Genomic DNA, 57,671 nt, shown 5'->3' on the forward strand with positions numbered 1-57,671 from the left:
AACCATACGTACATCCGGCTGCGGTGTATCCTTACCGGGAGTGGAGTCTTGATGAGGAGACTTATGATGAGGAGAACAATCAAAGAAGCGAAAGTGTATTTGCTCTGGGTAATGGATACATTGGCATGCGCGGTAATTTCGAGGAAGGTTACCATGGCCACTCGGGCTCATCTATAATAGGGAACTACTTGAATGGATTTTTTGATTCCGAGCCTATTGTGTATCCAGAGGGAGCTTATGGGTATCCTTCCCGCAACCAAGCCATGCTGAACGTGACGGACGCCAAGATTATTGAACTCAGCATTGAAGGTCATACCTTTCAGTTGAACAGTGGGCAAGTGCACCGTTATGAACGTAAGCTGGATATGCGAAATGGGATCTTGCATCGGCAGGTAGAATGGGAATCTCCTGCCGGACACAGGGTACAGCTGAACATTCGTCGGATGGTGGCCATGCAGCATAAACATTTAGCGGCCATAGATTACGAGGTCAAGGCATTGAATTTTGAGGGAACCCTAACGTTTACTTCATCGATCGATGGTGAGATCCAAAGGCCGGAGGTCACGGATGACCCCCGGCTGGGATCAGGGAGTAAGGAACCCAATTTGCTGCTAGTCGAAACCGGGCATGAGCTCGAGCAGTCCTTTTTGTGGATGAAGCAGAGGACGCGGCATACCGGGTTTTCTCTTTTAACAGGGATAAGCCACAGTCTGAATTGTAGCGCTGGTTATGAAAGGCTCGTGCAGCTAGAAGCTCAGCGATTATCCATGCAATGGGTTGTACCAGTGGTGATGGGGGAAAGGATCTCCCTGACCAAGTACATTTCGTATCACACTTCTAAGGATTATGCAGAGGACGAGCTGTTAAGCAGGTGCTTAGAAGTGCAACACTTGGCGGAGAACTGTGGGTTTGAAGCGCTAGTTCATGAACAACGGGCTTTTCTGGATCATTTCTGGGCACATACCGATGTGGAGATTCAGGGCGATCTTGCGCTTCAACAGGGTATCCGTTTTAATGCTTTTCAATTGCTGCAATCCGTAGGACGTGACGGGCTTACGAACATCGGGGCCAAGGGCCTGACGGGTGAAGGATACGAAGGTCACTATTTCTGGGATACCGAGATGTATATGATACCCTTCTTTACATTTACACAGCCGGAGATTAGCCGGAAGCTACTCGAGTTTCGTTATGCTACGTTAGATAAGGCACGGGAACGGGCAGCAGTGATGTCTCAGAAGGGAGCACTGTATCCTTGGCGCACCATAGACGGGGCTGAGAACTCTTCCTATTTTCCGGCAGGAACGGCACAAATGCATATTAACGCGGATATTGCCTATGCCATTAAACAGTATGTGCGGGCAACTGGCGATTATGAGTTTCTGGTCCTGGAGGGGGCGGAAATGATATTCGAGACCTCCCGCTTTTGGGTGGATCTGGGTCATTTTAATCCGGCCAGAGAGGGTGCGTTCTGTATTGACGCAGTAACGGGTCCCGATGAGTACACAGCTATCGTTAACAATAATGCATACACTAATCTTATGGTACGGGATCAACTCTATTATGCATATGAGATAGCCAGACTGTTAGGAAAGCAGTATCCGGAGCATTTTGAACGTCTGAAGGGCAAGATTGGTCTGACTGAGGAAGAGCCTGGTGATTGGCTGGTCGCCGCAGAAAAAATGTATGTCCCTTTTGATGATGAGCTTGGCATCTATGCTCAGGATGATACGTTTCTGACTAAGAAGAAGTGGGACTTTGAACATACGCCACCGGATAAATATCCACTTCTGCTTCATTACCATCCGTTGGTGATTTACCGCCATCAGGTGCTCAAACAGGCAGATCTGGTGATGGCCATGTTTCTGTTAGGTGATCAGTTCAGCTTGGCGGACAAGATCCGCAATTACAATTACTATGAGCCGCTAACGACACATGATTCTTCTTTGTCACCGTGCATTCACAGTATTATTTCTGCTGAGATTGGTGATTTAACGGGGGCGTACGCCTATTTTGACCGCACGGTACGGATGGATTTAGATGATATTAACCGCAATGTGAAGGACGGGCTGCATACTGCTGCTATGGCAGGATCTTGGCTGTCGATTGTGAATGGGTTTGGTGGGATGCGCTTATGTGGCGGTATGCTGTCCTTTAATCCTGCCTTGCCAGCACAATGGGACAGCTATCGGTTTAAAATAACAAGTGGTGGGCACTTATTGGATATTTATGTTGATAGTAAGGTAGTGATTTATACACTACTGACAGGTGAAGAGATTGAAATTCTACATAAAGGGAGCCTTGTGCAGTTAACTGTAAAGAAGCCGGTGACCCTTTCAAATGTGAAGCAGCTTGAAGCTGTTATTTTCGAGCTGGACGGGATTATTACCGATTCTAGTGAGTATCATTATCTGGCCTGGAAAGCCTTAGCCGATGAGCTGGCGATTTCTTTTGATAGAGAGAAGCATGTACGTCTGAAGGGCCATAGTCGAATGGAATGTTTAGAGATTCTACTGGAGGAAAGCGGTCTGAATTTACCCCAACCGGTAAAAGGAATGCTCTGCAACAAAAAGAACGAAAAGTATAAACAGCTGATTCAACAAATGACACCGGATGATTTGCACCCGGGTATCCATAGTCTTCTGACCGATTTGAAGAAAAAGCGGATCCCTGTCGGACTGGCTTCCGTTAATGAGAATGCAATGCTGATTCTTGAACGATTGAAGATCGGGCGCTTGTTTCAGGCGATTGCTGACCCTAAAAACATCCGTATGGGCAAGCCAGATCCGGAAATTTATTTACAGGTTACCGAGATGCTGGGCATATCACCTGACTGCTGCGTAGCTATCGAAGATACAGTGGAGGGGATAGCTGCCAGCAAAGCCGCTGGTATGAGGTCCGTTGGAGCCGGAAGTCCATCCTTGAAAGAGAGTGCTGAGCTATGGTTTCCTTCTACCGCGGAGTTGCATGTAGAGGAATTGGTGCAGCTGTTCAAATAATGAAAAGTGGTTCCTCTGAAAAGTATCAAGCCTCCCAGTCATGGGAGGCTTGCTGCTTTGTCTATTTTAATACTTTTCGTACCAGCTTGATCTTATTCCCATAGGGTGGGTACACAATCCCGAGGTCGATTCGTGTGCCTCTCTTAACGATGCTTTTGCGGTGGGAAAAGACTTCAAAGCTGTGCTTCCCGTGATAACCGCCGATTCCAGAGTTGCCTACCCCACCAAACGGCAAGCTAGCGTTCGCCACATGCGAGATCGTATCATTGATGCAGCCTCCTCCGAAAGAGACTCGGGAAAGCACCTCTTGTTCAACATTTTTATCCTCTGTGAATAGATAAAGTGCAAGTGGTTTTGGGTGCTCGTTAATACTCCGGATAGCTTCATCCAATTGATGATATTCCAATATGGGTAGGATCGGACCGAAGATCTCATCTTCCATAGAAGCGTCAGTCCAAGCGGCAGGATAGATTAGTGTAGGTTCAATATAACGTTCTTCTGAAATGACGGTTCCGCCCATAACCACCTTTTCCCGATCCCGTTCAATGAGACTGGCGAGTCTTTGCAGCTGGCGCTCATTTACGATCCGGCCATAATCTGTATTCGGCTGCGCATTTTGACCGTAGAATTCAGTAATCTGATGTTTGATTTTGGTGATCAATTCATTAGCAATGTCCTTATGAACGAGCAAATAATCGGGGGCGATACAGGTTTGACCGGCATTTAATAATTTTCCCCATACGATTCGCTTCGCTGCAACATCAAGATTGGCTGATGTGTCGACAATGACCGGACTTTTCCCGCCAAGCTCCAAGGTTACAGGCACTAGATTCTTCGCAGCGGCTTCCATCACGATTTTACCGACCGGAACACTGCCCGTGAAGAAAATATAATCAAACTTGGCATGGATCAGCAGATTGGTGGTCTCTTTCTCCCCCTGAACTACGCGAATATACTGGGGTTCGAAGGTCTCCTGAATGAGCTGCTCTATAACAGCCGTAATGGCTGGTGTGCTCTCCGATGGCTTGAGGACAGCGCAGTTTCCAGCGGCAATGGCGCCTATAAGCGGTTCGATCAGCAACTGAAATGGATAATTAAAAGGACCTATAATGAGCACGGTACCGTAAGGTTCACTTAAGATATAACTCTTCGCAGGAAATAAATGCAGTGGTGATCTAACCTTTACGGGCTTCGCCCAACGTCTGAGATGCTTCATCATGTAACCGAGGCTGTCCAAGGTGAAGCCAATCTCTGTGGCATAAGCCTCGAACTCACTTTTTCCTAAATCCTGTTGTAAGGCAGTGATAATGCGAACCTCGTATCGTTTAATGCTGTCTTTGAGTTTCTGAAGCTGACTAAGCCGAAAGGCAACCTCTTTAGTTGCGCCACGATTGAAAAAGTCCTTATGCTCTTCAAGCATCACTTGAATACTAGCCGTTGTATGTGTTGTCATAATACTCCCCTCCTTCATTATAGTAGTTCAGACTATGGGAGCCGATAAAAAGCGAAAGGCTCGCCAAAGCGGAAGGAATCACTTGCCTCATCCAGCTTGCTCACTGTTTCTTCGTTAAGCTGAATGGAGGTGCTATGCAAATTCTGTTCCAGCTGCTCCACGCGTGTAGCCCCCACAATAACTGTCGAGACGGCAGGACGATTCATGAGCCAAGCTAAGGAAAGTGCAGTAGAAGAGGTTCCCAGTTCTTCAGCGATCTGTCCCACTTTGTTCCCCAGTTCGATCCGTTCATGATTCAGGAATCTTTTGAAATTAGGATCGGTATCTGCTCTGGACCCTGAAGGTGCGGAACCGTTTGAATTATATTTGCCTGTGAGAATTCCGCCCGCCAGTGGAAAATAAGGAATAATCCCTACACCTTGATCAAGACAAAGGGAGAGAAGCTCATTCTCCGGGGTCCGATCTGCTAAGGAATAGCTACACTGAATTGAAATATATTTGGCGAAGCTCCGTGCCTCACTAATTCCAATCGCCTTCATTAATTGCCATGCTGTATAGTTGGAAGCCCCGATATAGCGTACTTTGCCCGAAGATACCATATCGTCCAGGGTCCGTAACGTCTCTTCGAGTGGCGTATTGGGATCGAAGGTGTGAATCTGGTATAGATCGACATAGTCCGTTTTTAGGCGGCGAAGACTATCTTCTAATTCCTGCATCAAATGGCGCCTCGAGGAGCCGCTTCCGTTAGGTCCGTCATGCTTAACTAAGCCTGCTTTAGTGGCGAGAACAGCCTCATGTCTTCTACTTTCCAAGGCCAGACCGATGATTCGTTCAGATTCGGAGCCGGCGTAAATATTAGCGGTATCGATAAAGTTAATGCCATGATCCAGCGCAGTATGTACGATCTGAATGGAGGTCTCTTGATCCGCCCTTTTACCAAAAGCATTTGTCCCCAGTCCCAATGCGGATACTTGTAGTCCGCTATTTCCAAGTCTTTTAAAGTTCATCTTCAGCACTCCTCATCATCCATTTTTTTAGGCTTAGTAAAAAGATCCAGAGCTGTATCCATGAACATCTTTACAGCTATGGAAGTATCGGTAAGCGAGCTGACTGCGATATGTATATCTCTATAGGCGTCGGGCTGCAGTTCACGGGTTACTACATTTGGAGGTAAAGATAACAAGGATAGCTCAGACATCACACCTACAGCCAGCCCCTCTTGAACCATATTAAGAGCTGTTGCATAGTTATTAACCACATATTTCACATTCAGATAGCTGCTGCTTCTGCGGAATAAATCTACCACCGGTGGTTCATAACCTGCTTTACAGATCAGCATAGGCTCACCGGCTAATTCTCTAACACCTATGACAGAACGCTCGTGCAAAGGATGGTCATCTCTGATTACAGCGTACAGTTTTTCTCTATATAGTGGGATGGTTTCGAACGCCTCGCAAGGAGCGAGCAATAAGCCAACATCAATTTCTTTGGATTCCAGCCATTCTCTGACTTCGGCGATAGAGCCCTCCTGCAGGCTAATCGTAATATTCGGATATCTTTCAGTGATAGAGCTAATAATCTTCGGTAAAAAATAGGCGGAAGCCACTGGAAAAGCCCCAATTCGAATGCTTCCCTTCTCAAGCCCCCTCTCGGCGGAAATCTCCTGATTGACCTTATCAAAGCCCATTAGAATTTCACGAAAAATAACAAGGATACGCTTGCCGATGTCAGTAAGCATTAGACCGTTCCGTCGATCTCGAAGTAATAGCTTTACATCCAGTTCGGCTTCTAAAGAGGAAATTGCTCGACTGACAGCAGGTTGGGTCATATTCAGTTCTACACCAGCTTTGGTAAAACTACCGCTTTCCGCGATTTTGACGAACAAACGAATTTGATTATTGTTCATAACAAATATGATATGCCCCTTATGAGTATTATTCATTTCATTTATATTCTTAATTATTGTATCATTTGTGATGAATCTACACCAAGGAGTGAATACATGAATCAGCAGAAGAAAAGCATCATCCTTCTTATATTTTTGGTGATTGTATGGGGCATAAATTGGCCTATATCCAAAATCGCCTTAGACTACGCTCCGCCCTTATTATTTGCAGGTATCCGAACCGTCATCGGCGGATTCATTCTGATTCTAATTGCACTTCCTAAGATGAAGGAGCTTCGCTTCAAGCAGCTATGGCCGATCTATCTGACCTCGGCTATATTAAGTATCGTGTTTTATTATGGATTTCAGACAATTGGCTTGCAGTATGTACCCGCAGGATTATTCTCGTCCATTGTATTTCTGCAGCCGGTATTGCTGGGCATTTTTTCATGGCTGTGGTTAGGAGAGAGCATGTACGGGCTCAAAATGGCAGGTCTGTTACTAGGGTTCATCGGAGTAGGCTCCCTCAGTATTGGAGGACTTAACGGAAGCATTTCTATATGGGGAATTGTGCTTGCTTTAGCCAGTGCTTTGAGCTGGGCATTAGGAACGGTATATATGAAACGAAATGCTGTGCGCGTGGATATGCTATGGATGACCGCTATGCAAATAACGATCGGTGGTATCATTTTACTACTTTCAGGATCTGCTACAGAGAAGTGGTCGGATATCACCTGGAGTGGAACGTTTATAGCCGATACGCTGTTTATTGCAGTCTTTGTGATCGCTTTAGGCTGGCTGATCTATTTCAAGCTGATTAACGAGGGAGAGGCAGGGAAGGTCGGATCATTCACTTTTTTGATTCCACTGATCTCGATAGGTACTAGCGTAGTCTTTTTAAATGAGCAGATTACTTTGAATCTTGTGATTGGTCTACTGCTTATTGTTAGCAGCATCGTTCTGGTGAACGTGAGGATCGGGCGTGCCGCAAAGCAGTCGGTTTAGTTAATTTATGTGGTGATTGTAGTAATCAGGGGCGTATGAGGGCATATTGATGAATAGGCAAGCATTATATTTGAACAAAAGGGACACTCCCGAAGCTTATAGCTTCTGGGAGAGTCCCTTTTTAATAAAACGTAAAGCGCGTGCGACTTCAGCCGTTGAGGGCCGAGTGGCTACAACATAAGTAGCAGATTTAGCCCGCTCTACTTCCTCCAACACCCGGTTTAAGTGACTGAAGACCGCACCAAGATCACGAATGCTTGATAGCGAACAATTCCCTTGTAGTTCAGAGAAACTTGCCAGTTGCAGGTCTCGAGCGCGTTGTATGCAATCGGCAAGAGAACGTTGGCATTCGGCGTCTGATAAGGTTCTGGTTCCATAAAGAGCAATGCAATCTGCGGTTGATTCCAGCACATCCTTCATCCAGTCCGAAGAGGCGTGATGCGCTGGCAGAAGACGAATATCGTCGGCGATTTCTTTGACGTAGGAATGAATGCTTTTTAGATGTGAGGTAGCTTGTATGAGTCCCTTCAGTTCACCACGGCACTGATAATGTGTGAGGGTATAGAACATTTCTTTTTGTTCCCGGCTGCTATTCGACAGGAGTTTACCTGCTTCCTCCAGCAAATTATCTTTCGGAGAATCACGTCTTACGCCTACGAGATCTTTTAATGCATCCGCAAGTAGAAGACTTCCTTCGAATGCCAATGCTTTTACCTTGACGAACCTGTTCGGCGGCACGATAATCATATTGATGGCCAGGGCGATCAGTACACCAATGAACGTTTCCCCTATTCTCCAAAGCACGTAGTCATTCTGGTAAAAGGTAAGAGCTAGAACGGAAGTAACACCCACCTGTGAGACAGCTTGAATGTTCATCTTACAGGCCGTAGCGATGCCAATCCCGATGAGTAGAATGAGCAGGATAGAAAGCCCACCTACATCAAAAAACTGGCCAACAATTAGGCTAACGATCCCGCCAAGAATAATGCCGATCAGGCGGTAGATTCCTTTTTCTAGCGATGCTTTAACACTGGCTTGGGTGATGAGGATAGCCGCAAGGGGTGCAAAGTATAAATATTGGCTACCATATATGCTGTGTACGGCGACCCATGAAAGTGAAGCGGCCAGCGTAATTCGTATCATGTAAAGTGAGAAACCATATTTTTCAAGGCGGTCTTGTAACCCCTCGTTCATTATCATTCATCTTCTTTCGGAAAAAAATGAAAAAACTGTCTGGTCTTTCAGTTCGTTTTCATTATAACACCTTAAAAAAGGCTTGGAGGACTGGATATTTTACAAAGTTGTTAAGTTTACGCATTCCTTATCCATGTAAGCTATCGCATATAATGGTACAATCTAATATGCTATATCTATTGGAGTGTCGAATGAGAGGAGGAATTGTCGCTTATTAGCGCTGAGCATGCCCATTCGATTGTTCTCCGCGAGATGCGGGTAAAATAGTATTGTGATACTTTAGGCAGGGAGGTTGTTAGCTATAGCTATTCAGGAAGGCACCATTATTTCATTTGAAGAGGTTACCAAGCAATATGACGACGAAGATCCGGTGTTAAAAGGAGTCAGCTTTGAGATAGAGCGCGGCAAGTTCTATACACTACTTGGTCCATCAGGCTGTGGTAAAACGACTATTCTACGATTGATCGCTGGGTTCGCAGAGCCAACAAGCGGTTCTATCTATTTAAACGGTAAAGTGATTAACCACATTCCAGCCAATGAGCGGCAGGTCAATACGGTATTTCAGGATTACGCATTGTTTCCACACCTGAACGTATTCGAGAATGTGGCTTTCGGACTGCGGATTAAGAAGCTTAAGAAAGACGTCATCACGAAGAAGGTGCAGGAAGCGCTAAGTTTCGTTAACCTTGTGGGTTACGAGCAGCGTGCCATTAACGAAATGTCCGGTGGTCAACGTCAGCGCGTGGCCATTGCTCGTGCGATTGTGAATGAGCCGCAGGTTCTTTTGCTGGACGAGCCGCTATCTGCGCTCGATCTGAAGCTGCGAACAGAGATGCAGTACATACTGCGTGAAATGCAGCAACGACTTGGCATTACCTTTATTTTTGTTACACATGACCAGGAAGAGGCACTCGCGATGTCCGACTGGATTTTTGTCATGAACAAAGGAAAAATCGAACAAAGCGGAACACCTAATGATATTTATGATGAGCCAATTAACCGTTTCGTGGCTGATTTTATTGGCGAGTCCAACATTGTTCCGGGTGTTATGATTGAAGACTATCTGGTGGAGTTTAATGGGCGCCGCTTTGAATGTTTTGATGCTGGTCTTAAACCAAACGAATCTGTGGAGATTGTTATACGCCCCGAGGATTTGGAAATTTCAACGCTAGAACAGGGTAAGCTACGTGTGCGAGTGGATTCCCAGTTGTTCCGGGGTGTCCACTATGAAATCAGTTGTTATGATGAATCCGGACATGAATGGCTTGTGCATTCTACACGTAAGGCGACGGTAGGTAGTGAAATTGGCCTTTATTTTGATCCGGAAGCGATTCATGTTATGCGTTTTGGTGAAACGGAGGAAGAGTTCGACAAACGTCTGGAAGCTTACGGCGAGGTGGAGAGTCATGAAGAATAAGGGCAGATCGTATTATCTCATCCCTTATTACCTGTGGATCGCCTTGTTTGTAATCGCACCAGTGCTGCTTGTCATCTATTATTCTCTATTTGATCTGGATGGGCATCTTACGCTAGATAACTACGTGAACTTCTTTACACCTGTGTACTTAAAAATGACGCTAACCTCATTCTGGTATGCGTTTTTGATTACAGCATTCTCTTTGCTGGTCGCCTATCCGGCGGCATATCTGTTGACGAGAACGAAGCATAAGCAGCTATGGTTATTGCTGATTATTTTACCAACATGGATTAATTTGCTGCTAAAAACTTACGCTTTTATCGGCATATTTGGTACGTTCGGACCAATCAACAATTTCTTTGATCTGCTTGGAATCGGAGAACAGCAAATTTTGTTTACGGGCTTCAGCTTTGTATTTGTATCTGTGTATATCTTTATCCCATTCATGATCTTGCCGATCTACAGCGCTTTGGAGGATCTTAATTTATCCTTGCTGGATGCGGCACGTGATCTGGGTGCTTCAGGCTGGACGACGTTCCGGCGCGTTATTTTTCCATTGACCATTTCGGGTGTGCGTTCCGGATGTATGGCGGTATTCATACCAGCGCTGTCCCTGTTTATGATTACTCGTCTGATTGCAGGCAACAGGGTCATTACACTCGGCACTGCGATTGAGCAGCATTTTCTGGTCACACAGGACTGGGGCATGGGCTCCACGGTTGCAGTGTTTCTGATTGCTATTATGGCGCTGTTTATGATTATTACCGGCGGATCGCGGAAAGGGGTGCGGAATGAGAAATAAAAACGGTTTCTCCAATCTGTACCTAGTGCTAGTGTTCGCTGTTCTGTATGCGCCAATCTTCTATCTGATGTACTATTCGTTCAACAGCGGGGGGACGATGCACAAGTTCGAGGGCTTTACGCTGGATTACTACCGTGAGGTCCTTCAGGATACACGTCTGATTATCATCATGATTAACACGCTTGTAATCGCGCTTCTGTCCTCGGCTATCGCCACGCTTATCGCTATTATTGGTGCATTGGCCATTAAGAGTGTACAGAACCGCCGTGCTAAAAACACCTTGTTATCTTTGAACAACGTGTTGATCGTTAGTCCGGATGTCATTATCGGTGCATCGTTCCTGATCCTGTTCACCATTGCAGGCATCAAGCTTGGCTTCGTGTCCGTCCTGCTTTCGCATGTCGCGTTCAGTGTGCCGATTGCCGTGTTGATGATTCTGCCGCATTTACAGGATATGAGTCCTTCACTGACGGATGCCGCACGTGACCTCGGCGCAAGCCGCAAGGATGTTCTGACTAAAGTTATTCTGCCGATTATCAAACCGGGGATCTTTAGTGGATTCTTCATGGCACTTACGTATTCACTGGATGACTTTGCAGTTACGTTCTTCGTAACGGGTAATGGTTATTCGACGCTATCGGTTGAGATTTATTCCAGAGCTCGGCAAGGGGTGTCGTTATCCATTAATGCGCTATCGACACTGATCTTCCTATTCACGATACTGCTCGTTGTCGGTTATTACTTCCTGACTCTTAAGAAGAACCGGCAGAATACCTCGGAAGCTGTGGCGGAGCCAGTGGCGGAAGCGGGGGTGCCTAGATGAAACAGCTGGTAAATGCTTTTTTGGCGATCATGATCACGGCATTCGCTCTAATGTACTTGGGCTCTTGGATGAACTCGAGAGAGGGCTATTCCGGTGGGAATACACTGACTATCTATAACTGGGGCGACTATGTCGATCCTGATCTGTTGAAGGAATTTGAAAAAGAGACCGGATTAACGGTCATTTACCAAACTTTTGACTCTAATGAAGCTATGCTAACTAAAGTGGAGCAGGGTGGAACTACTTTTGATGTCGTAATTCCTTCGGATTACGCCATTGCTAAGATGAAAGAAGAAAATTTGCTCATACCGCTGGATCATAGCAAGGTTCCGAATCTAAAGAATATTGATCCGCGGTTTATGGACCTTTCCTTCGATCCTGGCAACAAGTATTCCGTGCCTTACTTCTGGGGAACCGTCGGGATTATCTTCAACCCGGATATGACGAAAGGGATGGATTTCACTAGCTGGGATTCCCTCTGGGACAGCAGGCTGAAGAACAACATTTTCTTGGTGGATGGAGCACGCGAAGTGATGGGTATGGCTTTGAACAGCCTGCACTATTCCGTTAATGACCGGGATGAGGCTCACCTGCAAGAAGCGCTGACCAAGCTGAATAGGCTGTCTCCTAACGTTAAGGCGATTGTCGGAGATGAGATTAAGATGCTGCTTGCCAATGAAGAGGCTGCGGTCGGCATTGTGTGGTCCGGTGATGCTTCTGAGATCATGGATGAGAATGATAAACTGGATTATGTAGTGCCTGAGGAAGGCTCGAACAAGTGGTTTGATAACATGGTCATTCCACGAACTGCGGATAATGTGGATGGAGCACATAAGTTCATTAACTTCATGCTTCGCCCAGATGTAGCGGCTAAGAATGCAGAATACGTAGGTTATTCCACACCTAACATTCCTGCGCTGGAGCTACTTCCGAAAGAAACTTCCGAGGATACCCGTTTCTACCCGCCTGCTGAGATTACGGATCGGCTTGAGGTGTATGATAATCTTGGCAAACGGATGCTTGCTCATTACAATGAGCTCTTCCTGAAGTTTAAGATGAATAAAAAGTAAGTCGTTTGGAGGTAAAGTCAAACGACTTCAAGAGCGTCTACATGCGGATTACCGTGTTAGACGCTCTTTTTTGAAAGATAAGAAAGTATAAGTTTTGCGCTTTTGTGAAACGATCATCACCCTTTAAATGATGCCGAAGGCGTTCCTTCTTGGCTGGAAGTATATTGTAGTATAATGGCTAGGATGGATAACAGGAAAAGAGGGTACGAATGCCTACTATACTAGTTGCTGACGACGACGCGAACATTCGCGAACTCGTCTGTTTATTTCTACGTAACGACGGATTTGATACAGCCGAAGCTGCAGACGGCAAAGAAGCGTTAGCCGTTTACGCCTCAAAGCAGGTTGATCTTGTTGTACTCGATATCATGATGCCGATTATGGATGGGTGGACGTTATGTAAAGAGCTCCGAAAAGCCAATCCGGATCTTCCCTTACTTATGCTAACTGCGAGAGGTGAAACCTGGGAGAAGGTGAAGGGCTTCGAACTGGGGACAGACGATTATTTGACGAAGCCATTCGATCCGCTGGAGTTGACGGTTCGTGTTAGATCCTTATTGAAGCGATACAAGATTGGTTCCACTCAGACGATCCAGTTCGGCAACGTCGTCCTTGATCGGCAAACCTATAAGGTGATGAGAGGAACAGAGTCATTCACGTTGCCACTCAAGGAGTTCGAATTGCTGTATAAGCTCGCTGGAACACCCGGACAAGTCTATACGCGCGAGCAGTTAATCGATCAGATTTGGGGGATTGATTACGCTGGAGACGATCGAACGATAGATGTGCATATCAAACGTCTGCGCGAACGGTTCGCGTCTACACCTGATTTTCGCATTGAGACGGTCCGTGGACTTGGCTACCGGCTTGAGGTATATGAATGATCAAATCGTTATATACACGTGTTGTTCTGACCTTTCTAGTCTCCGTGATCGGAGGCACACTGATTTCTCTATTTGTGACAACCTGGGTATTTCAAGATAAATTAAACGAAAACCTGCGAATTCCCTTACTTCGCTTTGGTCAGGACATCGCCAGGATATACGAAACCTTACCATCACGTGAAGCGGATGTTCTTATAAGTGGAATGAAGCAGCTTGATTCCTACCATATTCGAATTTACGATGAGAATGGTCAGTTTGAGTCTTACGGAGTGCTTAATGGAGAGAGCCCTGTTACCGTGACTAGGGAGCAACTGAAGAAAGTATTGGCTGGTGAAGCTGTTCAAGTTAAACCGAGTATAGGTTCTTCCAACCTCTTAGGACTACCTTTGAAAACTGAAATGGGGACGAAGGCGATGTTTGTGGAGCCGATTGTGCCTCCTACTTTGTCTTCTACGAGGAATCTGCTATTTAATTTTTTGGCGTATTCGTTAATAACGGGAAGCGTATTGATACTGGTCGCTTCTATGTTCTTAGTGAGACCGATCAAAAGGCTTACAAAGGCAACTAGGCGTATAGCAACTGGGGATTTTAATGTCGAATTGAATATTAAGCAGATGGGTGAGCTAGGTACCTTGGCTAATAGCTTCGAGGAAATGATGCACGATCTGCAGCACCTTGAGCAAATGCGCAGGGAGTTCGTAACGAATGTGTCGCACGAGGTTCAGTCTCCGCTTACCTCGATATCTGGTTATGCTATTGCGCTCAAGAAAGTAGCCCTCACAGAGGATGAACGGAATCGTTATCTCGACATTATTATTGCTGAAGCGGAGCGGATGTCCAAGATGAGCGATAGTTTGTTAAAGCTGAGCTTGCTTGAATCGCAATCCCAACAACTGCGGCTTATCACGTTCAGTCTTGACGAACAGATCAGACGTGTAATCGTGGCGATACAGCCCCAATGGTCGGCACGCAACATTAGTTTTGAACTTGATTTGAAATCAGTAATCGTATGGGCAGACCATGATCTGTTAAGTCAGGTGTGGACGAATCTCCTTGGAAATAGCATCAAGTTCTCCAAGGATGACAGTGTGATTAACGTCAGCATCAAACAAGATTTGGACAATGTAATCGTCCGAATATCCGACACTGGCATTGGTATTTCTCCCGAGGACCAAGAACGTATATTTGAACGCTTCTTTAAAGCTGATCGTTCTCACAGTCGCAAGTATGGCGGTAGCGGGATGGGACTAGCCATTGTTAAACAGATCGTATCGCTTCATAAAGGGGATATCCGAGTGGAAAGCGAACCTAGCCAAGGAACGACCTTCATCGTCACCTTACCAATTATAGTGCCGACAGAATAATTATCGTTCAAGGATATTTTGCGAGGGGTTGAACGCGCGCCTCATTGTTCATACTACGGTAGCACAAGTAAGATTTCTTGCTTGCGCTGCCGTAGTATTTTTTTTGCCTATTCATATTTAGTTCATATTGTGGTCATGAGGAGTACATCATCGTTGGTTAAGATCTCATTAGCGAAACGTTAAGGCGACATAATAAATAGATTAGGACAGGAGAAGATGAGGGTGACACAAACAGAGGTAATAAAAACGGGGAATGAAAAGAAAAAGCATAAAGTACGTAACTTGTTGCTTAAAATATTAGGAGCAATAGTGATTTTGATCGTGCTTTTTCTAGCTGTTGTTTATACAGTTAATGTGATTAGCAACAAATCTGATCAGAAAAAAATACATCAATATGGTCAGTTAGTTCCTGTTGACGGAAAAAGTATGAATGTTTTGATCCAAGGACAAGGGAAGCAGACTATTGTACTTATCCCGGGCTTTGGAACTGGAGCGCCAGCACTTGATTTTAAGCCGTTGATTGATGAGTTATCACCATTTTACAAAGTGGTCGCGGTTGAGCCGTTTGGGTATGGATTAAGTGATGAGACCGATAAGGAACGAACTACAGCGAATATCATAAGTGAGGTTCATGAAGCCGTACAGAATCTAAACATTGACCAATATATTCTAATGGGTCACTCCATTGGAGGTATTTACGGATTGGAATATGCGAAGAAATATCCAAACGAAGTGAGTGCATTTGTAGGGGTTGATAGTAGTGTTCCTGAGCAAGGCGGTATGGATGTTAAATTCCCGATAAAAAAATTAAAGCTGCTCAAAGACTCAGGTATCATTAGATTGGGATTGCAATTAAGCGGTGACCCTTATGATGGACTGCCATTTGATGATGAGACCAAAAAACAAATGAAATTGATATCGCTCAAAAATATGAATAATTCCACTACCTTAAATGAAATGGAACATATATATCCTAACTTTGTCGCAGCCAGAGGGTTGAAATTCGACAAGAATCTTCCCATTATATTCTTTATACAAGCGAATAATACAACCGTGAAAGATTGGATTCCTCTGCATGAAGGGCAAGTTAAAGAATCTGTGCATGGAAAAGTGATGACATTCGAGGGCGGACATTATTTACACCATTCCAGATCTAAGGAAATCGTTGAGAACCTAAATTTGTTCATGGAAGAAGTCAAATAAAATAAGAAAACGCTCCGACTTTCCTCCTATAAGGAAAATCGGGGCGTTCTTTGCGCTTAAGGGCGGAAATTATTTTACGCCAATTCTCATTCGGTAGCTGATCAGTACCTCTAAGGTGCGTCCTTGAAAATGGTCTTCAACTGCAGCGCTGAAATCTGCAATGTCCTGATTGAGTAGGGTAGCATCTTGCTTCAGAACGGTTCTTATACCCCCTTGGCTTAGAGCGAGTCCAACATAGCGCTGTGCATCGCAGGACTCAAGATTATGAAATACGATCTCTCTTGCAAAAGAGAAAGCCCCACTAGCCTGAACACGTGACAAATGCCCTTCTTTGTCCCATTTATGTGCTCTCTCAGCATCAGGTAAGAGTGAGGCGAGCAGTTCCTCGGATTTGGAGATCAGTTGGTTGTAACGCTCTTCTACCTTCTGTTGAAGGGGGAGAGGCCAGTCGCAATCGTAGGCAGCGAAGACACCACCTGTTCTCAAGACCCGGGAGATTTCTCGAAGTGTGCTTTCAGGATCCATCCAGTGGAATGACTGTGAGCAGGTCACTATGTCTACGCTGTCCGCTGCAAGTGGAAGCTGGTTAGAATAACCTTGTACAAAAGTAATGGATTGAGGATCTTCTATCCGGCTTAATTTATCGATTGCTTTTCCCAGCATATCTGGATTCGGTTCAATGCCAATTACGTTGTCCGCGACATCCTTCCACAGAAAAGTAGACAAGCCCGTGCCGCAGCCTATATCTGCGACGACTGAAGGTGTGCTGCCTAAGTAGTCGGTCAGCAGCTTGATGATCATGCCAGGAGCTTCAGGACGGTAACGGTCATAGTCCTCTTGAAAGCCGAGAAATCGATCGATGTTTTGTTTGCTATTGTTTTCAGGTATCATGTAATCCTCCTTCATAGAACCTATTTATAGGTCTATTGTATAGCCATCGCTTCGCCATGCCAAATAATGGATCGAAGCAATCGCGGGGAATGTTACTCAGAACAAGCATAAATGCCTTCGGCGTCCTTATAAGGACGGCAAGTGTTTAAGCGAGAAATATAAGACATAAAGTATGGTGTGAAACTTATACTTTCTTATATTTCAAACAAAAATCCCCGGAGAACACCTTATGGTGTACCGGGGATTGTGGGTTATGTCTAGTTTTAAAGTGCGCTAAGAACGTCTAGCAAATGCTACCGAAGTAATGCAGGATCGATGGCAGGTACAAGTCCTTCTGCTGCAGCACGATTTAGTAAGGAGGTGATTGCAGCGTAGCCGTCATCGCCTAGATTCATCGAGAAGTCGTTCACATAGAGATCAATGTGTGATTTAGCCACTTCTGGAGCCAGCTCTTGAGCGTGGCTAAGCACATAGTCTCTAGAATCGGTAGGATGATCCCACGCATATTGTAGAGAGCTGCGAATCCAGCCAGTGATGGCATCGGCATCCAGATCGCGGCGAGCAATGATCGCGCCGAGGGGAATCGGCAGTCCGGTATCGCTTTCCCACCAGCTGCCCAGGTCAGTCAGCATATTAAGACCATAAGATGCGTAAGTAAAACGGGCTTCGTGAATTACCAGTCCAGCGTCGATATGTCCATCGCGTACGGCAGGCATGATCTCATCGAAAGGCATGACGACGATTTCGCCAATCCCTCCCGTTATATGCTGTGCTGCCCATAATCTGAAGAGCAGATAAGCGGTAGAACGTTCGCTAGGTACGGCAATTCGGCGTCCAGCTAGCTTCTCGGGACGTTTAATCGCGGTTGGGCCACTTGCTGTAAGAAGCAACGGCCCGCAGCCACGACCCAGTGCGCCGCCGCATGGCAGCAATTTGTAGCGCTCAAGAACCCAAGGTAGAGCGGCATAGGAGATTTTAAGGACTTCAGGTCCCTCTCCATTAGCAGCAAGCGTGTTGGTAATATCAATGTCGGCATAGGTTACATTAAGTTGTGGTGCATTCGGGACAAGCCCGTGTGCCCAGGCATGGAATACAAAGGTATCGTTAGGGCAAGGGGAAAAAGCGATATTAAGCTCAGTTGTCATTACAGCACCTCCAATAGTATAGCGGCTGCCGCCGTTAATGCTTCCATTGCATCGCCGATCTTCCAGGCGGCCCGGTCGCGGGGACCGACCGGGTTCGAGATGGCGCGGAGCTCCAGTACCGGGAGCCCCAGCGCCTCAGCGGCCACGGCAACTCCGTGGCCTTCCATCGCTTCCGCGACGGCACCGGGATGCCGTGCGATGAGGGCGGCGGCCGTCTCCGCGGTGCCGGTCGCCGTCGAGACCGTAAGCACGGTCCCCGTGCTTACGGTCAGTCCGGCCGCTGCCAGCGCGGCCGAAACTGCCTGTACCGTGCCGTGGTCAGCCGGCACGGACACGCTGCCGAAGCCAAGCTCGGCAGCGCTGCGGAAGCCATCCGGCGTCTCGGCCCCGAGGTCGGCGGCAATCATCTCGCTGGCAACGACCAGCGAGCCTAAAGGTGCCACCCCCGGGAATCCGCCGCCGATCCCGGCGCTGATTACGCAGCCGTAAGATCCGGCTGCGAGTGCCGCGGCGGTTCCCGCCGCCGCTGCTGCCGTACCTGCGCCGGCAGCAATCACATGGAACCTGTCGCTGCCTTTTAGGCCGCGTAGGACCGCGTCTCGCTCTGCGGCTACGGCTGTTACGATCAGCACGCGCCGCGCACCAGCTTGTTCCTCCACCATCAGGTTGCCTCCTTTGAGAGAAGTGAAATCGCTTACTAAATAGTCATTCGTAAAGACAAGAATACGCCGTTTTAAGGGTCAGGTCAAACTTAGAGTGATTTTCATCACGCTCCTAAAAAGTCGTAGAAAGAACATTAACAGCTCGTTAAGCACCTTATGTTATCTTTTTGGAGTGGCGAGGTTGACAAAGGTAGTGTGAGGAAGTATAGTTATCTTAACTTAAAGATATTTAATGTAAAGACATTTACTTTATATTGAACAACATCGCTGTCAAACTGGAGGTGGGAATGATGAGTAATACCGAAGAGAATGTTCGTAATACAGAGAATACTACGGAGATGGATCAGGCGTCTTCTTTAAAGTTATTTGTTGTATTATCTAAGGCTTACAGAAGCTTGATGGATCAAGCTGTGAAGGATATGAAGAGTTATGGGCTGGCATCTGCCGAGTTCATGGTGCTTGAGGTGCTGTATCACCGGACCCGTATTCCACTACAACAGATCGGGGAGAAGATTCTCGTTACGAGTGGAAGCATCACCTATAATATCGACAAGCTGGAGAAGAAAGGTCTGTTGAAACGTGTGCCGTGTAGTGAGGACAGACGCGTGACCTATGCGGAGATTACGGATGCAGGGCGTGAGCTATTCGATAAGATTTTCCCGCGTCATGTGGCTTCGATTCATGATTTGATGCGTGGACTGGATAAGGATGAGAAGGGTCAGGCGATTGAATTACTGAAGAAGCTAGGCAAAGGTGTGTAGGAGCGCTGAAATATCGCATCAAGGACATTTTATATGGTCGGAAGCAGTTCGCTGCTTCTAACCACTGAAAGATAAAAATTTTTATCATATATCTTAATGTTAAGATAATTAAATCAAAGAAAATTGGAGTGGATTAACAATGATAAGTGTAGGAATATTATTGATGAGATTAGTGATCGGGATTGCGTTTATAGGGCATGGTGCCCAAAAGTTGTTTGGATGGTTTGGTGGTTACGGCCCGAAGGGTACAGGTGGCTGGATGGAATCCATCGGCATTAAACCGGGGGTTACTATGGCGGTATTAGCAGGACTAATGGAGCTGGTAGGCGGATTCATGTTCGCGGCAGGCCTTCTGACGCCTGTTGCAGCGGTGTTGATTGTTGCCACTATGTTGGGGGCTATCATTAAGGTTCACGCTCCAAATGGCTTCTGGTCTACTTCGAACGGAATTGAGTTTCCGCTTACGGTACTGGTAGTCGCTGCAGGTATAGCACTTACAGGGCCAGGTTCGATTTCTCTGGATGCATTGATTTTTAACTAAGAAGGGGGTTTATCATTATGACACTTCAAACTGCAGGAATCCATCATATTACCGCTTTTGTTGGAGATGCTCAGCGTAACGTTGACTTCTACGCCGGTATTCTAGGACTACGGCTTGTGAAGAAGACGATTAATTTTGACGCTCCGGAAGTTTATCATTTATATTTTGGGAATGAAGTAGGTGCTCCGGGAACGATTATTACCTTTTTTCCTTCACCTACCGGGCGTAAAGGCAGAATTGGCAGTGGGCAAGTTGGCGTAACGACTTACGCAGTACCAGTGGGCTCTCTGACATTCTGGGAACAGCGTCTTGCGGCATATCAAATTCCGGTTACTCTTAAGCATAGAATCTCGGAATCTTATCTCTCCTTTGCTGATTATGACGGTTTGCGCATTGAACTCGTGGAACGTGAGGAAGGACCGCTTAGCAAGTGGTCTTTCGGGGGAGTTCCCACGGGGCATGCTATCAAAGGGTTCGGCGGCGCTGTGCTCTACAGCAACAATCCGTCGCAAACTGCAGAAACGCTTGTCGATACAATGGGAATGAAGCATATCGCTGATGGAGACGGGTATAGTCGATATAGAACTACTGGCGATTTGGGTAATATTATTGATCTGAAGACAACACCGGTTCCGCAAGGAGCAGGAGGTACAGGCACCGTTCACCATATCGCTTGGCGTGCACAAGATGACGCTGAGCAGCAGGAATGGGGGCTTCAAGTGCAGAATCATGGGCATCATCCGACACCGGTTCAAGACCGCCAATACTTTAATGCGATTTATTTCCGTGAAAGAGGTGGAATCCTGTTCGAGATTGCTACGGACCCTCCGGGCTTTGCTCGTGATGAAGCGGTGGATGCGCTGGGTGAAAAGCTGATGCTGCCATCTTGGTATGAACCGCATCGTGCGGCTATCGAAGAAAATTTAAGTCCTTTTCAAATAAGAGAAATTGAGGTGAAGCAGGGATGATTCATGTATTCCATAAAGGTAAAGATGTAACGAAACCCACGCTTGTATTATTTCACGGTACTGGAGGCAATGAGCAGGACTTGCTGCCGCTTGCCGGGTTGTTATCTTCTGATTCATCGGTGCTAGGCATCAGAGGGAATGTACTGGAGAATGGTATGCCGCGGTTCTTCCGACGGTTAGCCGAAGGGGTATTCGATGAAGCAGATCTAATCTTCCGTACTCACGAGATCAAGCAGTTTCTGGATGAAGCCGCAGCGCAATACGGATTCGATGCCAACAATCTGGTAGCCGTGGGTTACTCTAATGGTGCGAACATTGCGGGTAGCCTGCTGTTCCATTATAAGGATGTTTTCCGCGCTGCAATTCTACTGCATCCGATGGTACCGCTTCGAAATATTACGCTTCCTTCGATGGAAGGAGTATCTATCTTCATTGGTGCAGGCACAAATGATCCACTTATCGCTTCTTCGGAGACTGAGGATTTGGACATTATTTTACAGAAGGCAGGCGCAGAGGTTACAACACACTGGGGCAACCAAGGTCATCGCCTGAGTGTTGCTGAGGCTGAAGCCGCTAGAGATTGGTTGCAAATGCGCAGCACATCTACAAATGCATAAAACAATCAGAATAACCGCCGAATGGCGGTTATTCTTGTTATACAGGCACCTATAACCCTCCATAAAAGGATTGATCAATCCACTTCCTTTACGTTAGTATGAAGAATACAAAAAAAGGCCCAAGGGTTGCTTTAGAAAGGTTGAAGTAAGGATTATGATTGGAATTCAAAATGGTAATAAGCTTGCCGCAGATGGACCCTCACGGAAGCAGAGATTACAGCTGGCTGTGATTCTCGGCTCCATTACAACAATCGGCCCGTTGTCGATTGATATGTATTTGCCGGCACTGCCTACGCTTGTCGCGGATTTCGGTACGACCGCTGCTTTAGTGCAGCTTAGTCTGACCTTCTTTTTGCTGGGGCTTGCTTCAGGTCAGTTGGTCGCTGGACCTCTGAGTGATGTATATGGCCGCCGTCGCCCGCTGCTTATAGGTATGTTCATCTACGCCGTTTCCTCAGTGCTATGTGCTTTTAGTCCTTCGATTGGACTGCTGATCGTTTTGCGGTTTATTCAAGGTCTTGCTGGTTCAGTGGGGGTGGTTGTCTCTAGAGCGGCTGTTCGTGATTTATATAGTGGCTCTGAACTCACGAAGTTCTTCTCACTATTGATGATTGTGAATGGTCTCGGACCGATATTAGCTCCAGTTATTGGGGGCCAGCTGTTAAGGGTGACTACATGGCAAGGGATATTCCTCGTATTATTTGCTGCCGGAATTATTTTTTGTTTAACTATTCTATTGCGCTTGCCGGAAACGCTGCCGAAGGAGCGACGCTCTAAGAGTGGACTGAAGGGTACACTGCTTACCTTCCGGGTATTGCTGGGCAATCGTAAGTTTATGGGTTATGCCTTGTCTCAAGGTTTCGTTACGGCATCAATGTTCGCGTATATCTCAGGTTCTTCTTTTGTATTGCAAAATATTTTTGCGGTTACCCCGCAAGTTTATAGTCTGATCTTTGCAGTGAATGGGATCGGGATTATTATTACTGGCCAAATAGCCGGTAGACTTGCTGGAAAGGTAAGTGAGACTAAGTTGTTACTTAGTGGACTATTGCTATGTACGATGGGGGGCATCTTGCTACTGCTGACGGTTCTGGTAGGAGGAGGACTGATCCCTATTCTGATCTGTCTATTTGCGGTTGTCTCCAGTGTAGGGATTGTCGGAGCGACCAGCTTCTCACTGGCGATGCAAGATCAAGGTGAAACTGCAGGCAGTGCCTCGGCATTAATCGGATTAATCCCCCTATTGCTGGGTAGCTGTGTAGCGCCACTTGTGGGTCTTGGGGGCGTTGAGTCTGCACTTCCGATGGCGATTGTGATGGCATGTACAGGAATTCTCTCGATTCTATCTTATGTGCTGCTTGTTAGACGAGGAAAAGCAAGCTCCTAGCAGTCTATCATTGTAACCTGGCAAGTAGTACTTTCAGCAAACTTTCAGCGGGTCTTAACGTTCCTTACTTGCAAAAGGATTATATTGGAGGTAAGGAAGGGAGGGATAACCATGAGTATATCGGCAGTCTCAGGTTCCACATCGTATACTACCTCGACATCTAGCACTACAGATACCAGTACGCTTGAGAAACAAAAAGCGAAACTGGAAGCAGAACTGGACAAGATTAATGCCAGCTCAGACGATGACAAGACCAAGGAAACGAAAACGAAGCAAATTGAGCAACAGATTAAGACTATCGAGGCACAAATCTCACAGAAGTCTCAGAGCAGTGCTTCCTCCGCTAGCAGTGTTGTAGAGGCACCTGCCAAACCTGCGAACAATACGCTTGCTGCAGCAAGTCCGCAAGAGATAGCTACCGCAACAACGGATAGTAAAGGCAGATTTGATATTCGAGTATAAACGCTAGTTAAACCCGTGCTACATAACAGAGAGGACATCCTTTGCCGTGAGGGATGTCCTTTTTGTTGTGCAATTTTATGTGTAAACTACAGTCTCAATGTTCTTTAGCTAAATAGAATTTCATTAACATTCTTTAACTATTGCAGGGATTAGGGCTGTGCTGGCAGTCTAATGTAGTAGGTGTTGATTATCATGGGTTTTTTATTCCAATAATTGTTATAATGAAATGGTTGTAAAAATTGTCTAGCACAACGTGTGTCGGCGGTAAGGGTAGGTGGCCTAATGCAATCAAAACAACAAACATTAGAAAGATTCAAAATTGTAAGGCTGTTCTTATCCATCTATCGGATTCGGGCGGTGAGAGCTCTCTTTCCAGTAGCTATCATAGCGCTGGTGTATTGGGAGGGGCAGCATGAGCTGAAGCAGGTTCATTTAGGACTTATTATGCGTGAGCTAAGAAGAGTGCCTACATCTGCCGTTTTGCAAATGATCGGATTTGCACTTCTCGCAGTAGCTGTAATGAGTGCTTATGATTATTTGATACGAGCACATTTTCGTTTAAAAGTAGGGCTGTGGGACACCTTCCGTTATGCTTGGATAGCTAATACATTTAATAATTTAATTGGTTTTGCAGGTCTGGCTGGAGTGGGTTTAAGGACGTTGATGTACAAAAAAAGCGGAGTGTCAACTTCCGTCCTAACGCCGGCAATCGTATTTTTATCACCACTCATGATTACCGGGTTATCTTTACTTTCTTGGGCAAATATTTTTGGTTTACTCCCGGCAACGGCATTGCTGGAAGAGCATCATTGGTTAGTATTTGCGGTATGGGGGATGGCGCTTTATTTGCCGTTTTTTGTGTTTGTACAGCGCTCTGCTCTTTATGCAAAGTGGATTAATCGGGGACAAGGCAGAACACCCTGGCTTACAGTAGTTTCCTCTGTGGGTGCCTCCTTTCTGGAATGGAGTTTTGCTGGCGTAACGTTTTGGACAATCAGTAGTCATCTTTTGCACGAGGTACACTTTCCAGTCATATTCGGCATCTTTACGATTGCTGCCATCGCAGGCATCTTGAGTATGGCGCCTGGTGGTATCGGTGCTTTTGATCTTATTGCATTGCTGGGTCTTACGCAGCTTGGATTTAAAAGTGATCAGGCCATGGCAGTGCTTGTTATTTTTAGATTGTTCTATTATCTCATTCCATGGCTGATCGGATTGGTGCTGGCGGCACTGGAATTTGGTCTGCAGGGAAAAAAGGGACAAGATCGTTCTGCTCCAGGGTTCGAACCGGCTCTTAACATTTGGCAGAGGATTTGGGGTTGGCCGGGTCAGTATACCTTTCTGAGCGATCTTGGTGTGTGGGCTCTAGGCAAGCTTGTACTAGCTAGCGGGCTTATTCTCTTACTATCAACAGCTACGCCCGGATTGTTGTACAGACTGAAGATTACAGAGGAAATATTGTCATTCTCGATCATGCAGCTCTCACATCATTTATCTGTACTTATTGGCTTTATGCTCATTTTGTTGTCGAGAGGCATTACATTACGGGTTCGTAGCGCGTACATCTGGACCAGCATTTTATTATTTTCCGGGTCTGTGTTTGCGGTGGCTAAAGGCTTTGATTATGAAGAGGCGCTGTTTCTGCTCCTCGTTGCACTCATTCTGTGGATCTCCAGATCTCGGTTCTACCGGATCAGTGCTCCCGTAAGCAGACAGAGTACGATTTGGTGGCTTGCGCTTACTTCAGTAATTGCCCTAAGCTATTATCTATTGGGCAGCCATGTCCATCGTGGATTTCTGAAGCATCTCCCGCCCGGTGTAGAGCCAGAGTGGCTACAGCGGCATAGTCATGTTGCTTTTACAGCCGTAGGGGGACTAGCTTTCTCTTGGATCATTCTTACTTTGCTGATCACCCTTAGACCCCATCGTAAACCGGAGGAGTTATTCGGAAATTTTGATATGGCAAGGCTGAAAAACTTCCTAAGTGAAGTTCAAGGCAATGCCTTAACTCATATGTTGTTTTTGGGTGATAAAAGCTTCTTCTGGGCGCAAGAAGGCAAGGTGTTGCTCGCTTTCGCTAGGGTTAGGGATAAGCTCGTAGTCCTTGGTGATCCATTGGGAGAGAGAAGTCTCATGAATGAGGCAATCAGTGAATTTAGACAAGCTGCAGATAAGTACGGTCTGGTCGTAGTTTTTTATCAGGCCACACCTGATTTCTTATCGATCTATCATGAGCAGGGATATCGATTTTTTAAGCTGGGGGAAGAGGCATTAGTAACGCTCGATACCTTTACGCTCAGTGGCAAAAAGAACAGTGATTTGCGAAGCGTATGCAACCGTTTTGAACGGGAAGGCTATGCCTTCGAAGTTGTAGAAGCACCGCACGCTGAAGATTTGCTACGAGAGCTGCGATCCGTTTCGAACGAATGGTTGAATGGGCGTACCGAAAAAGGGTATTCGTTGGGCTGGTTTAATGAAGCCTATCTGCAACTGGCTCCGATCGTGCTGCTTCGGAATGCCAAAGGGACGATCCTGGCATTTGCATCTATTGCATACGGGTATGATCAGGGCATGACCCTATCGATTGATTTAATGCGCCATCGAAAGAATGTACCGAACGGAACGATGGATTATTTATTTGTCCGTTTGCTAGAATGGGCGAAATCTAAGGGATATCATCGATTTAATCTAGGTAATGCTCCGCTGTCCAGTGTAGGTGAGAATGTGGGTGCCTTGAAAGAGGAGAAGCTGGCTCATCTCGTATTTAAAAGAGGGGGGCATTGGTACGGCTTTGTCGGATTGCGCCGGTATAAAGAAAAGTTCAGTCCGGAGTGGGAACCACGTTACTTGGCTTATCCGGCTTCCATAGCGTTGCCGATCTTGACGCTGGATCTGGTGAGGTTGGTATCCCGCCATCCTAAGGCGGAGGAATAGAGGGAGATGAACGCGAAGTCTGCGTACATTGGAGCTAAGGAAAAGGGGACCGTCTCAAAGTAGTTTTAGCTACTTGGGTACGACCCTTTTTTGCGTTGAAGGTTAATTGAAGTTTCAAATGATGGTTTGAGTGAAACATCAATACAACAATTAGGGAATTTTTCCCTGAAATTCTAAGATTACTGGTCATTAGATTTATAATTAGGAAAAATATCCCTAAAATTCATCTGATTTGGTGGGAAATCAAGGCATTACCCTAATTATTAGGGAGGAATTCCCTAATTTCGTTGATTATAAGCGAATATCGAATATTTTTAGGGAGCTTTTCCCTAATTAGTGTTAAACCCACTCTGCCCACCGCAAAAACGTCTACCGCACATTCCCGCATGCATATCCTCATCATCGTCTGCCATCATTACCCAATCTGAAAAGGTTTAATGGTTAAGTGAGATCTTTACTTGGACTATTTCATAAAATAGATGAAGCTGCCCCGTAAGCAGCATTCACTACTTTCGAGAGCAGCCTCATCTATTTTGAGTAACATAACCCTTATTTTTCGTCGGCTTTTTCATCAGGCAGAGCCCAGACAGATACGCTGCCACCGTTGACCGGGAAGGTCGCCCAGCCATCTTTTTCAATCGTTATAGTCGTCTTGTGATTATGAGTGAAATCTACCCATGCTTCACCCGCGCGTTGTTCCCCTACGAACATTCTTTTCTGACCGTTCTCACCATTACTAATCACAACCGCACAGCCGGAGCGTTCGATGTCTTTCACGCCGAGTCGTGTCCAGCCAATCGTGTTAGGATGATCGAAATAATCCTTCTGCTCACCATAGGCTTTGTGATAGCGGGTATATAGCAGCGGGTCAATCGCCTCTTTTTTGCCTGCGACAGGTGTAGGTCCCTCGATCCCATAATAATCTCCATAAAAGACCACAGGATATCCGTCGCGTCGCAGTAGGATAAGTGCATAAGCACTTTGCTTAAACCAATCATCTACCCAAGATTCCAGAGCTTCATGGGGTTGAGAATCATGATTGTCAACGAACGTTACAGCATTGGTAGGATGGGTCTGCACCAGTGTGTCGTCGAGGATTTTGGTTAAATCAAAGTTTCTACCCCCCAAGGAAGCTGAATGCAGCTTGTAGTGAAGGGAGACATCGAAGAGATCGATCTTATAGTCGACGGTATTTAGAAATTGTCGGCAGGATTCTAAATCCGAATTCCAGAACTCACCCACGATATAGAAATCCTTCTCACATTTATTAAACATTTCTACCGCGAATTGTTTCACAAACTCATGGTTGATATGCTTGATGGCATCTAAGCGAAAGCCGCTGCAGTGGAGCGTGTCCACCAGCCATTTTCCCCATTGGATCATTTCCTTTTTGACTTCTGGATGACTGTAATCAATATTTGCGAACATTAGATAATCGTAGTTGCCGAACTCGTCGTCAACATTCTGGTTCCATGTTTTATTCTCGCCTGTGATACGGAATACACCTGTTCGCCCCGATTTGGCGTCAAAGTCAGTGCCGTTAAAATGATTGTGATTCCATTTAAAGGAAGAGTGTTCATCACCGCGGCCGGGGAAGGTGAATTTCGTCCAGCCCTCAATCTCGAAAGGCTTGGAAATTTCTTTCATCCGGTCATTAGGGTCGACCTCGATCACCTGGAAGACTTCCTTTTCATCCGCTCCTGCCTTGTGATTCATGACCAAATCAACGTACACGGCAATGCCGTTTTTTTGACATTCCGAAATGGCTTCAATCAGTGCTTGTTTGGTGCCATATTTGGTGCGTACCGTACCTTTTTGGTCATATTCGCCCAGATCGTATAGATCATACACGCCATAGCCTGTATCGTCGGCGGAGACGGCCTTTGTCACAGGAGGTACCCAAACAGAATCAATGCCTACGGCTTTTAGTGCGGAAGCTGTTTCTTTTAGGCGATCCCAGTGTTTCCCATCCGCAGCGACATGCCATTCAAAAAATTGCATCATTGTATGGTTCCTCATTATTTCTTGCGCCTCCATATCCATAAAGCGAATTTTTTCTACACTCTGATTAGATTTTCAGATAACTCTTATTAAACGTAAAAACAGACTATGAAAAATAAGGCAGGCTGATGAATGCGCTGGGAGGGACAAAGATGCGAATTATATAGGCTTGAAAAGTGTGATTTCTGATCTCTGGGAGAGGTGGACAGCATTGCGTCCGTTTCGTTTGGAACTGTACAGAGCATGGTCAGCCTCTGACAGTAGCTCTTCTAGAGTGGCTTTAGGACTTAGGGCTTCTACTACTCCGAAGCTGGCAGTCACGTTAATGGACCCGATGAGCGTATATAAGACACTTTGTTCAATATCTGCGCGGATAGTTTCACAGAGTTGTGCGGCTTGCTTCAGCGACGTATCTGGCAAACAGATCACAAATTCCTCACCGCCATAACGTCCGAAGATGTCACCCTCCCGGATATGTCTGTTGCATACCTCGACAATGTGCTGAAGGGCTTGATCTCCATATTGATGTCCGAATCGATCATTAATGCTTTTGAAGAAGTCTACATCCAGCAAAATAATCGATAGTGAACTCCGATTGCTCGCGGCCTGAACAAGAAGCCCTCGGCTCAGCTCCAAAAAATAGGTACGGTTATAAATCCCCGTCAGACTATCCATCGTAGCCAATTGACGCAGCTTATCTTGAAGCAGTATTCGTTCAGTTACGTCAATCAGCATGATCATTTGTCCTGCTAAGTATCCCCCTTGTTTCTGTACGGGAGAGGACCGAATTTGGTAGTAACAAATCTCGTCTCCTTTGATCCAAGCAACTTCCCGTTCTTCGCGTTGCAGTGGCTCTGTATCCATAACATAGGACAAGGCATCTTTGCCGGCATTAAGAAACAGTTGAGCCAGCGGTTTACCAATCGCCGAGGAATTAAGTCCTTCTATCATATCCGCGGCTGCGCGATTGTAATCGACGAGCATGTCCGAACGATCGGTGACAAGCACCCCATCTCGCATGCTTTCGAACAGATTCTCACGGGCGATAGGCGCAGCTGTTAGCATACCTCTTGATAGGATAGCCCAGATATACAGGGTGGAAGTGATACTCATAATGATGGGAACGGGATCCATCCCGTAGGGAGTCAGGCCCATTAAATATAAAAAAGAGCCTAACGTTGGAAGGCTTAGTCCAATTAGAATGGTAACGATTTGTCTCCGGTATACCCGTTTCATCCGGTTCCACTGCCATAACATAAGGCAGATAGCTGCCAGTAGACAGCCAAAAGTAAAGCTGCCGTGAACGATATACCAAGGTCCCATCACTACATCAACGAGTGGGGAGGGCGTATTGTCTCGCAAATAAATGGATTTATAGAAGAGGTGGTGGTAATCATTGGTCCACACCATCAGTGTTGTGATGAACGGTATTATATACAGCGCTGCCCGCATGCCCTTTTTAATTAGACTCTCCAGCCCTACGAAATGCATCACCATAATAAGGCTGGCGGGCGCTATAAAAGGCATCCCCAGGTACTCTACTTTAATCCAAAAACTCATTTCCTCCAGTGTTTTGCCCGACAGTTCTAGTGCGAAGCCGAAGGTATAAATCGCGGAAGTGAAGGAGCTTATAACAAAGGCTCTAATTCCTAAGAAATCCGTTTTTTTATAGTAGGCGAAAAGGGCTAGTAAAACGCTCAGGACACCAGATATAGCCACAATAACAATATAATTCGAAATTACAGATCCCATGGGTCTATTGTCTCCTACTGAGGAAAGATATGGATAAATATTACCACAAATCTACAAATATTTAAAAATCACTTCATTTGAAACTCGAATAAATGTCCCCTAGACAAAATGACGTGATTTAGCGGGAGCTATTTTACTAATTGTCTAATGAGAGTCCAGTGAGCAACGTGTAACATGTTAGTTAATACTACACAACAGAAGACTTTAACTCGACACACTTTCTAGTGAGTCAGATTAATTAACATTAATTGCATAGCTTATTTTGATAAGGGGGGGCTGAGGATGTCATTACTCGCGACAAATATTCCTGAAATTCAGCTGGAAAATGTTGAAATGCGCTATAGGGCAGAAGCTGCGGAAGTGCTTGCACTGCATCAGGTGAGTCTTGATATTGCAAAGGGGGAGTTCGTCTCACTGCTCGGACCTTCAGGATGTGGCAAAACAACGCTTTTGAGACTGATGGCCGATCTCATCGCGCCAACGGGCGGGAACATTGTAGTCGCTGGAAAAAGTGCTAAAGAGGCAAGGCTGGCGCAGAAATATGGCATTGTTTTTCAAAGTCCTGTGCTGTATGACTGGCGGAAGGTGAAGCATAACATCACATTGCCGCTGGAACTGATGGGAGTTAAAAAGTCGATCCGTGAAGAGAGGGCGCTGGAGCTTCTTGATCTAGTGGGCTTGCAGAGCTTCGCGGATAAATACCCTTGGCAGCTTAGTGGGGGGATGCAGCAAAGAGTAGCGATTGCCAGAGCGCTATCGATGGAGCCGGAAATTCTACTGATGGATGAACCGTTCTCTGCACTGGATGAGTTTACACGTGAGCGTCTGAACGAAGAGCTGTTATCTGTCTGGAGCAAGGTGCAGAACACGATTGTCTTCGTAACACATAGTATTCCTGAGTCGATATTCCTCTCTGACCGGGTGTTTGTTCTTTCCCCACATCCAGGTCGCTTATCCGCTGTGGTTGAAATTCCTCTGCCACGTCCGCGAACGGCGGAAATGAGAAACAGCCCAGAGTTTTTCGAACTGATCGCAAGTATTCGCGACAGCTTTGAAGGGGTGTAGGGATGAAAGGGGGCAGTATCTTTGTACGGGGTCGCCTGCTGCCGTTGTTTGTCTGGATATTTGGTTTGCTGCTAGTTTGGGAAGGAGCCTCCTGGATGCTGCTCCATGTAGTGGGGACACCGTTAGCTCAGTCCAAGTTGCCCTACGTTCATGAGGTGCTATCCACGCTGTGGAAGTATAGTGGCACGCTTCTGAAGGAGGGGGCTGCCACCTTTGGCAATGCTGGTGTTGGCTTCCTGATTGGTGCGGTGGCTGGTGCTTCACTGGCGGTGCTAATGAGCTTGTCGAAGACGATAGAGCAGTTAACTTTTCCTTACGCTATCGCCTCGCAGATGATTCCGATCCTGGGGCTGGCGCCGATCATTTATGGGATTGTGAGAGATGAGCAGACTTCACGGATTATTATTTCGGGTTATATTACATTCTTCCCAGTGGCTCTCAATATGCTGCGCGGCTTGCGAAGTGTGGATCCTTCCGCGCTGGAATTAATGCATTCTTACGCTGCGAAGCCGTGGGCAGTCTATTGGAAACTCAGATTTCCAGCGGCCCTGCCGGGTTTGTTCGGAGGGCTTAAGATTGCTGCTCCGCTCGCAGTGACTGGTGCTATCCTGGTAGAGCTCATGGGTGCGCAGCACGGGATTGGCGTAATCATGCTGCGTAATCTCTACTACGGCAGCTCTCATACCTACATGTTCTGGTCTACGGTGATTGTCGGCGCTTTGTTGGGGATTGTAAGTTACTGGTTGATCAGTCTGATAGAACGTTTGGTGGCGCCGTGGCAGCCTGAATTTCGACCGAAAGGAGGTAGCCGCTAATGGAAACCAACTCCGTTCGGGAGGCTTCATTTATAGGATCTACTAGTAAAGAGGTGGCCCAGCCGGTATTAACGGCTACGCAGAAGAATGCTGTAGCCGTTCCGAAACCTGCGGAAGGTAGGGCGAGTCGAGGCGGCTCACGAATGCTGAAGAGGATATTTAGCCCAGGGGTACTGCTGCCTGTATTGGCGGGTGTATTGTTTCTTGGGCTATGGGAGTTCGAATTCTTTCATAAGATCTTTGATCTGAAGAAATATCAGCTGCCGTTGCCCACAGCAATTGCCACGACCATGAGGGATAATTTCAGCATGTTGTTATCCTATACCGGATACACCCTTACTGAGGCTGTGCTGGGAATGTTGGTTGGTTCTGCTATCGGCTTCCTGATCGCTTTAGTCGCGACAGCTTGGCCGCGCTGGGGGAGTGGAAGCTTGACGCTGGTTGCCGCTCTAAATGCTGTGCCCATCGTCGCCCTCGCGCCCATTATGAATCTGTGGTTCGGGGATGGGATAGGCTCGCGGATTGCCATAGTAACGGCAACTACAATGGCTGCGATGGCGATCAACGCCTATAAAGGCATGGCGGCGATCGATCCATTGGCGTTGGATCTGATGCATTCCTATGCGGCAGGTAAACCGGCAGTGTTTCGTTATCTGCGGATTCGTAATAGCTTACCCTATGTATTTACAGCACTGAAGATCAACGCGACGGCGAGTATGATTGGCGCCATTGTTGGGGAATTCTTTTTCTCCTCAAAAGGGCTTGGGTACCTGCTCTCCAATTCCATTAAAGTTGCCAAAATGCCACTGGGCTGGTCCTGTATTGTGCTGGCTGCAATTGCCGGCGTGCTCTTCTACCTAGTGGTTGAGCGGCTTGAGAAAGTGTTCATCAAGTGGCATCCTTCGCAACGTAAATGAGCTCTATAACATCATTACATCCGGCCATAGTGGGAAGGGAAAAGAGAAACCGCCCACGGCTGTATGCATACAACGCACCACGATGATTGTCCATACTGTGCTGCTTGAAATATAAGGATTTATAAGTTTCACACTATACATCATCCTTATATTTCTCGCTTAAATGCTTATCGTCCTTATAAGGACGACGAAGGCGTTTACGCTTGTTACAAACAAAATTACGATAGGGGGAGTTCGATTGATGAACGGGAAAAAACGCAAATTTCGTGGTGGTTTGTTGGCGATCGTGATGATGTTAAGTGTTTCTTTAATGGCGGGTTGCGGGGGCAACAATAATAACTCGGCAGCCGAAGCTACGACTGCCCCTGAAGCTTCTACAGCTCCTGAGGCAAGTGCTACGGCTGAACCAGCGGCTGATCCAGTTACAGTGAAGCTGCAGTTGAAATGGGTGCCGCAGGCACAATTCGCTGGATATTTTGTGGCGCAGGATAAAGGATATTACAAGGAAGAAGGACTAAATGTAGAGATTCTGCCGGGAGGTCCGGATATTGTTCCAGAGCAGCAAGTGGCTGGGGGCTCCGCAGATATCGGTGTTGGCTGGGTAGCAAGCTTGCTTCCAAGTCTTGAAGAGGGAATGCCGCTGGTGCAGATCGCGCAAATCTATCAAAAGAGCGGATTGGTCCTGGTCTCCAAAAAAACTGCTGGCATTAATTCAGCCGCTGATCTTAAGGGTAAAAAAGTCGGCAACTGGATGGGTGGCAACGAATTTGAACTATTAGCGTTATTCGATAAATATAAGTTCGATCCGAATAAGGACCTAAGCTTTACGAAGCAAGGGTTCACGATGGATCAGTTCTTGGGCGATCAGATCGATGCGGCCTCAGCGATGACTTATAACGAGTACCAAGTGGTGTTGGAGTCAGGTATTAAGGCTGAGGATCTGAACGTCATCGACATGAATACAGAAGGCGTTGCGATGCTTGAGGATAACTTGTTCGCGAATAAGGAATGGCTTGCGGAGAATAAAGAGACTGCAGCAAAGTTTGTACGTGCCTCCCTGAAGGGCTGGAAAGATGCAATTGCTGATCCTGCAGCTGCCGTGGACAGTGTGATGAAGCAAGCGGAAGACGGCAGTACGACGAAGGAACATCAGCTGACAATGATGACTGAGGTTGCCAAGCTGATTCTGCCTGAAGACTTTGACAGTGCCAAGATGGGATATACCGATGCGGCGGCGTTCCAGCAAACCGCTGATATTTCGCTTAAATTTGGTGTCATTAAAGAACCGGTTAAGGTAGATGAGGCTTATACGAACGAAATCGTAGAAATGGCGGCAAAATAACCAATTGAGCTTAATGTTATAGTGGATGGCCGCCTGATCTGGCGGTCATCTATTATAATCAGCAGTCCATCAGTGCATCTGAAACAGAGAAAGAGGTGCGAGCTATGTCTCTCCTAGTAACGCAGGCTGAAAGAGTTAAGAATTATGTGAATGGAGCTTGGGTAGAATCGTCGTCCGGGCGAGATGAAGAGGTTTATAATCCGGCGACAGGTGAAGTGATTGCTTATGTGCCCATTTCTAGTAAGGAAGAGCTGGGTGCGGCGGTAGAAGCGGCTGCGGCGGCATTTCAAGCGTGGAAAAGGGTCGCTGTGCCGCGTCGCGCCCGCTACTTTTTTCAATATCAACAGCTGCTGGTAAAGCATTGGCATGAGCTGGCTCTGCTGATTACGCTGGAGAATGGCAAAAGTCTGGAAGAGGCGCAAGGTGAGGTGCAGCGTGGAATTGAGTGTGTGGAATTTGCCGCAGGCATCCCCACGTTGATGATGGGCAGCCAGCTTCCGGATATTGCTACCGGAATTGAATCCGGGATGTACCGCTATCCATTGGGGGTTATCGGGGGGATTGCCCCGTTTAATTTTCCGATGATGGTTCCTTGCTGGATGTTTCCGCTCGCCATTGCTTGCGGGAATACCTTTGTGCTGAAGCCTTCTGAGCGTACGCCTCTGCTGGTCAATCGGTTAGCTGAATTATTTGCTGAAGCGGGCTTTCCGCCAGGTGTGCTGAATGTGGTTCATGGAGCGCATGAGGTGGTGAACGGGCTGCTGGAGCATGATGAAGTGAAGGCGATTTCGTTCGTCGGTTCGCAGCCGGTTGCGGAATATGTATATAAGGCGGGGACGGCGCAGGGGAAGCGGGTTCAGGCATTGGCAGGCGCTAAGAATCACTCGATTGTGTTACCTGATGCGGAGCTGGATAATGCGGTGAAGAATATAATTGCCGCTGCGTTTGGCTCAGCGGGTGAGCGGTGTATGGCTTGCTCGGTTGTAGTGGTTCATGAGGATATTGCTGACGAGCTAGTGAGTCGTCTGGCTGCGGCTGCAGATGAACTTAAGATTGGTAATGGTGCTGATGACGGGGTGTTTTTGGGTCCAGTAATTCGCCAGTCGAATAAGGATCGGACTCTTTATTACATTGAGACTGGTGAAGCTGAACAAGCCGAGTTAGTGAGAGATGGGCGGAAAGATGCTGCTGTGGGCGGTGTGGGTTATTTTATCGGACCGACGATATTTGATCATGTACAGCCGGGAATGACCCTCTGGAAGGATGAGATTTTTGCACCGGTGTTGTCTGTGATCCGTGTGAAGAGTTTAAGTGAAGCGATTGCGGTAACGAATCAGTCCCCATTCGCGAATGGGGCGTGCATTTATACAGATAGCGCAAAGGCGATCCGCGAGTTCCGGGAAGAGATTGATGCAGGGATGTTGGGTGTGAATCTGGGTGTGCCTGCGCCCATGGCCTTTTTCCCCTTCTCAGGTTATAAGAAATCATTCTATGGAGATCTGCATGCCAATGGGCGTGATGGGGTGGAGTTCTATACGCGTAAAAAGATGATCACTGCCCGTTATTAGAGAAGATGAGCTACTGAGAGGAGAAAATGTTATGCAGAGTCTGGGGAACGATAGTGAGCTTGCGGTAAACAAGGATCGGAAATATTTATGGCACAACATTACACCTTATAGTGAAAAGAATCCGCCTATGATTGCCGCCTCGGCGAGTGGGTCGTGGATTACGGATATACAGGGCAATCGATTTTTGGATGGGATGTCTGGCTTGTGGTGTGTAAATGTGGGATACGGGCGCAAGGAGCTGGCGGAAGCTGCTTACAATCAGTTGCTGACCCTGCCTTATTTTCCTCTGACACAAAGTCATCTCCCGGCGATTGCGCTGGCGGAGAAGCTGAATGAATGGCTCGGAGACGAGTACGTGATCTTCTTTTCCAATAGTGGATCGGAAGCCAATGAGGCTGCTTTCAAAATGACCCGCCAGTACCAGCAGCAAATCGGCCAGCATTATCGCTATAAATTCATTGCCCGTTATCGTGGGTACCATGGCAGTTCACTTGGGGCATTATCTGCAACGGGCCAGGCCCAGCGCAAATATAAATATGAACCGTTGGCGGGTGGTTTTCTGCATGTGGCTCCCCCGGACAGCTATCGCCGCCCGGCCGGGATGACTGTAGAAGAATTCAACCTACAGTGTGCACAGTCCATAGAGGATATGATCATCTGGGAAGGCGTGGAGACGGTAGCTGCGGTGATTATGGAGCCTGTAATTACGGGTGGTGGGGTCATTGTACCACATCAGGTTTATTTGGATCGGGTGCAGGAAATCTGCCGTAAGCACGGTGTGTTGCTCATTATGGATGAGGTGATTTGTGGATTCGGACGTTCTGGACGTAAGTTTGGTCATCACAACTTTAATGTGAAGCCTGACATCGTAACGATGGCTAAGGGACTGACTAGCGCTTATCTTCCTTTATCCGCGACTGCTGTTCGTAAGGATATCTATGAGGTATTTAAGGACAATAGCGATGACTATGGGCATTTTCGCCATGTGAATACTTTTGGTGGCAATCCGGCTTCGTGTGCACTAGCGTTAAGCAATCTGGAAATTATCGAGCAGGAGAAGCTGGTGGAGCGTGCAGAGCTTTTGGGCAAAAGACTGAACACTGCATTCACCGAGTTACTGGATCACAAGCTTGTGGGTGATGTTCGCAGCTTTGGTTTAGTGACAGGCATCGAGCTGGTTGAAGATAAGGTTAGCAAAAAGCCAGTTGATCTGAGTATTGTGAAAGGCATTATTGCTGAATGCAAATCAAAAGGACTTATTATCGGCAAGAATGGCGATACGGTAGCTGGGTTCAACAATGTGCTTACCTTCGCCCCGCCGTTATCCTCCACGGATGAAGATGTAGAGTTTATTATCGATACGTTTAAATCTGTACTGAGCGGGGGCTGGGTAAAGTAATTTTGTCCGGATATAGAAATTGGTAGGCGCGCAGGGCGACTTGAATGGAGATGCGATTCTCTGGCTGCATGAAGTCTTCACCCAGTAGCTCTGTTATTTTGTCCAGGCGATAATAAAGGGACTGTCTGACAATGAATAAGTTTCGAGCGGCAATTTGTTTGGAACCATCATGATCCAGATAAACACGAAGGGTAAGCAGCAGCTCGCTGCCTTTGGTTTGGTCGTGGTCAATTAGCGGGCCGAGATAACTACGAATGAAGTTCTGCAACGTTTTCCCATCATTTAGGCTAAGTAGTAATTGGAATACGCCAAGCTCATCGTAAAAGAGCAGTGACTTCTGATAACAAGAGTATAGAGACAAAGCTTGCGAAGCTTCTTGATAACCGGAATAGGCCTGTTTTAGGCGCTTATGCGATTTACTGACTCCGATGACCAGCTGCAAATCTTTGAGCTTCTCGTCGGAGCGAATATGTTGAAGGGCCTCAAGTGCTTGCTGAAGCCGCATTTTTCCAGGCATTTTCGATTGAATGTCGAGTGCGATGACGGTGAGGCGATTGTTCTTGAGTGTGATCAGCGGACGTAGGGAATATTTTTCGAAAATGGAACGCAAGATGAGCGAAAGGTGGAAGGTAATTGATTCCCATTCGTTCTCTGAGCTGTTCCATTTTACGTCTCTAGGGTTCTTGATTTCGATAAGGCATACACGGTAAGGGAGTTCGTTGACCATGTTGAAATTGGAACCGATCAAGCCTTTTAAGCGATTGTCATCCTCTATACGACCATTGATCAGCTCATCGACCCATAGATTTTCTGAAAAAAGCTTACGCTCCTCCATATATCGGGTACGCAGTAGCTCTTGAGCAATGGATAGCGAGGCGGAATCCAGCAGCAGGCAATCAAATTCCTGTGGCTTATGATTGCAGACCATCAGGATATAAGCCCAGGTCTGATCCAGCGCACCTACAGGCTTGATTGCAATCGTCCTTTGTCCATATTCTCGGGTGTAAGGAGCGATGTCTGGTTGAATGCCTTCCATCTCGTCACCGAAGGTGGTGAAGAAATTCAGCAGGGGAGTTTGCTCATCGGGCGGAAGTGCCGGGAAAAATAAGGGTTTGCCTTGCAGCTGCATATAGACGATTTGTGTGCGGGTGCTTTTACATAATAATTGCAGTACCTTCACTGTTCCTTGTGAGGTTAAGGTCAGACGGTGGAATTCACGAGAGATGCTTTCGAGTTCTTGCAGCATCCGGTGATGCCGATTGATGATGATGGAATGGAGGTCTAGGGTGATATCGACGAAGCGAACCGTGCGGGTGAAGATAATCAGCGGGAAATCATTTGCGTTAGCTAAGTCGATCATCTCTTGCGGGATAGTGCTGAAATACGTGCCTAACTCAATGCATAGGCAAGCTGCATTCTTGTCGATCAGGTTCAGCATAAACTCCAAGGAGGAAGGGAGATCGACACTTGCACCAATCCCCGTAGTCAAAATCATTTCTTCGCCATGAATCAGAGTCTCGAAGTTGGCACTTTCCAGCACATGCACCCAGCGAATGGCACGGCTTAGACCGCTTTTCCCGCCGATCACCTCGACTTCTGCGAATAGTGGTCTTTTTAAAGCGTCACGAATGGTTAATACAAGCTCCCAGTCCATAGTTACTCCCCCTCGATCTTCTGTGCTCTGGCCTTCGGCTAATGCCCTGTTATTCTCAGCCTATTCTCATACGTAAAAAATACAGTTTTGAAATTAGACAAAGTGTCTAATGCAACGAAAATTCGAAATGACTATAGTTTGATTAACGAATGTTAGTATATATAACCTAATCAGGAAGAGTGTTGAGAGATAATTTCTGTTAATGCTTATATTACTACAATAATTCAATGATGTAAGCAAAATATTCAGAAAAAACTTGAAATAATGTTATATTATATAACACTAATATGAAAAATTACCCATAAGGAGGGACTAGTGATGGAGCATTCATCTCCGTTAACAGCATTTACACCTGATATGTTCAGGCGCAATTTCGCCGAGGCTGAGCCGCCTCTGACCCATAAGGGTGCCATGGATGAGTCCAATCGCTGTCTATATTGCTACGATGCCCCATGTATAAAAGCATGTCCGACCAGCATTAATATTCCCTCCTTTATCAAACGGATCGCTACTGACAATTTGAAAGGCTCGGCACAGACGATTATGGATTCCAATCCTGTGGGTGCCAGCTGTGCTCGTGTTTGTCCTACAGATGAGCTGTGTGAAGGAGCCTGTGTGTTAAATGATGCCTCGGCGCCGATCCAAATCGGACTGCTGCAGCGTTATGCGACAGATTGGGCAATGAACAGCGGAGTTCAATTATTTAAGGCTGGCACCCCTAATGGGAAAAAGGTAGCCGTTATCGGCGGTGGTCCTGCGGGATTGTCTGCGGCTAGGGAACTCGCCCGTGAAGGTTTTGCTGTTGTGATCTACGAAGCTAAGGCGTTAGCGGGTGGGCTGGATACACATGGGATTGTATCGTTTCGGCTCCCACAGTCTGTATCTCTTTGGGAAGTAGAGCAGGTAGAGAAGCTGGGTGTGGAAATACGTACAGGTGTAAAAGTCGGAGTGGATGTTTCTGTAGATGAGCTGAAGTCGAACTATGATGCCATCGTTTTGGCAGCGGGTATGGGTTATGTGCCTCCGATAGGGATTGAAGGTGAAAAATTGGCTGGCGTATACGACGCCATTGCACTCGTAGAATCAACTAAGACTGGCATTCCTTTGCTAGAGCTGATGGGTCAGCGGGTCGCTGTCATTGGTGCAGGGAATACGGCTATTGATGCAGCGACTTGCTCAGTGCGACTGGGAGCCACCAATGTGAAAATGCTCTACCGCCGGACCCGCGAAGAGATAACGGCTTACGATTTTGAATATGAATTTGCGAAGCAAGAAGGTGTGGAGTTCAGCTGGCTTACCTTACCGAAACGTATCGTAGGGGATGAGCTTGGAAATGTAACCGCACTGGAATGTGTGCAGATGAAGCTGACAGAGGAGCTGGGCAAGGATGGACGTCCAGTGCCTATGCCAATAGAGGGTTCGGAGTTCTTGATTCCTGTAGATGCAGTTGTAATAGCTATAGGTCAAAAGCGTCGCCTAGATCTAATAGATTCCTTAGGCCTTGTGCATGACCGTGGGGTTGTAAAGGTGGATGAAGCCACCTGTCAAACCTCCGATCCGCAAATTTATGCCGCAGGCGATATCATATTTGGTTCAGGCAAAGGCGAGGCCATGGTTGTATCCGCGGCACAGCAGGGAAAAGATGCGGCCCATGCGATTGTTAAACAATTCTCAGGCCAGCAGGAGGTCGTTGTTAGATCTGCGGGCTGAGCGTAGAAATCAAATTGGATTTTACATGACAGGGAGGGAACATCAATGGCAGATTTAAGTATTAATCTCGCAGGAATTCAATCGCCGAATCCGTTCTGGCTGGCCTCCGCGCCGCCTACGAATACAGGTTATCAAGTGCAGCGGGCCTTTGAAGCAGGTTGGGGTGGTGCGGTGTGGAAGACGCTCGGTGATCCGATCATTAATACCTCATCGCGTTTTGCGGCAGTAAATTTCAATGGGCAACGGGTTGCGGGCTTTAACAATATTGAACTGATCACCGACCGTCCGCTTGAAGTTAATCTGAAGGAAATTTATGAAACGAAGAAAAGATTTCCGAATCATGCGATTATAGCCTCCCTGATGGTAGAACCAACGCAGCATAAATGGCATGAGATTGTTAAGCGGGTAGAGGATGTGGGTGTAGACGGTCTGGAGCTTAACTTTGGCTGTCCGCACGGAATGGCTGAGCGTGGAATGGGCGCTGCTTCGGGGCAGCAGCCTGATCTGGTGCAGGCACAGACCACCTGGGTAAAAGAAGTTGCAACGACCCCGGTGATTGTGAAGCTGACGCCTAATATTACGGATATCACCGTCGTTGCCCGCCATGCGGTTAAGGGTGGAGCGGACGCGATTAGTATGATCAACACGATCAACAGTCTTGCTGGTGTAGATATTCATAGCTGGAACACAATTCCGAATGTTGGGGGGCAGGGTGCGCATGGCGGTTACTGCGGGCCGGCCGTGAAACCAATTGCGCTTAGTATGGTGGCCGAGTGTGCCCGTGACCGGGGAGTAGGCATTCCTATCTCCGGTATTGGAGGGATTTCGACCTGGCAGGATGTTGTTGAATTCATGCTGATGGGTGCTACGGGCATTCAAGTATGTACAGCGGTCATGCATCATGGCTTCCGGATTGTGGAGGAAATGATCGATGGCCTGAACAACTATTTGGATGACAAAGGTTTGGCTTCCGTAACAGAGTTAATCGGTAAATCGGTATCCCGTTACTCCAACTGGGGTGATCTGGATCTCAACTATAAGGTCGTTGCACGTATTAATGAGAACAACTGCATTAACTGTAATAAATGCCATATTGCCTGCGAAGATGCTTCACATCAGTGTATTGATATGTTAACTAATGCAGATGGGAAAGCTATTCTACAGGTCCGCGAGGAAGATTGTGTAGGTTGTAATCTTTGTTCAATTGTCTGTCCAGCAGACGGCGCGATCGATATGGTTCCAGTGGACACCGGGGCAGCCCCTCTGACCTGGAATGAAAGGCAGAAGGTGATCAGTAGCTTGAATGGCTCCTATTCGGAAGTGGAGGTGGTATAAGGATGAAGAAAATTATTAAAAATGGCATCATCGTTACCGCAGCAGATACTTATACAGGCGATGTGGCGTTTGAAAACGGGGTTATTACGGAGATTGGCCTTCATTTGGATGTCCCTGGTGCGGAAATTATAGATGCCTCGGGGTGTTATGTTTTTCCTGGAGGCATTGATCCTCATACGCATCTGGATATGCCTTTTGGCGGCACCGTTACAGCCGATGATTTCGAGACGGGAACCATTGCGGCTGCATATGGCGGAACGACCACAGTCATTGATTTTTGCTTAACCACCAAAGGACAACCGCTACAGCAAGCCGTAGATACATGGCATCATAAGTCGCAGGATAAAGCGGTGATTGATTACAGCTTCCACCTTATGGTCTCAGAACTAAACGATAAAGTACTGGGTGAGCTTCCGGAGATAATTGAGAATGAAGGCATTACCTCGCTCAAAGTATTTATGGCTTATAAGAATACTTTTCAGGCGGATGACGGCACACTTTTTAAGACCCTCCAAGCTGCGAAAAAAGAAGGTGCACTCGTTATGGTGCATGCGGAGAATGGAGATGTCATTGAATATCTTGTAGAGCAGGCTTTGGCCGCAGGCAATACCGACCCGATCTTTCATGCGCTGACCCGCCCGCCGGAGCTGGAGGGTGAAGCTACGGGACGCGCAGCTTATCTAACCGAACTGACAGATTCTCAGCTGTATGTTGTACACGTGACCTGTGCGGAAGCTGCTTGGAAGATTGCTGAAGCGCGTAAAAAGGGACTGCGCGTCTACGGCGAGACTTGTCCACAGTATTTAGTGCTGGATCAGACGGCGCTGGAAAAGCCTAATTTCGAAGGTGCTAAATACGTGTGGTCTCCGCCCCTGCGTGAGCAGTGGAATCAGGATGTTTTGTGGGATGCGCTATGGAGCGGCAGCTTGCAGACGATTGGCTCTGACCAGTGCTCGTTTGATTTCAAAGGACAAAAGGATCTGGGGCTAGGCGATTTCTCCAAAATCCCGAACGGTGGGCCGACCATTGAGGACCGGTTTACGATTCTATATTCGGAAGGTGTGCAGAAAGGCCGGATCTCATTGAACAAATTCGTAGACATTATTGCTACCTCTAGCGCCAAGCTGTTTGGCTTGTATCCGCAAAAAGGCACGGTCGCGGTAGGCAGTGACGCTGACTTGGTTATTTTTGATCCGGCTGTAGAAAGAATACTCTCCGCAGAAACACATCATATGAACGTCGATTATAATGCGTTTGAGGGCTTTGAAGTAAAGGGAGAGCCTGTTTCCGTCCTCAGTCGAGGCGAGTTTGTGATTCGAGACAAGCAATTTGTTGGTAAACCCGGGTCGGGAAAATATTTAAAGCGCAAGCGTTTTGCAGCGGAGGCTCCTCTTCCTTCCAAGGCGGAAATAAGCGGAGGTGTTGTCTGATGTCTGCTTTTGCGGAATATGCCAAAGAACAGCAGGAGATTGATGGGCTGCTTTTTAAAGGATATACGATTGCCAGCATCCAAGAGGATTTGGACGGTGCCCGAATAAAGTTTGTCAGAGGGGAACCGGCTAAGGGCTCGATGGAGTTATTATTGCTGACAGCAGATGCTCGTAAGTATGTGACAACCCTTGTGGTTTCGGGGCTGAGGGCGGAAGGTGAGCAGGCGGGTTGTTACAGTGCAGAGGTTTGAAGTGAATGAATTGAAAGCCGAGTAGTAAGCTTCTAGATCGGGAGGCTTGGTGCTCGGCTTTTTGTTGTGATGATGAAAATTTAAAGGCCACCCTGCAAAAGGATGGCCTTTTCTCTGAATTATTGAACTAACTAACAAGCTAGTTTAATTAGGCTCAATGAGGCCAACGGTTTGTAAATCCTCAATGTTAAGATACATAGTACCCTTATATTTCTTTACACGTATGTCGCTTAACGTGAATTGGCCTGTTTTTGCTTTTTTGTATTCATCTGTCACAATGATATCGTATCTTACGAGGCCCATCTCAGCATATTTACCTATGCTAAGGGTGTTGGAATCACTATTTCCAAGATTAATGATTTTTTCAATTTCGGAGAGCATAGATAAGGAAATCCAACCTTCGCTCATAAGCGGAGGCAAGGTTTCCTTGTTTCCGGCTGCGGTTACATAATTGGCGTCAAAATAATCAGGGTATCCTTTATAGCCGGGATCTTTGGATTGCTCTTGTGTTGGCGGTACTCCGACAATACGAATTTTGGGAGCGTTAGCTGTGAAATCTTTAATGGCATCGATCTCAGCTATTTCCTTTTGTAAATTCATGTCTTTTAATGCGTTGGGACCAAACAAGACAGTTCCATTGGCATTGAATAAGATCGGGATGCCGTCAATGGTGTAAGAGGCACCTTTAAAAGATGGGCTATTAATTTGAATCACATCTGCTGCTGCTGAATAATAAACGGCGTTCCCGGTTGCTTCACCAACGATACGAACCGGAATTAACGTAGTGCCATTCTGAGCAAACGGCGCCGCCTGCAGCATTTTTTTCTGGCCATTTACGTATGCTGTTTTGCTACCAATAGTAAAAGTTATCTTCAAATCACCTTTGGTGCCCGTAACTTGTTTCAGTTTTGCGTTATAGTCTATACTCATCTTAAGCTTCTCGAATAATTCTCGGAAAGGGACGAACGAAACTCCGTTTTTACTCACAGATCTTGAATTTAGTGGCACCCCATCCACAAAAATGTGGGATCCCTTCGAAGCTGCTGACGCTGGAGCAGGAATAAGACCTACAGAAAATATCAAAACGCATATCATTGCTAGAACCGACAATCTCTTCAACAAATAACGCCCCCATAAATTCATTTTATTTCCATCAACTCTCATCTTACTATTAATCGTTGTGCTGTCAAGATAAGTGTCTTGAACTCCCTTTGTAATGAAGTAACTTAATCTTATTTTGTCTATCGTAACGAAGAACTTACTCGCTGTCATTCATGTAGTTCTAGCTTGTTCTCTTTATATTGGAAGAGCTGTAGGAATGCTCGCAACTTCGTGTATAATTGAGACCAGGTGTTAAGAATTCCAATCGGATGAGGAGATCAGCTGGTTATGTACTTTCTTGATATTATGTCTTGGCTGACAGAGGATAATCTGCGGCATCTGCTTGAACAATATCGTTCGTTTGGGCCCTTTCCGGGCATTGCGTTAACGTTTTTGAAATCATTTATACCACCACTACCAACTATTGCGATCGTCGGATTAAACGGGGCTGTATATGGTTTATGGTTAGGTTTTTTGTATTCTTGGATCGGCTTGGTTGCGGGCTGTGTGACAACATTTTGGATTATTCGCAAAGTAGCTTCGCATCGGTATCTGCGAAAATGGGCAGAACGGCCAAAGGTAGCCAAAAGTATGACATGGGTGCGGCAAAGCGGATTCAGTTATGTATTTCTGCTTAGTATATTCCCGGTAGGCCCCTTCGTTGTAATTAATATGGCTGCTGGTCTTGCTGGTATGAGGTTTCGTTCATACCTCCTTGCGCTCACTGTGGGCAAAGCGATCATGGTATTCGCAGTTTCATATATTGGAAATGATCTGGAACGATTTATCCGCCAGCCGTGGGAGATCATCTATGTCTTGGTGTTTATTGGATTGTCACTATGGGGAGTTAAAGCCATCGAGGCGCGGTTCGCTAGAACAGTGGAAGATGGAAACAAGGCCGCTTAGTACTGTGAATGGACTATTTTAATAAAACAAAGGAGGAAATGATGATGAAATATCGTAAACTTGGCAGTACAGGGATGAATGTATCGGTGATCGGCTTGGGTACTTGGCAGTTCGGTGGAGAGTGGGGCAAGGATTTCACTCAAGCAGAAGTCGATTCCATGCTAGATAAGGCTGGAGAGCTCGGTATTAACCTGATTGATACGGCAGAATGTTATGGAGATCACTTGTCAGAGAAGTTCATCGGGGGTTATCTGGCTCGCCGGAAACGTGAGGACTGGATTGTAGCTACGAAATTCGGTCATCATTTTCAGGGACATTTGCAGCGGGAACAGTTATGGCGTGCTGAGGATGTGCTGAAGCAGCTGGATGATTCCCTGCGTGCACTTCAGACCGAGTACATCGACCTCTATCAATTCCATTCCGGAACGGATGAGCAATTCGATAATGACAAGTTGTGGAGCATGCTCGACAGACAGAAGCAGGCAGGGAAAATCCGTCATTTAGGCGTCTCGATAAGTGCATCAGTCTCGGGTGTACATCAGACCTCTGCAGCAGCGGATGTGCAAGCAGAGGCCATACAAGTAGTATATAATCGGCTGGATCGTCAACCTGAGGAAGAGATTCTTCGACTCTGCATCGAGCATAAATTAGGTGTGTTGGCGCGTGTTCCGTTAGCGAGTGGTTATTTAAGCGGCAAGTACAAGCCGGATGCGGTATTTGGTCAGGGTGATGTGCGTGCTAACCATAAAGAGGATGTAAGGCAAAAACAGCTGCGCGCTGTAGCTGAAATTGCAGCCAATGAAGTCCCTTCTGGACTCGATATGGCGCAGTGGGCTTTGGCGTGGTGCCTTCAGCATCCCGCAGTAACCAGTGTAATTCCAGGTTGTAAAAATGTAGAACAAGTTATCTCCAACGCTAGTGCTGCCGATCTGGACATGGTGAAGGACATTACACAATAAGCTGGGAACTAAACCGAAAAAAGCGCTTTGACCTTCGCCTCTGCGGGATCCTCATTGTAGATATGAGTCCAACTGTTTGTAGAAGCATCATAAAAATAGTCCTGTTTCCATAGTTGGAAATGGATCACGATAGTTCGTACAGCGGATACAATTCTCTCTACCTCCTGATTTGTCATAATGGGGTGTAGAGAGATGCGGATCCAACCCGGTCTAAGCGACTGGTCTCCTATAGTAATTGCCTCAGCGATCTGAGCAGATTGCGCCCACCCTAATTCAAGTAAGTAATGCCCATAAGGACCTGCACAAGAGCAACCACCCCGGGCTTGTATACCAAAGCGATCATTCAGTAGTTGAATTGCAAGATTATAATGAATATCACGTAGTGTAAAAGAGACAATGCCATGACGTTCTGTATGATGTCCAGCTAGCAGCGAGCATTCGGGTATGCTACGGAGTCCGTTCATTAATTGCTGGCATAGCTCGTGCTCTCTAATCACCATATATTGACCGTTTCCATTCATCTGTTCCTTCAGCTTCACACAAAGTGCCGTCCGAAAAGCTTGCAGAAACCCCGGTGTTCCCCCGTCTTCCCGCATCTCTATTTCGGTGGTGTAGCGGCGTCCTCCCCAAGGATTGACCCAAGCCACTGTACCTCCACCCGGTTCGTCAGGAATACGTCCATTACTTAGAGCCTCATCAAAAATTAGAACGCCATTCGTGCCCGGTCCACCCAGAAATTTATGCGGAGAAAAAAAGATTGCATCCAGCTTCTCCAGCGGTGAGACAGGATGCATATCGATAGGCTCATAGGGTGCGCTGGCGGCAAAATCTACAAAACATAGGCCTCCGTGACGGTGCATAATCGCGGCAAGCTTCTGGTAGGGAGTCTGAATTCCGGTCACATTGGAGCAAGCCGTAAATGAACCGATTTTCCAGCGGCGATGCTGATACAATTTCAACTGGGCTTCAAGCTGCTGAAGATCTATATTTCCGTTTTCTCCGGGAGGAACAGTCACAACATCACCAATCCCCTCCTGCCAGGGAAGGATATTGGAATGATGCTCCATATGGCTGGTGAAGATCACAGGACGTTCCTCCATCGAATGGGCGCTATAGTCCTGAATCCACTCAGGGAGTCTTAAGCCCATGATACGCTGCAGCTTGTTTACGGCTCCCGTTGTTCCATTTCCGCAGAAGAGCAGGATGTCCTGAGGGCCAGCATTTACATGCTTTTTAATAATTTGTCGCGCTTCATTATAAGCCAGTGTCATGGTTAAACCGGTCGTGTTGGAGTCTGTATGTGGATTACTAACATATGGACCGAAGGCTTCCTGCAGCTTCCGTTCAATCGGTTCATATAAGCGTCCGCTTGCGGTCCAATCGGCATACAGCAGGGGCTGTCTACCATAGGGTGTGGTGATCTGATGCCGAATTCCAATGGTGTGCTCACGAAAAATCTCGAAATGGTTTTGTAGTGAAGCGGGCGTCTCTGCAGAAGAGGCGTGGATGATGTTTAGCACGGATTTCCCTCCAGCCCGTACGCCGATAGTGGTAAGGTCATAGTTTATTTTCGGCGTGCCAGTAGTTTCTATGGCATTAGTATATGCTTGCTTGGAGAATTGGGTTAAAGCCTAGGTGGAGTTTATAGGAATAACAAATAAAGGAGATAGAGGTGAATGGTGTAATTAATATACAACATTGTTTTTTATTTACTTATAATGAAACTTTTTGAGATCTACTGCGTCAAATAATACGATTTGAAATAATGAATGTACCATGAAGTGAAAGCACTGTCTCGTTATATAAGAGGAAGGTAAGGTTAGGGGCCACTTATATTCACAAATGGAGCAGAGGAGTCAAATCATGCATTTAAAAAAACTATCATTAGTTGTACTATTGGCCGTATCTCAGACTGCTGCGGCAGTGCCCGTTTTTGCTGAAGCTGGAAATATTACCTCCAGTAACACCAGTGGAGTAAGAGTGGCTACTACATCTGTTGCGGAAGTAATTCCAGAAGCTACTGATCCATTGCCATTATTGACACGTCCGGTAGCAGAAGGGGCAACGCCAACACCAACGCCAACACCAACAGCGACAGTAACACCAATTACAGGGGTAACAACCGATTCTACTTTAACAACGTTACCATCCCCCACACCGAGTCAAAGTCTTACACTTATACCTGCGACCACCACACCGCCGATTACAACTGATATAGTTAATGCAGGGGCTAGCAATCAGCTTGTACTTATGATGAATAGTAACAAAATGTATCAGAATGGCATTGAATATTTGGCTAATCAGCCAATGGCAGTGAAGAATGGCGTTTCCTACGTTTCGATTAGAGCTATGGTTGAACGTGTAGGTGTGAAATACATTTACGATTATAAGACGAAAGAGACTATTGTTACTAAAGGCAGCGACGTTATGCGGTTCAAGACAGATAGTAAGATTTATTCCGTAAATGGTAAGAATGTGACAATGAAAGGTCCAGCATATCAATTCAAAGGAACCTTTATGATTCCATTGACGTCCATTACTGGGGCGCTGGGCATTCCGTATACCGTGGATAATGTGCAAAAACGAGTCATTCTTTCGCTAAATTTGAAGCCTAAAGCTTCTTTTACAGTACCGGCTATAATTTATGCTGGTGATCCAGTGAATTTCCTGACTTCTAGCTCTTCACCGATTGGTTCAGCCATAGTTGAAGAGAAGTGGGAAGGGAAGCAGGATATCTATGATACACCTGGGCAATATGTAGTATCCTACTCTGTTAGGGATGCTAATGGACAATGGAGTGATCCTTACTCAACGACGATCACGATTCTAAAACCGAATACACCGCCGGTTGCAAATTTTACGACCGATAAGAATTCCTACAAAATGGGTGAGATGATCACTTATACGGATATGAGCACCGACCCAGACGGAGATACACTTAAAACAACGACCTGGACGAATAAAGCGGAAGCTTTCTTCACGCCTGGTCCTGCAACAGTTTCTATTCAAGTAGAAGATTCACATGGCGCAATCAGCACTTTTGAAAAAGTCATTAATATTACGGGTGAAGTCTTGTACAGTAAAGAAGATTTCTATAGATTGTTCGCTTCTCCGGGTAGTGTATTTGATATTGACGGATCTAATGTTCCAAACTGGCAGAAGGTAGCTTATACGCTCACTTCTGAGCCTTATAATCTTATTCGCGCTAACAGTCCAGAAACCGTAAATATGGAAGGGATTACTTATCGTGAAACATCGTTCGGTGGAACCCGCTTTTTGATTCACCACAAGAATAATATGAATACTAAAATGAAGGTATATGTGATAGCTAAGAACAACAATCTATCCCCTACGACGATCACAACAGAATATTTAGGCGTTGGAGGCCCACATCCCTTTCCGGAAGCTACGGGTAAACTCTCAGTGCAACGTTATTGGGAATCCATGCAAACGAAAAAAGATTACAAGACAACGGTCCTGCAACCTGGTGAAAGCGTCTCTATCCTGTCTGATCTGAATAATATTGCAATAAAACCGAGCGAAATCGTTTCACTCCAAGCGGACTTATATAGTGATTATCCTATTGAATACAATGTTATGATGATTGATGCGAATAAAGATCCGTTAACCACACTTCCTACGCTTCCAATACTGGATCGTGATGGCGTGCATAACCGAGGGACTTATGCTGATTCTACACGTATCATGACTGTTACGGATGAAGTAGGAAAAACACCTGCGAGACTTCTCATCGGTGATAATTCAAGTGATTTGAATTTGATGGGCACCGACCCTATGTCAGGAACTGGTGCATCCAATGCAGGCAACTTCGGAGTACTATACAAAATCAAATTTGAACATGTTGCTCCAAATTCATTAATTACCTTTAACCCGCGTGGTGGTAATTATATGGGACCTGTTATGGTGAATGGTCAAATTGTTCAAATGCCAAGTACCGGCAGTATTACAAATGCAAACTTGAATAGTGTGGTTTATCGTACAGGTGATGAAGGGGGCTCTGTTGAGATATTGTTCACTGCAGCGTCTGGTAGTAATTTGCCGGTTAACTTCCTGATTACACCGCAACCACCGAAGAGATAGTTATGCAAAGTAATCATTAGGGGGACCAAAAGGCGAGATTCCATTCGGCTATGAATGAGAATTCGCCTTTTTGCTTTTCATTTCATGTGATCTTTTCGATACTCCCTTGCGGTCATGCCTAGATGCGTCTTGCAGTAGGTAGAGAAGTAGGCAGAGGAAGCAAAGCCGAAGATATCACTAATATCCTGAAGCGCCATATTTGTATGGATCAGGAAGTTCTTGATCGCATCCATTCTTTCTTTATGGATGAAGTTGAGGACAGTGCTCCCTGTTTCTTGTTTGAATAGCGTTGCGAGGTAATTCGGATGCAACTGCACGATTTCCGCAACTCGCTCTAGCGTAGGCTTCTCTTCAATGTGCTTTTTAATATAGGCGATCGTCTTATTAATGATGGGTCCATACGAATACGAACGATGGGTTGAGATGACACTAATAAAGCTATTTAGCATGAGGTATTCAATCTCAACGGTCTTCACGATCGAGTCGCTCTCATCAATTAAGTTGATGTAATGGTCACTGAGAATGAACGCGGACTCGGAATCGACTCCCGCCTCAATGATCGCACGTGTAAAAATGGTGCAGCTAGCGACTAGAGAATATTTCAACGACTGCAAAGGCTTCGGTGACAGGTTGGCTCGTTCCAGCAAGTTGATTTCATTCAATATTTTAACGGCACCTTCACGATCAATGCGTTGGATTGCATAGACGAGCTTCTTTTCGTGCTCATAGGAAGGGTGCATATAGTTCTGATAGCGATTCTTCGCCATATTGCGTTCGAGGACGGCAGTAATGTCTAGCATGGATAATCTCCTTTAGGCTACCTGTTTAAGGGAGGATTTTACAATATAATCCGTATTTATAAATCGAAACTAATGTTAAGAATTTATAATTAAGTGTTATATTATCGTGTAATATCAGTTTTGTAAAGGCTTTCAATTTTAGAAATACAAATAAAAATTATGAAATCTTCAGAAGAGGGGTATTGCAGATGAAGAAAAAAGTAGGGGCAGCATTATTATCTGTAGCTATGTTATCCACGTTAGTCGCTTGTGGAGCAAAAAGTGATGATGGGGCAAACAAGGCAAATAGCGCAGACACAACGTCTAAAGGAACTGGTAAAAAAGCGGTTATTACAATCATTCAGAATAAAGTAGAAATCCAAAGTGCACTAGAGGATGCAGTGAAAGAATTCAATAAAACTCAAGATAAATATGAAGTACAAGCATTAGGAGCAGCAGGTGACAACCTGATGACGGTGCTCCAGACACAATTCAGCTCCGCACCAGAAAAAGCACCAACCATTTTCACAACAGCATCTGGCTCAGAGTTTCAAAAATATCTTCCATATATGGCACCCTTGGATGATATGAAAGCGGCTAGCAAAATTGTTGAAGGACAAGATACAGCAGCGCGTAATGATGGTAAATTATATGGCTTGCCAGTTGCGCTTGAAGGCTTCGGACTTATCTACAATAAGGATATGTTCAAGGAAGCAGGCGTGAATGCGGATGATATTAAGACATGGGATGATCTTGTAGCAGCAAGCACGAAGCTAGAGCAAGTGAAGGGCGTGAAGAAGGCAATCGCGTATGCACAAGAGTCTTACTTCCGGTTCATGCATCCATTTAACTGGCCATTTGCATTAATGAAAGATACATCGGGTACGATTGCTAAGATTAATGCTGGCGAATTGAAGCTTCAAGATATTCCTGAATTGAAAGAGTACGTTGCTGATCTGGACAAGATCAAAGACCATACGAACTTGAGTAAAGATACGTATGATGAACAAGTTGCAGGCTTCGCGGCAGGACAATATGCGATGATTCACCAAGGAAACTGGGCACAAGGTCTCTTGAACGATTATGATGTGAAATTTGAATACGGTTTCTTGCCAGTACCGTTCGAAGGTAATCAAGGTATTGCGGTAGGTAACAGTAACTTCTTCCGCGTGAACAAGCATGCATCGGAAGATCAACAAGCGGGTGCGAAGGCGTTCTTGGATTGGTTGCTAACAGATCCAGCGGGTCAGCACTATGTAACGGATGAGTTTAACTTTATCCCTGTGTACTCCGGTTTTGATACTAGCAAAATGGATCCGTTATCCCAAGAAGTGAACCGTTATGCAAGTGAAGGCAAGACAGTGAAATGGGTATTCGATCAATTCCCAGCGGGAGCAGATCAAGAGTTTGCGAACCAAATGGAAAAATACTATGCAGGAAAATTAACGGGCGAGGGCTTGTTAGAAGCACTTCAGAATGTTTGGATGACTGCGGTTAAAAAATAATCGTATGGCTATGGAGGCTGCTTCTCGAATATTCGTTAAGCGGCCTCTTCCTGTTTTGTAGAAATGGATAAGAGGTGAAACCATTGAAGAAAAGTGTAAAGAGAAATTTAATAGCCGCAGCTTTTATTGTTCCATCATTATTCATCTTTATAAATGTAGTCATCATTCCATTCGTTATGGGGATTGTGTACTCTTTTACAGATTGGGATGGGTTTAAATTTGCAGGTTCTAACTTTGTAGGCTTCGGTAATTATGTACGGGTGTTTCAAGATTCAGATTTTCTTACATCCTTCGGCCTGACATTTAAATATGCCGTATGCATGATTATTCTCGTTAACGTTATCGGACTTTCACTCGCGATGCTGGTGACTTCCAAAATTAAGTCGCGTAATCTTTTACGCTCAATATACTTCCTGCCGAACTTGATCGGTGGTCTGATCCTAGGTTTCATCTGGAAGTTCGTATTCACGAAATTCTTCGTACAGGTTGGAGAAGTAATGGGGAATAGCTCGATCTTCTTCAATTGGTTGGATGATCCGACGGCTTCCTTCTGGGCGCTGGTCTTCGTAGGAACATGGCAAATGGCCGGCTACGTCATGATCATCTACATCGCAGCTATTCAAGGTGTTTCGGATGAGGTGCTGGAGGCAGCTGATATGGATGGCGCAGGCGGATGGATGCGATTCCGCAAAATTATGTTCCCACTCATTATGCCAGCCTTCACGATCAGCTTGTTCTTGACGCTGTCGAACGCATTCAAACAATATGATACCAATATCTCACTAACGAACGGTGGTCCTTACGGTACAACCGAGCTTGTTGCAATGAATATCTTTAAAACCGCGTTTAGTATGAATCAATATGCGCTCGCGCAATCCAAGGCGATTATTTTCTTCCTCGTCATCTTAGTTGTGACGGTTACGCAGGTCGTTATCTCGAAGAAAAGGGAGGTTGAACAATAATGAAACGTCGCAATAAATCAACTTCAATATTGCTTGAAGTTATAGCTTGGGTTAGTGGACTTCTTATGCTGTTGCCTATGTATATTATGTTTGTGAATTCGTTCAAAGGACGTGCCGAGATATTCACCGATACGTTCGGCCTGCCGAAATCCTTTTCCTTCGAGTACTATGCTGCGGCAATGGACAAAATGAACTTTTTGTCAGCATTTAAAAACTCGCTCTTAGTGAGTGTCATTAGTATTGGGCTTATTATTATCTTCTCAGCGATGACATCTTGGATGCTTGTTCGCATGAAGAATAAATTGTCCAATGGCATTCTCCTCTTATTCGTAGGTACGATGCTCATCCCGTTTCAATCAGTGATGATTCCGCTAATGCAATATTTAAACAAATGGGATATCCCATCACTTAATTTCTCTATGATTAATACACATTATGGCCTAATTTTCATGTATATCGGATTTGGGCTAAGTATGTCGGTCTTCCTTTATCATGGTTTTATTAAAGGGGTACCGATTGCTCTTGAAGAAGCGGCGATGATAGAGGGCTGTAATACGTGGCAGACATTCTGGAAGGTTGTATTCCCAATGCTTACGCCAATTACGATGACTGTAGGAATCTTGAATCTATTGTGGATTTGGAATGACTATTTACTTCCATCCTTGACCTTAACAAGCCCAGCGCTTCGTACCATTCCATTGTCAACCTTCTTCTTCTTCGGAGAATTTACAATTCAGTGGAACCTTGCAATGGCAGGACTTGTCGTATCGATTATTCCGGTTATTATCTTTTATCTGTTCGCACAGAAATACATTATTAAAGGCGTTATGGCAGGTGCTGTGAAATAAAATTGGATGAGGGGGCCTTCATATGAAGTCGGGCTGGATTATTGAGAATCATAGAGATATGCAAGACCTCGGCGTTAGTGAGAGTATTTTTAATGTGGCTAATGGTTATGTAGGTGTTCGAGGTAATTTTGAAGAAGGTTATGAAGGTGACGAGCCAACGGTTCGTGGAACATATATAAATGCATTTTATGATATTACACCGATGCTATATGGGGAGAGCGCGTATGGCTTTCCCGATACACAACAGAAACTTGTGAATGTGATGGATGTACAGGATGTGACCATTCATATCGGGGAGGAGAAGTTCAGTCTTTTCACAGGAACGGTCGTATCTGGGCGGCGTTATCTCGATATGCGCGAAGGTAAGTACGTACGGCTCGTGCACTGGATTTCACCACAAGGTAAAGAGGTCGAAATTTCATTCACACGCATGGCGTCATTGACAACACTCGAATTGTTCACGATAGATATTGAGGTAACTCGTATCAATTGTCAGGATGAAGTGACGATTACCTCTGGCGTGAATGGCGATGTGAGTAACTATACGAATGCGAAGGACCCTCGTGTTGCATCGGGTCATGCCAAGCTATTGGATATGAAGAATATCGAGGTGTTCGACGAGACCTCCTTACAAATCGTGCTTGAGACAAATGCATCGAAGCTACAAGTGGCGGCAACAACAGTTCATCAGACAACGCCTGCGGTGAACGGTGAACTGATCAAGGGTGAGAAAAGTGTAATGGTGCGGTATGCGTTCCCAGCCGGTAAGGATATTGTTCAATTCACAAAATTCAACGTATTTACAGATACACGTCGACACGAAGATCCAGCTGCTCACGGACGTGAGTTGATGGCTTTGGTATTAACGCAAGGGATTCAAGCGGCTTACATGGCACAAGAAGTATATTTACAACATTTTTGGGAAATTGCAAATATCGAGATCCAAGGTGATGAGGTACTTGAGCAAGGTCTTCGATATAACGTATATCAGTTGCTGCAATCTGTGGGCAAAGATAAATACAGTAACATCGCAGCCAAAGGCTTAAGCGGTGAGGGCTACGAGGGACATTATTTCTGGGATACCGAAATCTATATACTGCCGTTCTTCATCCTCTGTCAGCCAGAGCTGGCGAAGCAGTTGCTTCGTTACCGTTATACGATTCTAGGTGAAGCGAAGAAGCGTGCGTTAGAGCTAGGCCACAACAAGGGGGCCGCTTACGCATGGCGTACCATTACAGGGGAAGAGTGCTCGGGGTACTTCCCAGCTGGTACGGCACAGTATCATATTAATGGTGATATTGCTTATACGTATATTCAATATTATCTCGCGACAGGCGATAAAGATTTCATTGCGGAATTCGGTGCGGAAGTCGTATTTGAAACTGCAAGAACTTGGATGGAGCTAGGTCATTATCATGAAGGTCTATTCAAGATTGATGATGTAACAGGTCCGGATGAGTATACGGCCATCGTAAACAATAACTATTACACGAATGTACTTGCAAAATATAATCTAGAGTGGGCTGCATCGTGGTATAAGCAGCTTGCAGAAACTCATCCTGCGGCATGGGAAGCTTTGTGTAGTCGCATTGGCTTAACAGCAGATGAGATTGCAGCATTTGAAGAAGCGGCTGCGAAGATGTATCTGCCTTTCGATGAGAAGTTGAACATTCATGCACAAGATGATTCTTTCTTAGCGAAGAAAGTGTGGGATTTCGAGAACACACCGGAAGAAAAACACCCACTGCTGCTTCACTATCACCCGCTACACATCTATCGTCATCAGGTGTTGAAGCAGGCCGATACGGTGCTGGCGCATTTCTTGCTCGAGGATGGTATTTCAACCGATGTCTTGCGGAACTCCTACGATTATTACGAGAAGCTGACAACTCATGATTCGTCCTTATCCTGCGCGATCTATAGCATCATGGCTTCGAAGTTAGGTTACTCGGACAAGGCGTACGATTATTTCATTGAAACGGCACGAATGGATTTGGATAACACTCATGGCAACACGAAAGACGGATTGCATATGGCGAACATGGGTGGTACATGGATGTCGATCGTCTATGGCTTCTCGGGTGTAAGGATCAAGGATGATCATTTGGCATTGAACCCGACATTGCCGAAGCAATGGAAGGGATACACCTTCACGATGCGTTACCGTCAAGCGACGATTACCGTGGAAGTGAACCATATGAAGACGCAATTAATCGTGGATGCACAAGAGCTGATTCATATCAAAGTAATGGAGAAGAGCTTCAAGATTCCAATGGGCAAGACAATCATCACGGTATAATTTATATCCTTTCAATTGAAATCCGAAGCGGCATGAGAAATTCCCCATGTCGCTTTATGTTTTCTTATATTAAATTAATTTCAACCGCTAAATGAACAGCTGAACATCACTCTCCAAAGCATCTTTTAAATACGCCGCAGCATCGATAATCTCGACCTCTGGCAGCAGTTCTTCTGTTTTAAAGCCCATGATCTCGACAGAGAGCTTGCAGGCATAGAACTTGATGTTTTTTTTACGAGCTCCTTTAAGAAAATGAATCAGCTTCGGCGCGCCTTGCTTCTCCATCATCTCCTCTAGCATCATCCGGCCCAGCCCGCTGAAATTCAAATGGGAGAGTGGCAGCTGCCCAGGGCCCTTTGGCGTAATGACATCCATCAGCTTCTCATAAATACTTTTATCCTCTAGCGTCATCTTCTCCGGATCACGCACCAGAAACAAACCCCAGAAAGAGAAAAACATCGTAACCTCTACATCAATATCTCTCGCGGCATTCGCTAGGATCAATCCC

General features: G+C 46.1%; 47 protein-coding genes (2 of these 47 only partly in view). 33 read left to right on the forward strand and 14 right to left on the reverse strand.

Annotation, left to right across the window (positions count from 1 at the left end):
- Positions 1 to 2,996, forward strand: partial view of a beta-phosphoglucomutase gene (gene pgmB, locus ACFWMP_RS21990; RefSeq protein ID WP_379424704.1) — the 3' portion only. Its footprint begins 10 nt before the window's first position; 2,996 of the gene's 3,006 nt are visible here — the last part of the coding sequence; the start codon falls outside the window, past its left edge; the stop codon is at positions 2,994 to 2,996.
- 61 nt (positions 2,997 to 3,057) lie between these two features.
- On the opposite strand, the gene ACFWMP_RS21995 is transcribed toward pgmB, so the two are convergent.
- Genes ACFWMP_RS21995 through ACFWMP_RS22005 form a run of 3 tightly spaced genes read right to left on the reverse strand, consistent with a single transcriptional unit; the run spans position 3,058 to position 6,355 of the window.
- Positions 3,058 to 4,449 (reverse strand): aldehyde dehydrogenase, encoded by a 1,392-nt coding sequence (locus tag ACFWMP_RS21995; RefSeq protein WP_042192713.1) that lies wholly within the window; start codon positions 4,447 to 4,449, stop codon positions 3,058 to 3,060.
- A 32-nt stretch (positions 4,450 to 4,481) separates the two neighbouring features.
- Positions 4,482 to 5,456 (reverse strand): aldo/keto reductase, encoded by a 975-nt coding sequence (locus ACFWMP_RS22000; protein ID WP_042192711.1) that lies wholly within the window; start codon positions 5,454 to 5,456, stop codon positions 4,482 to 4,484.
- 2 nt (positions 5,457 to 5,458) lie between these two features.
- On the reverse strand, positions 5,459 to 6,355 hold the full coding sequence (locus ACFWMP_RS22005; protein ID WP_379424705.1) for a LysR family transcriptional regulator: 897 nt from the start codon (positions 6,353 to 6,355) through the stop codon (positions 5,459 to 5,461).
- A 96-nt stretch (positions 6,356 to 6,451) separates the two neighbouring features.
- On the opposite strand from ACFWMP_RS22005, the gene ACFWMP_RS22010 reads away from it, so the two are divergent.
- Positions 6,452 to 7,339, forward strand: a complete 888-nt coding sequence (locus tag ACFWMP_RS22010) for a DMT family transporter (protein WP_076284906.1) — start codon at positions 6,452 to 6,454, stop codon at positions 7,337 to 7,339.
- Between the two features lie 96 nt (positions 7,340 to 7,435).
- On the opposite strand, the gene ACFWMP_RS22015 is transcribed toward ACFWMP_RS22010, so the two are convergent.
- Positions 7,436 to 8,533 carry an FUSC family protein gene (locus ACFWMP_RS22015; RefSeq protein WP_052404453.1) on the reverse strand — a complete coding sequence of 366 codons (1,098 nt, stop codon included), beginning with the start codon at positions 8,531 to 8,533 and terminating at the stop codon, positions 7,436 to 7,438.
- Between the two features lie 307 nt (positions 8,534 to 8,840).
- On the opposite strand from ACFWMP_RS22015, the gene ACFWMP_RS22020 reads away from it, so the two are divergent.
- From ACFWMP_RS22020 to ACFWMP_RS22050, 7 genes are all read left to right on the forward strand, one after another.
- Positions 8,841 to 9,950, forward strand: coding sequence for an ABC transporter ATP-binding protein (locus ACFWMP_RS22020; RefSeq protein WP_042194671.1), 1,110 nt, complete (start codon positions 8,841 to 8,843; stop codon positions 9,948 to 9,950).
- Positions 9,940 to 10,752: an ABC transporter permease gene (locus ACFWMP_RS22025; RefSeq protein WP_042192705.1), complete on the forward strand. Its 813-nt coding sequence runs from the start codon at positions 9,940 to 9,942 to the stop codon at positions 10,750 to 10,752. Before ACFWMP_RS22020 ends, ACFWMP_RS22025 begins: the two co-directional genes overlap by 11 nt.
- Positions 10,742 to 11,575, forward strand: coding sequence for an ABC transporter permease (locus ACFWMP_RS22030; RefSeq protein ID WP_042131492.1), 834 nt, complete (start codon positions 10,742 to 10,744; stop codon positions 11,573 to 11,575). The genes ACFWMP_RS22025 and ACFWMP_RS22030 overlap by 11 nt, the downstream gene beginning before the upstream one ends.
- Positions 11,572 to 12,645 (forward strand): ABC transporter substrate-binding protein, encoded by a 1,074-nt coding sequence (locus ACFWMP_RS22035; RefSeq protein ID WP_339243911.1) that lies wholly within the window; start codon positions 11,572 to 11,574, stop codon positions 12,643 to 12,645. Before ACFWMP_RS22030 ends, ACFWMP_RS22035 begins: the two co-directional genes overlap by 4 nt.
- 209 nt (positions 12,646 to 12,854) lie before the next feature.
- On the forward strand, positions 12,855 to 13,529 hold the full coding sequence (locus tag ACFWMP_RS22040; RefSeq protein ID WP_042192701.1) for a response regulator transcription factor: 675 nt from the start codon (positions 12,855 to 12,857) through the stop codon (positions 13,527 to 13,529).
- The gene (locus ACFWMP_RS22045; protein WP_339243909.1) at positions 13,526 to 14,893 is read left to right on the forward strand and encodes a sensor histidine kinase; all 1,368 of its coding nucleotides are present in this window, start codon (positions 13,526 to 13,528) and stop codon (positions 14,891 to 14,893) included. Before ACFWMP_RS22040 ends, ACFWMP_RS22045 begins: the two co-directional genes overlap by 4 nt.
- A 222-nt stretch (positions 14,894 to 15,115) precedes the next feature.
- The gene (locus ACFWMP_RS22050; protein ID WP_042192697.1) at positions 15,116 to 16,096 is read left to right on the forward strand and encodes an alpha/beta hydrolase; all 981 of its coding nucleotides are present in this window, start codon (positions 15,116 to 15,118) and stop codon (positions 16,094 to 16,096) included.
- 69 nt (positions 16,097 to 16,165) lie between these two features.
- Here ACFWMP_RS22050 and ACFWMP_RS22055 read toward each other — a convergent pair whose 3' ends face one another.
- The 3 genes from ACFWMP_RS22055 to ACFWMP_RS22065 form a co-directional block, all read right to left on the reverse strand.
- Complete coding sequence (locus tag ACFWMP_RS22055; protein WP_379424706.1) at positions 16,166 to 16,987, reverse strand: class I SAM-dependent methyltransferase; 822 nt, start codon at positions 16,985 to 16,987, stop codon at positions 16,166 to 16,168.
- A gap of 293 nt (positions 16,988 to 17,280) precedes the next feature.
- The gene (locus ACFWMP_RS22060; protein WP_042192692.1) at positions 17,281 to 18,132 is read right to left on the reverse strand and encodes a 1,4-dihydroxy-6-naphtoate synthase; all 852 of its coding nucleotides are present in this window, start codon (positions 18,130 to 18,132) and stop codon (positions 17,281 to 17,283) included.
- Positions 18,132 to 18,794, reverse strand: coding sequence for a futalosine hydrolase (locus ACFWMP_RS22065; protein WP_379424707.1), 663 nt, complete (start codon positions 18,792 to 18,794; stop codon positions 18,132 to 18,134). The genes ACFWMP_RS22060 and ACFWMP_RS22065 overlap by 1 nt, the downstream gene beginning before the upstream one ends.
- Positions 18,795 to 19,084: 290 nt before the next feature.
- Here ACFWMP_RS22065 and ACFWMP_RS22070 point away from each other — a divergent pair, with 290 nt between their 5' ends.
- The 7 genes from ACFWMP_RS22070 (at position 19,085) to mprF (ending at position 26,464) form a co-directional block, all read left to right on the forward strand.
- Entirely contained in the window at positions 19,085 to 19,555 is a 471-nt protein-coding gene (locus ACFWMP_RS22070; protein ID WP_081393105.1) for a MarR family winged helix-turn-helix transcriptional regulator, read from the forward strand.
- A 139-nt stretch (positions 19,556 to 19,694) separates the two neighbouring features.
- Complete coding sequence (locus ACFWMP_RS22075) at positions 19,695 to 20,096, forward strand: DoxX family protein (RefSeq protein ID WP_042192683.1); 402 nt, start codon at positions 19,695 to 19,697, stop codon at positions 20,094 to 20,096.
- Between the two features lie 17 nt (positions 20,097 to 20,113).
- Entirely contained in the window at positions 20,114 to 21,064 is a 951-nt protein-coding gene (locus ACFWMP_RS22080) for a ring-cleaving dioxygenase (RefSeq protein ID WP_339243904.1), read from the forward strand.
- Positions 21,061 to 21,681, forward strand: coding sequence for an alpha/beta hydrolase (locus ACFWMP_RS22085; protein ID WP_339243902.1), 621 nt, complete (start codon positions 21,061 to 21,063; stop codon positions 21,679 to 21,681). The genes ACFWMP_RS22080 and ACFWMP_RS22085 overlap by 4 nt, the downstream gene beginning before the upstream one ends.
- A gap of 154 nt (positions 21,682 to 21,835) precedes the next feature.
- Positions 21,836 to 23,068: a multidrug effflux MFS transporter gene (locus ACFWMP_RS22090; protein ID WP_076284895.1), complete on the forward strand. Its 1,233-nt coding sequence runs from the start codon at positions 21,836 to 21,838 to the stop codon at positions 23,066 to 23,068.
- Positions 23,069 to 23,179: 111 nt separating this feature from the next.
- Positions 23,180 to 23,530 carry a FlxA-like family protein gene (locus ACFWMP_RS22095; protein ID WP_042192675.1) on the forward strand — a complete coding sequence of 117 codons (351 nt, stop codon included), beginning with the start codon at positions 23,180 to 23,182 and terminating at the stop codon, positions 23,528 to 23,530.
- Between the two features lie 282 nt (positions 23,531 to 23,812).
- Positions 23,813 to 26,464: a bifunctional lysylphosphatidylglycerol flippase/synthetase MprF gene (gene mprF / locus ACFWMP_RS22100; RefSeq protein ID WP_339243899.1), complete on the forward strand. Its 2,652-nt coding sequence runs from the start codon at positions 23,813 to 23,815 to the stop codon at positions 26,462 to 26,464.
- 549 nt (positions 26,465 to 27,013) lie between these two features.
- Here mprF and ACFWMP_RS22105 read toward each other — a convergent pair.
- Positions 27,014 to 28,486: an alpha-amylase gene (locus ACFWMP_RS22105; protein WP_379424818.1), complete on the reverse strand. Its 1,473-nt coding sequence runs from the start codon at positions 28,484 to 28,486 to the stop codon at positions 27,014 to 27,016.
- Between the two features lie 138 nt (positions 28,487 to 28,624).
- On the reverse strand, positions 28,625 to 30,217 hold the full coding sequence (locus tag ACFWMP_RS22110; protein WP_042192671.1) for a histidine kinase N-terminal 7TM domain-containing diguanylate cyclase: 1,593 nt from the start codon (positions 30,215 to 30,217) through the stop codon (positions 28,625 to 28,627).
- A 282-nt stretch (positions 30,218 to 30,499) separates the two neighbouring features.
- On the opposite strand from ACFWMP_RS22110, the gene ACFWMP_RS22115 reads away from it, so the two are divergent.
- The 6 genes from ACFWMP_RS22115 to ACFWMP_RS22140 all read left to right on the forward strand — a co-directional run bounded on the left by ACFWMP_RS22115 (position 30,500) and on the right by ACFWMP_RS22140 (position 37,323).
- A complete protein-coding gene (locus ACFWMP_RS22115; RefSeq protein ID WP_076284892.1) occupies positions 30,500 to 31,282 on the forward strand; it encodes an ABC transporter ATP-binding protein in 783 nt (260 codons plus the stop codon).
- Between the two features lie 2 nt (positions 31,283 to 31,284).
- The gene (locus ACFWMP_RS22120; RefSeq protein ID WP_379424708.1) at positions 31,285 to 32,097 is read left to right on the forward strand and encodes an ABC transporter permease; all 813 of its coding nucleotides are present in this window, start codon (positions 31,285 to 31,287) and stop codon (positions 32,095 to 32,097) included.
- The gene (locus tag ACFWMP_RS22125) at positions 32,097 to 33,014 is read left to right on the forward strand and encodes an ABC transporter permease (RefSeq protein ID WP_379424709.1); all 918 of its coding nucleotides are present in this window, start codon (positions 32,097 to 32,099) and stop codon (positions 33,012 to 33,014) included. Before ACFWMP_RS22120 ends, ACFWMP_RS22125 begins: the two co-directional genes overlap by 1 nt.
- A gap of 241 nt (positions 33,015 to 33,255) precedes the next feature.
- Positions 33,256 to 34,356, forward strand: a complete 1,101-nt coding sequence (locus ACFWMP_RS22130) for an ABC transporter substrate-binding protein (RefSeq protein WP_379424710.1) — start codon at positions 33,256 to 33,258, stop codon at positions 34,354 to 34,356.
- 104 nt (positions 34,357 to 34,460) lie between these two features.
- Positions 34,461 to 35,924: a CoA-acylating methylmalonate-semialdehyde dehydrogenase gene (locus tag ACFWMP_RS22135; protein WP_379424711.1), complete on the forward strand. Its 1,464-nt coding sequence runs from the start codon at positions 34,461 to 34,463 to the stop codon at positions 35,922 to 35,924.
- A gap of 31 nt (positions 35,925 to 35,955) precedes the next feature.
- Positions 35,956 to 37,323, forward strand: coding sequence for an aspartate aminotransferase family protein (locus ACFWMP_RS22140; protein WP_379424712.1), 1,368 nt, complete (start codon positions 35,956 to 35,958; stop codon positions 37,321 to 37,323).
- Here ACFWMP_RS22140 and ACFWMP_RS22145 read toward each other — a convergent pair.
- The gene (locus ACFWMP_RS22145) at positions 37,289 to 38,977 is read right to left on the reverse strand and encodes a PucR family transcriptional regulator (protein WP_379424713.1); all 1,689 of its coding nucleotides are present in this window, start codon (positions 38,975 to 38,977) and stop codon (positions 37,289 to 37,291) included. The two genes, ACFWMP_RS22140 and ACFWMP_RS22145, sit on opposite strands and share 35 nt — an antisense overlap.
- 318 nt (positions 38,978 to 39,295) lie before the next feature.
- Between ACFWMP_RS22145 and ACFWMP_RS22150 the strand changes: the two genes are divergently transcribed.
- Genes ACFWMP_RS22150 through ACFWMP_RS22165 form a run of 4 tightly spaced genes read left to right on the forward strand, consistent with a single transcriptional unit; the run spans position 39,296 to position 43,703 of the window.
- The gene (locus tag ACFWMP_RS22150) at positions 39,296 to 40,687 is read left to right on the forward strand and encodes an NAD(P)-dependent oxidoreductase (RefSeq protein WP_379424714.1); all 1,392 of its coding nucleotides are present in this window, start codon (positions 39,296 to 39,298) and stop codon (positions 40,685 to 40,687) included.
- A gap of 45 nt (positions 40,688 to 40,732) precedes the next feature.
- Positions 40,733 to 42,022: an NAD-dependent dihydropyrimidine dehydrogenase subunit PreA gene (gene preA / locus ACFWMP_RS22155; RefSeq protein ID WP_339243886.1), complete on the forward strand. Its 1,290-nt coding sequence runs from the start codon at positions 40,733 to 40,735 to the stop codon at positions 42,020 to 42,022.
- A 2-nt stretch (positions 42,023 to 42,024) separates the two neighbouring features.
- Positions 42,025 to 43,452: a dihydropyrimidinase gene (gene hydA / locus ACFWMP_RS22160; protein ID WP_379424715.1), complete on the forward strand. Its 1,428-nt coding sequence runs from the start codon at positions 42,025 to 42,027 to the stop codon at positions 43,450 to 43,452.
- The gene (locus ACFWMP_RS22165; RefSeq protein ID WP_042192649.1) at positions 43,452 to 43,703 is read left to right on the forward strand and encodes a hypothetical protein; all 252 of its coding nucleotides are present in this window, start codon (positions 43,452 to 43,454) and stop codon (positions 43,701 to 43,703) included. Before hydA ends, ACFWMP_RS22165 begins: the two co-directional genes overlap by 1 nt.
- Positions 43,704 to 43,847: 144 nt before the next feature.
- Here ACFWMP_RS22165 and ACFWMP_RS22170 read toward each other — a convergent pair whose 3' ends face one another.
- Positions 43,848 to 44,975, reverse strand: a complete 1,128-nt coding sequence (locus ACFWMP_RS22170; RefSeq protein ID WP_052404452.1) for a stalk domain-containing protein — start codon at positions 44,973 to 44,975, stop codon at positions 43,848 to 43,850.
- Between the two features lie 117 nt (positions 44,976 to 45,092).
- On the opposite strand from ACFWMP_RS22170, the gene ACFWMP_RS22175 reads away from it, so the two are divergent.
- Positions 45,093 to 45,710, forward strand: coding sequence for a TVP38/TMEM64 family protein (locus ACFWMP_RS22175; protein WP_042192646.1), 618 nt, complete (start codon positions 45,093 to 45,095; stop codon positions 45,708 to 45,710).
- A gap of 44 nt (positions 45,711 to 45,754) precedes the next feature.
- Positions 45,755 to 46,669, forward strand: a complete 915-nt coding sequence (locus ACFWMP_RS22180) for an aldo/keto reductase (RefSeq protein WP_379424716.1) — start codon at positions 45,755 to 45,757, stop codon at positions 46,667 to 46,669.
- Between the two features lie 8 nt (positions 46,670 to 46,677).
- On the opposite strand, the gene ACFWMP_RS22185 is transcribed toward ACFWMP_RS22180, so the two are convergent.
- On the reverse strand, positions 46,678 to 48,189 hold the full coding sequence (locus ACFWMP_RS22185; RefSeq protein WP_379424717.1) for an aminotransferase class V-fold PLP-dependent enzyme: 1,512 nt from the start codon (positions 48,187 to 48,189) through the stop codon (positions 46,678 to 46,680).
- A 343-nt stretch (positions 48,190 to 48,532) separates the two neighbouring features.
- Between ACFWMP_RS22185 and ACFWMP_RS22190 the strand changes: the two genes are divergently transcribed.
- The gene (locus ACFWMP_RS22190) at positions 48,533 to 50,770 is read left to right on the forward strand and encodes a copper amine oxidase N-terminal domain-containing protein (RefSeq protein ID WP_379424718.1); all 2,238 of its coding nucleotides are present in this window, start codon (positions 48,533 to 48,535) and stop codon (positions 50,768 to 50,770) included.
- A 77-nt stretch (positions 50,771 to 50,847) separates the two neighbouring features.
- Here ACFWMP_RS22190 and ACFWMP_RS22195 read toward each other — a convergent pair whose 3' ends face one another.
- Positions 50,848 to 51,570, reverse strand: a complete 723-nt coding sequence (locus ACFWMP_RS22195) for a helix-turn-helix transcriptional regulator (protein WP_042192637.1) — start codon at positions 51,568 to 51,570, stop codon at positions 50,848 to 50,850.
- 188 nt (positions 51,571 to 51,758) lie between these two features.
- On the opposite strand from ACFWMP_RS22195, the gene ACFWMP_RS22200 reads away from it, so the two are divergent.
- The 4 genes from ACFWMP_RS22200 to ACFWMP_RS22215 all read left to right on the forward strand — a co-directional run bounded on the left by ACFWMP_RS22200 (position 51,759) and on the right by ACFWMP_RS22215 (position 57,163).
- Complete coding sequence (locus ACFWMP_RS22200; protein ID WP_076297952.1) at positions 51,759 to 53,054, forward strand: ABC transporter substrate-binding protein; 1,296 nt, start codon at positions 51,759 to 51,761, stop codon at positions 53,052 to 53,054.
- 83 nt (positions 53,055 to 53,137) lie between these two features.
- Positions 53,138 to 54,016 (forward strand): carbohydrate ABC transporter permease, encoded by an 879-nt coding sequence (locus ACFWMP_RS22205; protein WP_341126622.1) that lies wholly within the window; start codon positions 53,138 to 53,140, stop codon positions 54,014 to 54,016.
- Positions 54,016 to 54,864: a carbohydrate ABC transporter permease gene (locus tag ACFWMP_RS22210; protein ID WP_076284877.1), complete on the forward strand. Its 849-nt coding sequence runs from the start codon at positions 54,016 to 54,018 to the stop codon at positions 54,862 to 54,864. The genes ACFWMP_RS22205 and ACFWMP_RS22210 overlap by 1 nt, the downstream gene beginning before the upstream one ends.
- Before the next feature lie 22 nt (positions 54,865 to 54,886).
- Positions 54,887 to 57,163, forward strand: coding sequence for a glycoside hydrolase family 65 protein (locus tag ACFWMP_RS22215; RefSeq protein WP_379424719.1), 2,277 nt, complete (start codon positions 54,887 to 54,889; stop codon positions 57,161 to 57,163).
- A gap of 87 nt (positions 57,164 to 57,250) precedes the next feature.
- Here ACFWMP_RS22215 and ACFWMP_RS22220 read toward each other — a convergent pair whose 3' ends face one another.
- Positions 57,251 to 57,671, reverse strand: the 3' portion of a protein-coding gene (locus ACFWMP_RS22220) for a DsrE/DsrF/DrsH-like family protein (protein ID WP_379424720.1). 56 nt of this gene lie beyond the right edge of the window; the window shows 421 of its 477 coding nt (coding positions 57-477); its start codon lies off the right edge, out of view; the stop codon is at positions 57,251 to 57,253.

This window comes from Paenibacillus sp. NPDC058367 (assembly GCF_042723305.1).
Classification (GTDB): Bacteria; Bacillota; Bacilli; order Paenibacillales; family Paenibacillaceae; genus Paenibacillus_AQ.

What these genes read in the sequence shown, in the direction of transcription:
- ACFWMP_RS21995 (WP_042192713.1), bottom strand. Translation starts at nt 4,449, where the DNA reads ATGACAACACATACAACGGCTAGTATTCAAGTGATGCTTGAAGAGCAT.
- ACFWMP_RS22000 (WP_042192711.1), bottom strand. Translation starts at nt 5,456, where the DNA reads ATGAACTTTAAAAGACTTGGAAATAGCGGACTACAAGTATCCGCATTG.
- ACFWMP_RS22005 (WP_379424705.1), bottom strand. Translation starts at nt 6,355, where the DNA reads ATGAACAATAATCAAATTCGTTTGTTCGTCAAAATCGCGGAAAGCGGT.
- ACFWMP_RS22010 (WP_076284906.1), top strand. Translation starts at nt 6,452, where the DNA reads ATGAATCAGCAGAAGAAAAGCATCATCCTTCTTATATTTTTGGTGATT.
- ACFWMP_RS22015 (WP_052404453.1), bottom strand. Translation starts at nt 8,533, where the DNA reads ATGAACGAGGGGTTACAAGACCGCCTTGAAAAATATGGTTTCTCACTT.
- ACFWMP_RS22025 (WP_042192705.1), top strand. Translation starts at nt 9,940, where the DNA reads ATGAAGAATAAGGGCAGATCGTATTATCTCATCCCTTATTACCTGTGG.
- ACFWMP_RS22030 (WP_042131492.1), top strand. Translation starts at nt 10,742, where the DNA reads ATGAGAAATAAAAACGGTTTCTCCAATCTGTACCTAGTGCTAGTGTTC.
- ACFWMP_RS22035 (WP_339243911.1), top strand. Translation starts at nt 11,572, where the DNA reads ATGAAACAGCTGGTAAATGCTTTTTTGGCGATCATGATCACGGCATTC.
- ACFWMP_RS22040 (WP_042192701.1), top strand. Translation starts at nt 12,855, where the DNA reads ATGCCTACTATACTAGTTGCTGACGACGACGCGAACATTCGCGAACTC.
- ACFWMP_RS22045 (WP_339243909.1), top strand. Translation starts at nt 13,526, where the DNA reads ATGATCAAATCGTTATATACACGTGTTGTTCTGACCTTTCTAGTCTCC.
- ACFWMP_RS22055 (WP_379424706.1), bottom strand. Translation starts at nt 16,987, where the DNA reads ATGATACCTGAAAACAATAGCAAACAAAACATCGATCGATTTCTCGGC.
- ACFWMP_RS22060 (WP_042192692.1), bottom strand. Translation starts at nt 18,132, where the DNA reads ATGACAACTGAGCTTAATATCGCTTTTTCCCCTTGCCCTAACGATACC.
- ACFWMP_RS22065 (WP_379424707.1), bottom strand. Translation starts at nt 18,794, where the DNA reads ATGGTGGAGGAACAAGCTGGTGCGCGGCGCGTGCTGATCGTAACAGCC.
- ACFWMP_RS22070 (WP_081393105.1), top strand. Translation starts at nt 19,085, where the DNA reads ATGAGTAATACCGAAGAGAATGTTCGTAATACAGAGAATACTACGGAG.
- ACFWMP_RS22075 (WP_042192683.1), top strand. Translation starts at nt 19,695, where the DNA reads ATGATAAGTGTAGGAATATTATTGATGAGATTAGTGATCGGGATTGCG.
- ACFWMP_RS22080 (WP_339243904.1), top strand. Translation starts at nt 20,114, where the DNA reads ATGACACTTCAAACTGCAGGAATCCATCATATTACCGCTTTTGTTGGA.
- ACFWMP_RS22085 (WP_339243902.1), top strand. Translation starts at nt 21,061, where the DNA reads ATGATTCATGTATTCCATAAAGGTAAAGATGTAACGAAACCCACGCTT.
- ACFWMP_RS22090 (WP_076284895.1), top strand. Translation starts at nt 21,836, where the DNA reads ATGATTGGAATTCAAAATGGTAATAAGCTTGCCGCAGATGGACCCTCA.
- ACFWMP_RS22095 (WP_042192675.1), top strand. Translation starts at nt 23,180, where the DNA reads ATGAGTATATCGGCAGTCTCAGGTTCCACATCGTATACTACCTCGACA.
- mprF (WP_339243899.1), top strand. Translation starts at nt 23,813, where the DNA reads ATGCAATCAAAACAACAAACATTAGAAAGATTCAAAATTGTAAGGCTG.
- ACFWMP_RS22110 (WP_042192671.1), bottom strand. Translation starts at nt 30,217, where the DNA reads ATGGGATCTGTAATTTCGAATTATATTGTTATTGTGGCTATATCTGGT.
- ACFWMP_RS22115 (WP_076284892.1), top strand. Translation starts at nt 30,500, where the DNA reads ATGTCATTACTCGCGACAAATATTCCTGAAATTCAGCTGGAAAATGTT.
- ACFWMP_RS22120 (WP_379424708.1), top strand. Translation starts at nt 31,285, where the DNA reads ATGAAAGGGGGCAGTATCTTTGTACGGGGTCGCCTGCTGCCGTTGTTT.
- ACFWMP_RS22125 (WP_379424709.1), top strand. Translation starts at nt 32,097, where the DNA reads ATGGAAACCAACTCCGTTCGGGAGGCTTCATTTATAGGATCTACTAGT.
- ACFWMP_RS22130 (WP_379424710.1), top strand. Translation starts at nt 33,256, where the DNA reads ATGAACGGGAAAAAACGCAAATTTCGTGGTGGTTTGTTGGCGATCGTG.
- ACFWMP_RS22135 (WP_379424711.1), top strand. Translation starts at nt 34,461, where the DNA reads ATGTCTCTCCTAGTAACGCAGGCTGAAAGAGTTAAGAATTATGTGAAT.
- ACFWMP_RS22140 (WP_379424712.1), top strand. Translation starts at nt 35,956, where the DNA reads ATGCAGAGTCTGGGGAACGATAGTGAGCTTGCGGTAAACAAGGATCGG.
- ACFWMP_RS22145 (WP_379424713.1), bottom strand. Translation starts at nt 38,977, where the DNA reads ATGGACTGGGAGCTTGTATTAACCATTCGTGACGCTTTAAAAAGACCA.
- ACFWMP_RS22150 (WP_379424714.1), top strand. Translation starts at nt 39,296, where the DNA reads ATGGAGCATTCATCTCCGTTAACAGCATTTACACCTGATATGTTCAGG.
- preA (WP_339243886.1), top strand. Translation starts at nt 40,733, where the DNA reads ATGGCAGATTTAAGTATTAATCTCGCAGGAATTCAATCGCCGAATCCG.
- hydA (WP_379424715.1), top strand. Translation starts at nt 42,025, where the DNA reads ATGAAGAAAATTATTAAAAATGGCATCATCGTTACCGCAGCAGATACT.
- ACFWMP_RS22165 (WP_042192649.1), top strand. Translation starts at nt 43,452, where the DNA reads ATGTCTGCTTTTGCGGAATATGCCAAAGAACAGCAGGAGATTGATGGG.
- ACFWMP_RS22170 (WP_052404452.1), bottom strand. Translation starts at nt 44,975, where the DNA reads ATGACAGCGAGTAAGTTCTTCGTTACGATAGACAAAATAAGATTAAGT.
- ACFWMP_RS22175 (WP_042192646.1), top strand. Translation starts at nt 45,093, where the DNA reads ATGTACTTTCTTGATATTATGTCTTGGCTGACAGAGGATAATCTGCGG.
- ACFWMP_RS22180 (WP_379424716.1), top strand. Translation starts at nt 45,755, where the DNA reads ATGAAATATCGTAAACTTGGCAGTACAGGGATGAATGTATCGGTGATC.
- ACFWMP_RS22190 (WP_379424718.1), top strand. Translation starts at nt 48,533, where the DNA reads ATGCATTTAAAAAAACTATCATTAGTTGTACTATTGGCCGTATCTCAG.
- ACFWMP_RS22195 (WP_042192637.1), bottom strand. Translation starts at nt 51,570, where the DNA reads ATGCTAGACATTACTGCCGTCCTCGAACGCAATATGGCGAAGAATCGC.
- ACFWMP_RS22200 (WP_076297952.1), top strand. Translation starts at nt 51,759, where the DNA reads ATGAAGAAAAAAGTAGGGGCAGCATTATTATCTGTAGCTATGTTATCC.
- ACFWMP_RS22210 (WP_076284877.1), top strand. Translation starts at nt 54,016, where the DNA reads ATGAAACGTCGCAATAAATCAACTTCAATATTGCTTGAAGTTATAGCT.
- ACFWMP_RS22215 (WP_379424719.1), top strand. Translation starts at nt 54,887, where the DNA reads ATGAAGTCGGGCTGGATTATTGAGAATCATAGAGATATGCAAGACCTC.